Here is a 57,671-nt window from a genome sequence, read left to right as displayed (position 1 = left end):
TACCATCTTTATCAAAGAAATAATGTTTGCCGTCAGTATCGATCAGCCAGCCTGTGTAAGGAACACCGTCAACCATAAACATCCAGTTGCTGCCGCTTGAAGTCCAGACTCCAAGGCTTGCCTCCGGGGATGTCTCATCTTGTGATATGGATTCAGAAGGAGAGACAGAAGGCTCGACCGTAATGGTCGGTGTAGCAGAAATGCTGACGTTTGCCTTTGGTTTCTGGGTAAGAACAGGCGTTGGTGTGACCTTGGATTTTTTTATTACAGAGGAATGTCTGGCAGGAATTTTGTAATTCGGATCAAAAGAAGTTCGACGGAATAAAAATCCTGCAGACAGACACAATAAAATCGCAATCAGAAGCAGCAGGGGATTCAGGTGTCGTTTCTTATCAGACATAATTTCCCTCCTTTGTGTATCTGAAATGATAAAACAATAATTTTATCATACAATATGTGGTAAAAAAAAACAAGGTCTCGGTTGCGGACAAAAAGAAAAAACTATATAATAGAATAATGGACGAAAAAAGGATAACAACAGATCAGACTACAATAAGAATAAATAAATACCTGAGTGCGGCAGGAGTATGTTCAAGAAGAGAAGCAGACCAGCTGACAGATGCCGGACGGGTTACGGTTGCAGGAAAAGAAATCGGTACTGGAGAAAGGATTCCAGCAGATGCAGAGGTTTTTTTGGATGGCAGACCGGTGAAGGCAGAGACCAGGCAGGTACTTCTGCTTTTTTATAAGCCAAGGGGTATTGTGTGCAGTACAAAAAAGCAGCGACAGGAAACGACAGTAACAGAGTTCCTGGATTATCCGGTGAGAGTATATCCGGTAGGACGTCTGGACAAAGATTCAGAGGGACTGCTTTTACTGACGAATCAGGGTGACTTGGTTAATCGTATCATGCGTGCAGGTAACTACCATGAGAAAGAATATGAAGTAACCGTGGACAAAAAAATTACAGAAACTTTTATCAGAAAGATGAGCAGTGGTGTCCCGATTCTGGGGACTGTGACACGACCATGTACGGTATATAAGACCGGTGATAAAAGCTTTTCTATCATATTAACACAGGGATTGAATCGCCAGATCAGAAGAATGTGTGAATATCTGGGATATCATGTATGTACATTGAAACGTATCCGTATCATGAATCTTACACTGGACGGCCTGAAATGTGGAGAATATCGGGAAATATGTGGAGATGAATGGAAGAAACTGAATGAACTGATACGGGATTCTTCCAGTGAGACAGTAATCAGAACAGGAGGACAGCATGGAAACATCAGCGGCAGAACAAATAAAAGAACTGGTGCAGAAGCTGAACGAAGCGGCAAAGGCATACTATCAGGAAGACCGGGAGATCATGAGCAACAGAGAGTACGACGCACTGTACGATCAACTGGAAAAAATGGAAAAGGAAACAGGAATCGTTCTGGCAGACAGCCCAACTGTTAATGTGGGGTATGAGGCAGTCGATGTACTGCCAAAGGAAACGCATGAGTCTCCAATGCTTTCGTTGGATAAGACTAAGGACAGAGACGTTTTAAGAGCGTTTATCGGGACACATCCAACCTTGCTTTCCTGGAAGATGGATGGGCTTACGATCGTTCTCACATATGAAAATGGAGAATTGCTTAAAGCCGTTACCAGAGGAAATGGTACCGTGGGAGAGGTAATTACAAATAATGCAAAAGTATTTAAGAACATTCCGCTGAAAATTGCGTACCGGGGCAGACTGGTCCTGAGAGGGGAAGCCATCATTACTTATTCTGATTTTGAAAAGATTAATGATACGATCGAAGATGTAGATGCAAAGTACAAGAATCCTCGAAATCTCTGCAGTGGTTCGGTTCGACAGCTGAATAATCAGATCACGGCAGAAAGAAATGTACGCTTTTATGCATTTGCTCTGGTTTCTGCGCAGGATGTAGATATGCATAATTCCAGAAAATATCAGATGGAATGGCTTAGAAGACAGGGATTTGAAGTAGTAGAATATCGTATGGTCACAGGAGAGAATCTGGACGAAGCAATGGATTACTTTGCACATGCGATCGAGAAAAATGATTTTCCATCAGATGGGCTCGTTGCATTATATGATGATATTGCCTATGGAGAATCACTCGGAAGTACTGCGAAATTTCCCCGGAATGCGTTTGCTTTTAAATGGGCCGATGAAGTGAGGGAGACGACACTTCGTGAAATTGAATGGAGTCCTTCAAGGACAGGTCTCATTAATCCGGTTGCCGTATTTGATCCGGTCGAACTGGAGGGAACGACAGTCAGCCGTGCCAGCGTGCATAATGTGAGTATCGTGAAAGATCTGCAGCTGGGAATTGGGGATACGATCCAGGTATATAAAGCAAATATGATCATTCCACAGATTGCTGAGAATCTGACACGAAGTAGTAATCTGGAAATACCGGAAATCTGTCCGGCGTGCGGTCAGGAAGCCAGAGTGATCAGGGAAAATGATGTAGAGGCACTTTACTGTATGAATCCGGACTGTGCGGCAAAAAAGATCAAGGCATTTACTTTGTTTGTAAGCAGAGATGCCATGAATATTGACGGACTGTCAGAGGCAACGCTGGAAAAATTTATTGCAAAAGGTTTTATACACAACTTCGGAGATATCTTTGAGATAGAAAAGTTTCGTGATGAGATCGTAACGATGGAAGGCTTTGGAGAAAAGTCCTATGAAAACCTGATGAACAGCATTGAGAAGGCAGAAGAAACAACACTTGCAAAAGTAATCTACAGTCTTGGAATCGCAAATATCGGACTTTCCAATGCAAAAGTAATCTGTCGGCATTTTGATGATGATCTGGACAAGATCCGTTCAGCAGATGAAGAAGAAATCAGTGCGATCGATGGAATCGGACCGGTCATAGCAAAGAGTCTGACAAAGTATTTCAGTAATCCGGAGAATAATCAAAAAGTAGATCATCTGCTGAAATATCTTCATATTAATAAGGAAGAAATTTCCGGTGAGCAGATCTTTGCAGGAATGAACTTTGTCATTACCGGAAGTCTGGAACATTTCAGTAACAGAGGAGAAGCCAAAAATCTGATCGAATCACTGGGCGGCAAAGTAACCGGTTCGGTGACGGGTAAGACAAATTATCTGATCAATAATGATGTGACTTCGAATTCATCAAAAAATAAAAAAGCCCGGGAACTTGGAATTCCGATTCTGTCAGAGGAAGATTTCCTGAAACTGGCAGAAAGATAAAAGATTATATCAGATATGAGATGACTCCACCTCTGCAGGTGGTGAGCAACAAAATTATATCAGTGGCGGGATTCTTGAAAAATTTGTAATTGGACAAAAGGAGGAACAGAAAATGCCGATTAAGATACAGGGAGATTTACCGGTAAAAGAAATTCTTGAAAGAGAAAATATATTTGTCATGGATGAGGGAAGAGCGGTACACCAGGACATTCGCCCACTTCAGATTCTGATCCTGAATCTGATGCCTCTGAAAGAAGAAACAGAACTGCAGCTTCTGCGGTCTCTGTCAAACACACCATTACAGGTGGACGTGACTTTTATGGCAGTTGAGAGCCATCAGGCAAAAAATACGTCTGCCAATCATCTGAATAAATTTTATCAGACTTTTTCGGAACTCAAAGATATGAAGTTTGATGGAATGATCGTGACAGGAGCACCGGTAGAACAGATGGAGTTTGAAGAAGTGGATTACTGGAACGAGCTGACAGAGATCATGGACTGGACAGAAAGTCATGTGACATCTACGATTTTTCTGTGCTGGGCTGCACAGGCAAGTCTGTATCATTTTTACGGACTTCAGAAACGTCAGCTCGATCACAAAATGTTTGGTCTCTTCTGGCACAAAGTTCTGAATCGTAAGATCCCGCTGGTCAGAGGATTTGATGATGCTTTTCTTGCACCACATTCCAGACATACAGAGGTTCCAATCGAAGATATCCGTGCATGTAAAGATATCACGATTCTTGCAGAATCTGAGGAGGCGGGGCTTTTTCTTGCAATGGCGCAGGGGGGACGTAAGATTTTTGTCATGGGACATCCGGAATATGACCGTGTGACACTGGATGGAGAATATAAGAGAGATGTAGGAAAGGGACTTCAAATCGATCTTCCGAAGAATTATTACAAAGATAATGATCCGGAAAACAGACCGCTGCTTCTCTGGAGAGCTCATGCCAATAATATGTATACAAACTGGCTGAATTATTACGTATACCAGAGTACTCCGTTCGACCTGATGGGAACACCGGATTTTGACAGCATTTCGTTTGAGTAAAAAGGCCGAGTAATTTGATGGATTAAAGAATATTATAAAGAAAGTGCGAAACCTGGAGAATATTTCCACCGGACTTCGCACTTTTTTGGTGTACAGGACAAATATGGTAGTGTATAATAGATTTAAAGCATTGAAAATATAATATGTAGGGGGAAAATGAAATGGATGGTTCGATGTTTATCGGAACATGGTGGTCACTGGTACCGCCATTGCTGGCAATCGTGCTGGCATTAGTAACCAAGGAAGTGTACAGTTCGCTTTTTATCGGAGTGGCAGCAGGGGCACTGCTGTATACCGGCTTTCATCCGTGGAATGCATTTGTGGCATTCTTTGATATCATGAAGAACAGTATGAATCTGAATATTTTGATCTTTGATGTACTGCTTGGAATGATCATCGTCCTGATGTCAAAATCAGGCGGATCGGCAGCTTATGGCAAATGGGCGGGAAGTAAGATCAAGACTAAGAAAAGTGCAATGCTGGCAACGACAGGTCTTGGCATACTGATCTTTGTGGATGATTATTTTAACTGCCTGACAGTTGGTTCTGTTATGAGACCTGTCACAGACCGTTACAAGGTATCCAGGGCCAAACTGGCATATATTATTGATGCAACAGCTGCACCGGTATGTATTATCGCACCGATTTCCAGCTGGGCGGCAGCTGTCAATTCTTATGTGCCGGATGATGCTGGTATTACAGGATTTCAGCTGTTCCTGTCAACGATTCCGTATAATCTGTATGCGATTCTGACACTTGTGATGGTAGTTTTCATCATCATGACCGGACTGGATTTTGGTCTGATGAAGGTACATGAACGCAATGCGGCCAGAGGAGATCTTTTTACTTCAGGTGGAGAGGAATTTGATCAGGTTAAAGACGAAGAAATCTCAGCAAATGGAAAAGTCATCGATCTTGTGCTGCCGGTACTGGTACTTATCGTATCTGCAATCGGGGCAATGATCTATACAGGATTCCTTGGTGGAGCAACAGATATCGTGACTGCTTTTTCTGGTTGCGATGCAGAGACCAGCTTGATCTTTGCTACGATGATCACGGTATTTTTTATGCTGATTCTTTATCTTCCACGCAAAGTGGTTACCTTTAAGGGATTTATGGACAGCTTTGTAGAGGGATTCAAGATGATGATTCCTGCAATTGCAATTCTGATCTTTGCATGGTCACTGAAAGGCATGGGCGATGCACTGGAAATCAGTACTTTTGTCAAAAATATCGTTGGAAGTAATACATCTGCAAGTGTGATCCTTCCGGCAATCTTGTTTGTAGTTGCTGTGTTCCTTTCTTTTTCAACAGGAACAAGCTGGGGAACTTTTGCAATCCTGGTTCCGATCGCGATCGCAATGTTCCCGGGTTCTGAAAATCTTCAGATGATGATCATTTCTGTATCAGCAGTTCTGGCAGGAGCAGTCTGTGGTGACCATGTTTCTCCGATTTCTGATACTACAGTTATGTCTTCAGCAGGGGCACAGTCAAATCATATCAATCACGTAACTACGCAGATGCAGTATGCAGCAGTAGTTGCAGTGATCTCCTTTATCGGGTATATCATTGCCGGATTTGTACATATCTGGTGGGTGGTTCTTGGAATCAGCCTGATCCTGCTTCTGCTTACGCTTACAGTGATCAAAAAAATCACATTTTCCAAAGAAGAGGAGACAAAAGCAGGTGCGTAAGATTCAGGTACCATATATTGACCAGAGCATAAAATATCCAACCGGATGCGAGAGCGTTTCGGCAGTTATGTTATTGAAGTATCTTGGCTATGAGATTACGGTAGATGAGTTTATTCAGAACTGTCTTGAGTGCCGAGAGATGGAAATACGGGATGGTGTTCTGTACGGCCCGGATCCGAACAAATTTTTCTGTGGAAATCCTTATGATGAAGAATCTTATGGGATTTATGCGAGAGGACTTCAGAAAGCGCTTGCAAAAGCCGCAGGGGATCATTATGAATTTCCGGATGAGACGGGAACATCGACAGAGACACTTCTGAAAAAGTATATCGATCAGGATATGCCGGTGGTATTCTGGGCATGTATCAACATGCGTAAGGAAATTCCGGGACCGGAGTGGAAACTTCTGGATACAGGAGAACGATTTTGCTGGACCTCAAACGAACATTGTATGCTGCTGGTGGGATATGATGAAGAAAAGTATTATTTTAATGATCCGTATGATAACAATGGAGTAGTTGGATATCCAAGAACACTGGTTGAAAAAAGACATGCTGCGCAGCACAGTATGGCGCTTGGTGTCTTGAAAAGATGATTTTGTACCAAAAAGTGTCAGGATTTTATAAAAACTTTATTTGAATTAAAAAAGTAAATCTGCTATAGTAGATATGGTTACGGTAAACTGTTTTTTATTAGAGAAAGAAGTGTTTATTGTGCGTAAGAAATCACACATATTATTGGCAAGGTATCTGGCAGATCAGATGCCGGCTAATGAAAGTTTACAGTCACATAGAAAAGCATTTTGTCTTGGCAATATCCTGCCGGACATCCAGCCTTCATTTGTAACCAAGAGACATGAGTATTTCGGTACTTTTGATGAGGTTCAGGGTAAGATACGACGACTGGTTCAGTCAGGGGCCGGATATAATGACAGGGTATTCTGGCGGAGATCCGGAGAGGTCATGCATTATATAGCAGATTATTTTACTTTTCCACATAATAAGACGTTTGATGGTACACTTCATCAGCACAACACCTATGAAAAGCATCTGAAGAACGAGCTGAAAGCATTTGTTCTGGAAGGTAAGGCTGATGTGTATACGGAGAAGGAAATCCATTTTGAGACGCTGAATCAGCTTCTACAGTACATTAAGGAACATCATAGGAGATATCTGAACTGTAAGAGAAATATAGATGATGATATTCATTATATCCTCACTGTGTGCTATCAGGTATTTCAGGGACTGTTTCAGTTATGCCGGAAGAATGGCATAGCAGATTATGCTTATGCAGTTATGTAAATATGAAAAGAATGTGAATTTTATCCAGAAACCGTCGGGGAATTTATCCCGGCGGTTGATTTTTATGGGAATTTATGCTAAACTAACCACAGTTATTGTGTAAGTGAGTTAGCAGTGAGAAACATACCTTTATAAGGGGAATAAAGATATGTTCTTGACAGAAGGGAGCAATTTTACCAGAATGAAGAACAAATATCTGACCAGAAGTTTATGTGTAACAATTTTATCTGCAATGGTTTTATCAAGTCCGATGTCAGTCATGGCTGCGGATGAGCATATAGAAACTGCAAGCGATTTGGGCGATGGAAGTGGTGAGGTAATCTCTGATGGAAGTGATACACCGGACACACCGGCACCAGAACCGGACACACCGGCACCGGAGCCAGATACGCCGACGCCAGAACCGGATACACCAACACCGGAACCAGATACGCCGACACCGGAGCCGACTGTGACACCATCGGATCCAACTGCAACACCGGAGCCGACTGTGACGCCATCGGATCCAACTGCAACACCGGAGCCGACTGTGACACCATCGGATCCAACTGCAACACCGAGTCCGGCACCGACAAATGTAACAGAATCTGAAGCTGCAAAGAATCTGGTAGCAAAGATCAATGCACTTGCGAAGGAGACACTTACAGTAAATCATGCGGCAAGGGTAAAAGAACTCAGAGCAGAATATGACAGCCTGCCGGAAGACCAGAAGAAGTTTGTTACAAATTACGATCTTCTTGTTGGTTTTGAAAGCAAGATTGCAGAATTGCAGAAGAATCAGAAGGATGCGGGGAATGCAACAGATATTTCTGATGGAAGTGGAAATGTTACAGGCAAGACAGGAACACCGGTTTATTATGTGTCGAACCTTCATGCAGGCAAAGAATTTTATCTGGACAGTCTGAAAAATAATTATCAGCTTTCTTTTTCTGATGATTTTTCTTCTGTGATGGATGAAATTGAAAAAGAATATAAAGAAAAAAACAAACTGACAGACGCTAGCGACAGCAGGGCTGACGGCCTGACGACTTCAGCAGATTCTCTGCTCGTGCGTAACTGGCAGGATATCCTGGCAATCTATGTTTATGAGCAGAGCCAGGAAGGAAACACGGAGTTCACTCTTGATTCATCAGCGAAGGATGAACTGGCAAAGATCTTTGCTGAGATGAATCCGGTTGTCCGTGATAAAGAAAGCATTACACATGTTTCTTATGGAAACTATCACATTAACCATTATATTAAACAGAATAATATTTCACAGGAAAACAGGACAGTACTTAAGAAATATGTAGAAACAGATTGCAAGCTGCTCTGTGCGATCGTTACAGATGCGAAAGGATTTGTACGTCAGAGTGTCGGGGATGATGTTTCTGAAGAACGTGTAAATGTCATTACTGCAGCATATTCACTGGTAGGTGAAGTTGGATATTTCTGGGGCGGCAAATCAACGCAGATCGGTAAAGACTCCAGTTGGGGTTCTGCCGAAAAAGTATCTGCAGCAGGCAGTGCCAGCAGTGGAACTGTCCGTGCATATGGTCTTGATTGCAGTGGATTTGTTACATGGTCAGTGATCAATGGATATCTGAATCAGGGTATGCAGAGCAGTGTGGGAGACGGTACTTCTGAACAGTGGGAGAATGCCAATGTTGTCAGTGAACAGGATGCGCAGCCGGGTGACCTTGTATTCCAGAATGGACCGGAAGCAGGCAGTAATAACCATGTAGGTATTATCTGTGGCAAGACAGATGCAGGCGACTGGATCGCAGTACACTGTTCTTCTAGTAAGAATGGAGTAACAGTTGGAGAAGCTTATGGTGCAAGTTTCCGTTATATCCGTCAGCCTTCCTTCTATCCTACACAGACGGAAGTTGCAGAGATGGAAAACCAGGGTGCAAGTGCAGACAATGCAGAGACAGATCTGATAACGGATAATATAACAACGTCAGCAACACTTGTGGCAGAAACAACAAACTCTCTCAGTGATGGATTGAATGTGAAGGATACAGCAACACATGATACAGCGGAAACAATTACAGCACCTGCTGATGCGGCTGAGGATGTTGAGATAACATTTGAGGATATGAGTGATGAATCCGAAAATCAGACGACTTCCAATTATGCGACGGGTAGTGTGGAAGTGACAGATACGCTGGATGAAATCCTGAATCAGAATGTTTCGGTTTCCGGAAGTTCTGCGGAAATTCTTCCGCAAAAACCGGATAACAGTGATATTCAGGTTACTTTTGAAGATTGATGATAAACAAGGCCGGACGATTCGAAAGAGTCGTTCGGTTTTTTACAGCAAGCTCTTTTATTGATGGCAGAAGTCTGATAATATAAGACTGTACAGGAGATAAGGGAGTGACAGATGAAGAAAAAAAGAAGATTTGGACGCAGAGTTTTCTGCGTTTTGATTGTCCTGTTTATGGGTGTCATCTGGCAGAGTGATCTTCTTTCTCAGGAACCTGCTGAAGTCAGGTCATTAAGAAAACAGGAGATTCTGCAGACCGATGACAATTACAGGGAATATTATTTTGGATTGCTGACAGAAGATGAGAAGAAAATATATCGTGAAATGCTGAGTGGAATACAGGAGAGACAAGATGAGTTTTATCTGACATCTTCGAATGAACGGCTGATCAGCAAAGTTTACCATGCATTGCTGAAGGATCATCCGGAACTTTTCTGGGTGCACAATCGTGAGGAAGTATATACGACTGCGTATAAAGGAACTGATTATTGCAGATTTTCACCTGGATATACGTATACAGATCAGGAAATTCAGGAAATTATGGCATTCATGGAACATGCGCTGGAAGAAGTGAAAGAGCAGATTACACAGGATATGTCTGCTTATGATAAGGTCAAAACAGTTTATACGTATCTGATAGATTATGCAGAGTATGAAGCATCGGAGGATGACCAGAATATTGCAGGCATTTTCTGGAAAAAGAAAGCTGTGTGTGCCGGATATGCGAGGGCGGTACAGTATCTTTTGGAACAGCTTGGAGTTCCGTGTATTTATGTAGAGGGAAATGCGAGGAACGGTGATGAAGGACATGCCTGGAATATCGTAGAAATTAACGGTGAGCAATATTATGTAGATGCTACAAACGGGGATCAGCCGGCATTTCTGGAAGGCGGTGCGGTTTCTCTGGAAGAACATAAGACAACAATTTATGATTATCTGTGTCCTTTTCCACAGGAATATGAGCAATTATATACAGCATCCGATGAATTTCCGGTTCCGGAGTGTACTGCGACGGATCTTAATTTTTATGTGCTGAATCAGGCATGTTTTGATACATATGATGAACAGCAGATTTATGATTTCTGCTGTATGCGTCTTGAGAACGGAGCTGCGGTAGTACGTTTCAAATTTACTTCGCAGGAAGCTTTTGACGAAGCATGTCAGCAGTGGATACAGGAAGGATATGTTCAGAAAGTTGCTGAATATTATCTGAAAATGTATGGGCTCAGTACAGTAGAGTATCATTATGGTATTCTGGATAATCTGAAAACGATATATTTTATGTTTTAGAGGAGATATTTTTATGAATGATATTTTGCAGCAGATTATGAATATGATTGAGAATACGCGGACAGTACCGTCTATATCCAGTTTTTCGATGATCGGTTTTACAGTACTGCTGATTTTTGGAGTGATCAACTGTATTCTGGGATATCGGCTTCTGCGTTTCTGGATGATGCTCTGTGGTTTTGTCATTGGAGCTGGAATTGGATTTGGTGCAGCGTATACCGGTGGTGTGACAGAGAAATATATGTATGCGGTTTTTATGGTTGGAGCGGGTGTACTACTGGCCGTGATCGCATTTGTGAGCTATAAGATTGGAATTTTTATTCTGGGAGCAGGCATTGGAATTGGACTTGGTATTTATGTTTTTCATCCAACTACTTCGTTGGTATTCTTTTTCTGTCTCCTTCTGGGAGTGGGACTTGGTGTGTTGGCTATGAAGCAGGCGAGGGAAGTTCTGATCATTGGGACAAGCCTTCTGGGAGGTGCGATGGCAGGCTTTTCTGCTGCAAAATTAGGCGGACTGGCGGATATTCCGTATGGTCTGGGACTGAGTGCAGGATTTGCACTTCTTGGAATGCTGATTCAGTTTGCGACAAACAGGCGCAAAGATGATGACGAGGAAGAAGAGTACGAAGAGGATGCGTATAACGATGGACAGGACAGTTCTGATTATGTGGATTTCAGGGATTATATGCCACAGAAATCAGAAAGAAAGGCGCAGAAAGAAGTCAGAAGAACATCGGCACAGAGACAAAATGTGAAGCATACTCCGGGAAGAGCGCAGAACAGTTCTCATAAAGCATCTCGGAGTGCGCAGCAGGTAGATTTCAGACTTGAAAAAAATAAAGGAAGAAAACATAAAAAGGATGCGGTGGCACCTGAATCAGAAAAAACAATTCCGTACCGACCGAGAAAGAGCAGACAGAAAGAAATTGATCTTCCGCTGGGATCTTTTGATACAGAAGATTCCTATCATCCAATGAATGATGACTATGAAGAACCGGTTGTAATTGATGAGGATGAACTGGATGAGGAAGTGCTGAGAGAAATGATGGACGAAGACGACCGGGAGGGAGAAGAACTCTGGAAAAAGATATCCAGACGTGATGATACACATAAAAAAAGAAAGTAACAGTAAAGATGCCGGGTAGAAGGCAGGAAAGAAGGACAACATGGCAAAAGAAGCTAAGACAAATGCGATGAGAATGCTGGATCGTCAGAAAGTGAAATATGAAGCATTTCCATATGAATGTGATGAGTTTATTGATGGACTTCACAGTGCAGATCTGATTGGGGCACCATATGAACAGTCTTTTAAAACACTGGTTATGGAAGGGAAAAGCGGCGGATACTATGTATTTGTAGTACCGATCGAAAAAGAAGTGGATCGTAAGGCGGCTGCGAAAGCAGTTGGAGAGAAGGCTGTGGATATGATCCATGTTAAAGATATTCTGAAAATTACAGGCTATGTAAGAGGCGGCTGCAGTCCGCTTGGAATGAAAAAACCATATCCGGTCGTGTTTGATGCATCCGCGGGTGGGTTTGAAGAAATATATGTAAGTGGAGGCCGCGTCGGACTGACGCTGAAAGTTCCGCTTGTTGCACTTTTGAAAGTGACAAATGGAAAACTGGCGGATATCACAATGAAATAAAAAATACTGTAAACAGTAAGCTACAAAAGCTCCCGATCATTAAAAACGGGAGCTTTTGCCATGCAGTAAAACTGCAGTATGAAATTCTAGTTATCGGCAGCATCTTCTTCGTTAACCTGGAAGACGTGACGTTTCTTCGCCATTTCGTCGCTTGCCAGATATTCATCATAGGTGGTGATCTTGTCAATCAGCTTACCGTCAGGAAGGATTTCCATGATACGGTTGGCGGTTGTCTGCACGAACTGATGGTCATGGGAAGTAAAAAGGATAACTCCCGGGAATTTGATCAGTCCATTGTTCAATGCAGTAATAGATTCCATGTCCAGATGGTTGGTAGGTTCATCAAGAATCAGGATATTAGCACCGGAAATCATCATTTTGGACAACAGGCAACGGACTTTTTCACCACCGGAAAGAACACGTACTTTTTTTACGCCGTCTTCACCAGGAAAGAGCATTCTGCCAAGGAAACCGCGGACATAAGTAGCATCTTTGATTTCAGAATACTGTGTCAGCCAGTCTGTGATCGTGAGATCATTGTCAAATTCCTGTGTATTGTCTTTTGGAAAATATGCCTGAGAAGTGGTGACACCCCATTTGTAACTTCCTTCGTCTGGCTCCAGTTCACCGACAAGGATACGGAAAAAAGTAGTAATGGCCTGTTCATTGGCACCAACAAATGCAACTTTATCGTCATGACCGAGAGTAAAGCTGATATTGTCCAGAACTTTTACGCCATCAATAGTCTTGGAGAGGTTTTCGACCATAAGCACTTCATTGCCGATCTCGCGGTTTGGACGGAAGTCGATGTATGGATACTTGCGACTGGAAGGACGCATATCATCCAGCTGGATTTTTTCCAGTGCACGCTTACGGGAGGTTGCCTGTTTGGATTTGGAAGCGTTGGCACTGAATCGGGAAATAAATTCCTGCAGCTCTTTGATTTTTTCCTCTTTCTTTTTGTTGGCTTCTTTCATCTGTTTGATAAGAAGCTGGCTGGATTCAAACCAGAAATCATAGTTTCCGGCATACAGCTGGATCTTGCCATAGTCAATATCGGCAGTATGTGTGCAGACTTTATTAAGAAAATAACGGTCATGGGATACAACGATGACAGTATTGTCAAAGTTGATCAGAAATTCTTCGAGCCATTCGATTGCCGGAAGATCCAGATGGTTGGTAGGCTCGTCGAGAAGAAGAATGTCCGGATTGCCGAACAGAGCCTGCGCAAGAAGAACTTTGACTTTCTGGCTTCCGGTCAGGTCAGCCATCTGTGTATAGTGGAGCTCGGATTCGATGCCAAGTCCGTTCAGAAGAGTAGCAGCATCAGACTCTGCCTCCCATCCGTTCATCTCTGCGAATTCACCCTCAAGTTCGCTGGCACGGATACCGTCTTCATCTGTAAAATCTTCCTTTGCATAGATCGCCTCTTTTTCCTTCATGATTTCATAAAGTCTGGCATTTCCCATGATAACGGTATCCAGTACGTTGAAGGAATCATATTTGAAGTGGTCCTGCTGCAGGAAGGAGAGTCGCTGGCCAGGAGTGATCACAATATCTCCATTGGTCGGTTCGAGCTGCCCGGAAAGGATTTTAAGGAAAGTAGATTTACCGGCACCGTTTGCTCCGATCAGACCGTAGCAGTTGCCTTCGGTAAATTTGATGTTGACATCCTCAAAGAGGGCTTTTTTGCCAACACGTAAAGTGATATTATTTGCTGAAATCATAAGGTACCTCTTTTCTTCATTATGGTTTCGAATTAAGTTTTCGATCATTGAACAGTAACTGGCCTGTTTTTGGCCATTCACTCCCATTTTACAGTAAAGTGGAGAATTTGCAAGCCTTAAATCATAAAAACATTGAATTTACACAGAGGAATTGCTATAATTTAAGAAAGTTTGTTGGAGAGTTACGGGTAACGGAAAGAGGAAACAGAGTATGTTGATAACCAGAGAATGCGATTATGCTGTGCGGGTGCTCCGCGCAATGGCAGAGGAAAAGAGAGTCAGCGTAAATGAAATCTGTGAAAAAGAACTGATCACAGCACCTTTTGCATACAAAATACTGAAAAAACTGCAGAAATCAGGAATGGTCAGAGGGTATCGTGGTGTTCATGGGGGATATTCTCTGAACTGTGATCTTGATCAGATAACACTTTATGATGTTTATACAACGATCGATCCGGGAATGTTTATCATTGACTGCCTGGAACCTGGCTATGACTGTGCCAGGAACAGCGCAGACGGACAGAACTGTTCTGTTCACTGTGAACTCGCGGAAATTCAGGAAGAACTGTGCAGGATGCTGAAGCGAAAATCCCTGAAAAAACTTATAAATGGCTAACTTTTTTGTATGTAAATAGATACAGAAAATGCGTAATCCCGATTGGACAATCGCAATAGTGTATGATATAATAACCAATGGACTTTTAGACCGTTTCAGTGGTCTGAAATAAATAAAAATTTTCATCATACCTTTAAGGAGGAAAACAAACTATGGCAAGAAAGATGAAAACCATGGATGGTAACCATGCAGCCGCTCATGCTTCTTATGCATATTCAGATGTAGCTGCTATCTACCCGATCACTCCTTCATCTGTTATGGCGGAAGCAACAGATGAGTGGGCAACTCAGGGAAGAAAGAACATCTTTGGACAGGAAGTACAGGTTACAGAAATGCAGTCTGAGGCAGGTGCTGCAGGTGCAGTACACGGATCTCTGGCAGCAGGTGCCCTGACAACTACTTATACTGCATCCCAGGGTCTTCTTCTGATGATCCCGAACCTTTACAAAATCGCTGGTGAGCAGCTTCCGGGCGTTATCAATGTATCCGCTCGTGCACTTGCTTCTCATGCACTTTCCATTTTCGGAGATCATTCCGACGTTATGGCCTGTCGTCAGACCGGATGTGCAATGCTCTGCGAATCATCTGTACAGGAAGTTATGGACCTGACACCAGTTGCTCATCTGGCAGCAATCAAAGGTAAAGTTCCGTTCATCAACTTCTTCGATGGATTCCGTACATCTCACGAGATCCAGAAGATTGAAACATGGGATTATGAAGATCTGAAGGATATGGCAGATATGGATGCTATCCAGGCATTCCGTGACCATGCACTTAATCCGAATCATCCATGTCAGAGAGGTTCAGCTCAGAACCCTGATATCTTCTTCCAGGCAAGAGAAGCATGTAACCCGTTCTATGATGCTCTTCCGGCAGTAGTTCAGGAATACATGGACAAAGTTAATGAAAAGATCGGAACAGATTACAAACTGTTCAACTACTATGGAGCTGAGGATGCTGAACACATCATCATCGCTATGGGTTCCGTAAACGATACAATCGAAGAGACAATCGATTACCTTGCAGCAGCAGGCAAAAAAGTTGGTGTTGTTAAAGTTCGTCTTTACAGACCATTCTGCGCACAGGCACTGATCGATGCTATTCCGGATTCTGTAAAACAGATCAGCGTTCTTGACAGAACAAAAGAGCCAGGAGCACTTGGCGAGCCTCTGTACCTTGACGTTGTTGCTGCATTAAAAGACAGCAAGTTTAAAGATGTTAAGATCTTTACAGGACGTTACGGACTTGGTTCCAAAGATACTACACCGGCACAGATCGTTGCAGTATATGAGAACACAACAAAAGAAAAATTCACAATCGGTATCGTTGATGACGTTACAAACCTTTCTCTTGAAACAGGTGCTCCGATTGTTACAACACCAGAAGGAACTACAAACTGTAAGTTCTGGGGCCTTGGAGCTGATGGTACTGTAGGTGCTAACAAAAACTCCATCAAGATCATTGGTGACAATACAGATATGTACGCTCAGGCATATTTTGATTATGACTCCAAGAAGTCCGGCGGTGTTACAATGTCTCACCTTCGTTTCGGTAAGAAACCGATCAAATCCACATACCTGATCCACAAAGCAAACTTTGTTGCATGTCACAATCCGTCCTATGTAAACAAATATAACATGGTTCAGGAACTTGTTGATGGTGGTACATTCCTTCTTAACTGCGCATGGGATATGGAAGGACTTGAAAAACATCTCCCGGGACAGGTAAAAGCATTCATCGCTAACCATGATATCAAATTCTACACCATCGACGGTGTTAAGATCGGTATCGAAACTGGTATGGGACCAACACGTATCAACACAATCCTTCAGTCTGCATTCTTCAAACTTACAGGAATCATTCCGGAAGAGCAGGCAATCGAACTGATGAAAGCAGCTGCAAAAGCTACTTACGGACGTAAAGGTGATGACGTTGTTCAGAAAAACTGGGCAGCTATCGATGCCGGTGCAAAACAGGTTGTAGAAGTTAAAGTTCCGGAAAGCTGGAAAGATGCAGAAGATGAAGGTCTCTTCATGGCTCATGCAACTCACGGTGCTCAGGAAGCTCAGGACTTCGTAAACAACATCCAGTGCAAGATCAATGCTCAGGAAGGTAACACACTCCCTGTATCTGCATTTACAGAATATGTTGATGGTACTACACCATCCGGAACTGCTGCATACGAAAAACGTGGTATCGCAGTAAACGTACCGGTATGGCAGCCAGAAAACTGTATCCAGTGTAACCGTTGTGCATATGTCTGCCCGCACGCAGCAATCCGTCCGGTAGCACTGACAGAAGAAGAAGCAGCTAACGCTCCAGAAGGAATGGCTACTCTTCCGATGACTGGTATGAAAGATTATAAATTCACCATGACTGTATCAGCTTATGACTGTACAGGATGTGGTTCCTGTGCAAATGTCTGCCCAGGCAAGAAAGGTGCAAAAGCCCTTGCTATGGAAAACATGGAAGCAAACGCAGGACTTCAGAAATTCTTCGATTATGGAAGAGAACTTCCGATCAAAGAAGATGTTATCGCTAAATTCAAAGAAACAACTGTTAAGGGAAGCCAGTTCAAACAGCCTCTGCTTGAGTTCTCCGGAGCATGTGCAGGTTGTGGTGAAACACCTTACGCTAAACTGATCACACAGCTGTTTGGTGACAGAATGTACATTGCAAATGCTACAGGATGTTCCTCTATCTGGGGTAACTCTTCACCGTCTACACCATACACAACAAACGCTAAAGGACAGGGACCTGCATGGGCTAACTCACTGTTCGAAGATAACGCTGAGTTTGGTTATGGTATGCTTCTTGCACAGAGAGCTATCCGTGATGGCCTTAAAGCAAAAGTTGAAGCTGTTGTAGCAGATGGCAAAGACGAAGCAGTTAAAGAAGCTGGCCAGGAATGGCTGGATACATTCGCTGTTGGAGCAACCAACGGTGCAGCAACAGACAAACTGATCGCAGCTCTGGAAGCATGTGGATGCGACGCTGCTAAAGAGATCCTTGCTCAGAAAAACTATCTGTCCAAGAAATCCCAGTGGATCTTCGGTGGTGACGGATGGGCTTACGATATCGGCTTCGGTGGTGTTGACCATGTTCTTGCAAGTGGACGTGACATCAACGTAATGGTATTCGATACAGAAGTTTACTCCAACACAGGTGGACAGTCTTCTAAATCTACACCAACAGGTGCTATCGCACAGTTCGCAGCTGGTGGTAAAGAGACTAAGAAGAAAGATATGGCTTCCATCGCAATGAGCTATGGATATGTATACGTAGCACAGATCTCCATGGGTGCTGACTTCAACCAGACTGTTAAAGCAATTGCTGAAGCAGAAGCTTATCCGGGACCATCCCTGATCATTGCTTATGCTCCATGTATCAACCATGGTATCAAGAAAGGTATGGCAAAAGCTCAGACAGAAGAAGAACTGGCAGTTAAATGTGGATATTGGCACAACTTCCGCTTCAACCCGGCAGCAGACAAGAAATTTGCTCTGGATTCCAAGACACCGGATATGGAAAACTATATGGACTTCCTGAATGGTGAGGTTCGTTACAACTCCTTACAGCGTCAGAATCCTGAAAAAGCAGCTAGACTGTTTGCTAAGAACGAATCTGAAGCAAAAGCTAGATATGCATATCTGAATAAACTTGTAGCTATGTACGGCGAAGAAGAATAATTCAGAGCCATTGGCCGCGGTACTTTATGTACCGCGGCTTTTTTTTAGAAAAAAGGACAGGTACAGCATGAGTAAAAATAAAGAAAAATGCATCAAATGGAAAAACGCAGATTTTTATCTTTTTTATACACTTGCTTTTGCAGGAATTGCTCTTTTTTTGTATATGAGATTTTATCTGAATGGAAAATCTCTTGTATGGAGCCATGATGGAGTGCCACAGCACCTGAATTCACTTGCGTATTACGGAAGATATCTCAGAAAAATTTTGCACACCTTGTTTATAGAACATAAACTGTCAATTCCGATGTGGGATCTGAATATTGGATATGGATCTGATATTCTGACAACATTACATTATTATGTGATCGGTGATCCGCTGACATTGCTGTCGGTATTTTTCAAATCATCACAGACAGAATTTTTGTATGAATTTTTGATTTTTTTGAGAATCTATCTGGCAGGAATTGCCTTCAGCAGATATGCTTTTTATCATAAAAATTCAAAACAGGCTGTATTCATGGGATCTATGATTTATGTTTTTGCCGGATGGACGATTTATGCAGCCATGAAACATCCGTACTTTTCGAATCCGATGATCTATCTGCCATTTATACTGATGGGAATTGATAAAATATATAAAAAAGAAAAACCATATATTTTTATCTGGTCAGTCGCACTGGCAGGTCTGTCGAATTTTTACTTCTTTTACATGCTTGGAATCTTTATGGTGCTCTATGCAGCAGTTCGATATTTTGAACAGTTTGAGGATCGTTCCTTAAAAAATATAGGAAGATGGCTTGGGACTTTTTTTGTGTATTCGATAATCGCAGTCCTGATCGCAGCAGTGATCCTTCTTCCGGTAATTCTTCCGGTTCTTGGAACAGACCGGTTTAAAGCCCAAAACTATGTTCCGTTATTATATGATAAAGTTTATTATGAAAAATATCTTGGATGTCTGATTGGAGAAAACATGATCCAGTGGGGAGTTGCAGGATTTACTGCAGTTTCTATGACAGGTGTCTTTGTACTGTTTTCAAAGCGAAAAAAATATACAGCATTGAAAGTGGGATTTGTATTGCTGAATGCTTTTTTGCTTCTGCCTTATGCCGGACATGTGTTAAATGGATTTTCCTATGTCTCAAATCGATGGATCTGGGCGTATGGGATGCTGATTGCGTACATCTTTGTAAAAATATATCCGGAATTGTTTACACTGACTCTGAAGGAAAAAAGAAAGATATTTGTTATGCTTCTCATATACTGTGGAATTGCATTGCTTCCTGATGCGGCGCGCACACAGCGAAATATGATGGCGGTAATTTTTCTGGTAGCAGCAACGTTTACTGTATTGTCGTTTGGTTCTTTTTTTGTGAAAAAAAGAAATCTTACGATTATGGTGTCTGTTTTTCTGATCGCCGGAATTTTGTTTAATATTTATTATCAGTATTCTTATGAAAAAGATTATCTGTCAGAATTTACTGGGCAGGGAGAAGCATTGGATAAACTGGAGACAGGGACAGATCTTGCAGTCTTAGATACAGAAGATTCTTCGCTGTATCGTTATGATCAGATGGGGACGCATACTTATGAAAACTCGTCCATGCAGATGGGAACCAACAGTGCATCATATTATTTCAGCGTCGCAATCGGAAATATCAGTAATTTTTTTGATGAAATGTATCTGAATACGCCGAGAGAAGATAAGTACGATAATCTGGACAGTAGAACGATCCTGGATCGTCTGGCTGCTGTAAAATATTTTGTTGTCCGTGCGGGAGAAGAGGAATATCTGCCTTATGGATACAATAAAATGGCGGGCGAAGCAGAGAAAAAAGGGAAAACATATCGAGCATACGAATGTGACAATGCACTTCCATTTGGCTATACGTATGATTCTTATATTCCGAGAGAAAAATATGAAAAAATGTCTGTGATTGAGAAACAACAGGCACTGCTGCAGGGAGTTGTGCTGGATGAAAGTTCACTTCCGGAGACGGATCTGACCTTTAATGACAGTGAAGTCCCGTTTAAAATTACTACCGGGAAAGGCTGTCAGGAGAAAGACGGAAAACTGATCGTTACAAAAGAAAATGCGCAGGCAAGACTGGTGTTTGATGGTCTGGACGAAAGTGAAACTTACCTGATCACAGAAGGGGTAAACTATGAGGCACTTTCTCCGAGAGCAATGATCAGTGATAAAAAATGGGAAAATATGTCAATTTACGAACAGAATCAGGTGCTTCATGAGAACAGCAGTTGGCGTTACTGGAAGAAAAGTCAGAAAGCGTATATTGATGTGACCGGAAAGTTTTTAAACAAGACAATCAGAATTTACACAGATAAATATAATGCATATAGTGGAAAACATAATTTCCTCTGCAATGCAGGATACAGCCGGATGGGGAAAAATTCACTTACACTGACATTTCAGAATACAGGAGTGTATTCTTATGATGATCTGAAAGTGGTCTGCCAGCCTGTAACAAAAGTGGATGAACAGGTGAAGAAACTAGGAGAAGAATCTCTGCAGGATGTAAAAGTTGAGGATCATGAATTGACCGGAAAAATTTCTGTATCAAAACCGAAAGCACTTGTGATCGCACTTCCATACAGTACAGGCTTTACTGCCTATGTGGATGGAAAGAAAACAGATATTAAACAGGCAAATACCATGTATATGGCATTGAACCTTGCAGAAGGAGAACATGAGATCCGGCTTACCTATCATACACCGTATCTGTATACAGGGCTCTGCTTGACTTGTGCGGGACTGTTGTGCTACATTGGTGTGGTGTTGATTTACAAAAAGAAAAGAGGAAACAAAAAAGGATGAGTATATTATCAGTCGTACTTCCGGCTTATAATGAAGAACAGATGGTTGGCAAGACCTGCCGGGTGCTTCATGAAGTCCTGTCAGGCGCCGGAATTTCTTATGAACTGGTTCTTGTCAATGATGGATCAAAAGATAACACATGGAATGAAATATTAAAAGCAGGGGAAAAAGATCCCAATATCCTTGGAGTTCATTTTTCACGTAATTTTGGGAAAGAGGCAGCTGTTTTTGCAGGACTTGCGCAGGCATCCGGCGATGCGGTGGCAGTTATGGACTGTGACCTTCAGCATCCGGCAGAAACACTGATTGAAATGTACCAGAAATGGAAAGAAGGGTACGAGGTTATTGAAGGTGTAAAAAAGAGCCGAGGAGAAGAGAGTTTTCTTCATAAAGAAAGTGCCGGCTTCTTCTATGGAATCATGTCAAAAGCAACAAAAGTAGATATGCAGAATGCTTCTGATTTCAAGATGATGGACAGAAAAGTAGTGAACAGCATTCTGTCACTTACGGAGCGGAATATGTTTTTCAGAGCAACATCTTCATGGGTGGGATATAAGACAACCTATGTGGAATTTGAAGTGCATGAACGTGAAGCGGGAGAGTCCAAGTGGTCTACATGGTCGCTGATCAAATATGCTTTTACAAACATTGTTGCATTTACGACGGCTCCGCTTCAGTTTGTTACGGTTGGTGGAGGAATCTGTTTCGGGTGTTCTCTGATCATGATCATTTATTCACTGATCCAATATTTCAGAGGTCAGGCGATAGAAGGTTATACAACAACGATCTTGCTGCTGCTTCTGATCGGAAGTGCGATTATGCTGAGTCTTGGTGTGATTGGTTATTACCTTGCAAAGATCTATGAGGAAGTGAAACATCGTCCGCGATATATTGTGTCACAGATCGTGCGTGGAAACAAAGATGTAACGGGCAGTGTCAGACATGATGTGTAATATACAGGAGAAATAAAATGAAAAAGATCAAAGAACTGATTTCATTTTGCTACGGGAATGATGTGGTCAGATATGTGTTTTTTGGTGGATGTACCACACTGGTGAATCTGGTATGTTTTTATATATTGTGGAATCTCTGCCACTTAAATCTGAATATCGCAAATGTAATATCAATTATTGCGGCAATTATTTTTGCATACATAGTTAACTCAAAATATGTATTTCAGGATAAATGTGAGACATTGCGTGATCATATCCGGCCATTTTGCAAATTTATCAGTGCACGTCTTCTGACAATGGTAATTGAGGTTGGAGGTGTCTGGCTTCTTTGCGAAAAAATGGGAATGAATGGAATGGTTGGTAAATTCTGTACCCAGTTTATTGTACTTGCACTGAATTATGTATTCAGCAAATTTTTTGTATTTACTACAGGAAAAAAATAAAATACAGATAAGATCTGGAGGAAATAAAAATGACACTGGAAGAAACACTGGCTCAGATAAAGCCTTTGGACAAAAATGCAATGGATGTTGCCGCAAAACGCTGGGACAGTATTGCGAAACCCCTGCATTCTCTTGGAAAAATGGAAAAACTGGTGATTCAGATTGCGGGAATCACCGGCAATCCGGATATAAAAATTCAAAAACGTGCTCTGGTAGCAATGTGTGCAGATAATGGGGTGGTGGAAGAAGGTGTAACCCAGACCGGTCAGGAAGTGACTGCGATCGTTGCTGAAAATTTCCTTTCCGGAGATACGTCGGCATGTGTTATGAGCCGCCAGTGTGGAACGAAGGTTATTCCGGTGGATATCGGAATGGCTGTTGATACAAAAGTTTCAAAAGAGCTGAAAGTTGCTTATGGAACAGCCAATATGACAAAGGGACCTGCGATGACGAGAGCACAGGCGGTACAGGCATTGGAAGCAGGTATTGAGATGGTTCGTAGACTGAAAGAAGAAGGATACGGGCTTCTGGCAACCGGAGAAATGGGAATTGGAAATACGACTACAAGCAGTGCAGTAGCATCCGTGCTTCTGGATCGTTCTGTGGAAGAAATGACAGGGAGAGGGGCCGGTCTTTCCGGAGATGGACTGAATCGAAAAATCAATGCAATCAGAAAAGCAATTGAAGTGAATCAGCCTGATCCGAAAGATGCGATCGGTGTCCTTGCAAAAGTTGGTGGTTTTGATATTGCAGGTATGGCAGGGATGTTCCTTGGCGGAGCAGCACTTGGAGTGCCGGTGGTGATCGATGGATTTATTTCCTGTGTTGCAGCATTGATCGCACAGCGTATCTGCCCACTGGCGGACGAATATATGATCGCATCTCATGTTTCAAAGGAGCCGGCTGCATGTCTGATTTTGGAAGCTCTCGGAAAAGAAGCTGTTATTCATGGGGAAATGTGCCTCGGTGAGGGCAGCGGAGCGGTTGCACTTTTTCCGTTCCTGGATATGGGAATTGCTGTGTATGATTCCATGAGCACATTTGAAGATATTCATGTGGAACAGTATGAGGAGCTTGTGTAAATAAAAACGGATAAGTGTACTTGTATAAGAAGGAGCTTGTATAAAGATGATGATTCTTGTCACAGGAGGAAGCGGAAGTGGAAAGTCTGCTTTTGCGGAAGATTGTGTTGTTTCTTTTGGAAAAACAGACAGGATTTATATAGCAACCATGTATCCTTTTGATGAAGAAAGCAGGAAACGTGTGCAGCGCCATCGGAAGATGCGTCAGGGAAAAGGATTTGAAACAGTCGAATGTTATACAGGTCTTGATGAGATAAGGCTCCCGGAAAACTGTACAGTGCTTTTAGAATGTATGTCGAATCTTGTTGCAAATGAGATGTTTCAGGAAGAAGGAGCACATGAGAATACTGTTGAGGCGGTGTTAAAGGGTGTGCGGCATATCAGAGAACAGGCGGGAAATCTGGTGATCGTTACGAATGAGATATTTTCTGAGGCAGCAGATTATCAGGGAGAGACAGAACTTTATCAGGAATATCTCGGACAGATTAACCAGAAGATAGCTGAAATAGCAGATCAGGTGGTTGAAGTAGTTTATGGAATCCCTGTATATCATAAAAATAAACTCCTTTCTGGAGAGGGTTAAGGAAGTGTAAATGATGAAAAGTCTGTGGAACAGTTTTAAGATTGCCTTTGCGATGTTTTCAAAGATACCGATGCCCCAGGCAGACTGGTCGGAAGAAAATATGCGTTATATGCTCTGCTTTTTTCCGTTTGTCGGTGCAGCTGTCGGGGTGGTCATGCTTGGCATGGAATGGCTCTGCCGTTATTTTGGAATGAGTAATGGATTTATTGCAGTGGCACTGGTACTGGTACCGGTAATTGTAACAGGAGGAATTCATGTAGATGGCCTTCTGGACACATCTGATGCTCTGAGCTCCTGGAGAGACAGAGAAAAACGTCTGGAGATTCTGAAAGATTCTCATGCAGGTGCGTTTGCGGTCATTACAGCATGTGTATACTTTTTGACTATGTATGGCGGAATGAGTCAGATCGTGGAACAGGATAATCGTAAAATGTTATATATTCTGGCAACTGGTTATATGGTGTCCAGATGTCTGTCGGGAATTGGTGTTATTACTTTGCCGAAAGCAAATGCAAGCGGTACAGTGGCTGAATTTTCACGTAAGGCACAGGATACAAGAGTACGGAATATACTGATTATTTATCTTGTGCTGCTCACCGGATTTATGTTCTGGATCCAGCCGGTATGGGGAACAGCAGTAATTGTGACGGCCCTGCTTGTATTCTGGTTCTACCGGCACAAGGCTCTGAAATATTTTGGTGGGACGACAGGAGATCTTTCTGGATATTTCCTGTGTCTCTGTGAGGTATGGATTGTGCTTGTTCTGGCGATTATTACAGTAGTCTATAAAATTTGATGAGGAAAGAACATATGAAGATGATCATTGGCGGTGCTTTTCAGGGGAAGGCGGCTTTTGCAGAAAAAAAATATCCGGAGATTGAATGGGTGAATGGCGCTGATGCAGACTGGAATTCGATTCAGAATGCAAAGGGAGTTGTGAATTTCCATGAATTTATCCGTGCTGAAATGAAAAAAAATGAGGATGTCAGTGATCTGGCAGAGAAACTGATCCAGTGTAATCCGGGAGTACTCCTCGTATCGGACGAGGTGGGATATGGAGTTGTACCAATGGATGCATTTGACCGCGCCTACAGAGAGGCTGTTGGTAGAATCTGTACAAAACTTGCTGCGTACAGTGATGAAGTAACACGCGTTGTATGCGGAATCGGGACGGTGATCAAACATGATTAAGATCTGGCTGATACGTCATGGTATGACAGAAGGAAACCGTCATCAGAGATATATTGGAGTGACGGATGAACCGCTGTGTCCAGAGGGAATGGAATTATTAAAAACATTTACATATCCAAAGCCACAGACGATTTTTGTCAGTCCCCTGCGGCGCTGTCAGGAAACAGCAGAAATTCTTTTTCCGGGACAGAAAGTACGAATCATAGATCAGCTTGCGGAATGTGATTTTGGCGCTTTTGAGAATAAGAATTACAAAGAGTTAAGCGATGATCCCAGATACCAGGCATGGATCGACAGCAATGGAATCATGGCATTTCCGGGAGGCGAGAGTAAAGAAGAATGTGCGGCACGTAATCTGGAGGGATTTCAGAGGGCAGTGACGACCTGTATCAGGGAAAATATTTCTGAGGCAGCGCTTGTCGTTCATGGAGGTACGATCATGAATATCATGGAAGCATATGCTCTTCCGAAAAAAGAATTTTATGAGTGGCATGTCGGTAATGGCTGCGGCTATCTGGTGGAACTGGATTCATTTCTTTGGGGAAAAGACAGGAGAATTCTTCAGGTGATTGAAAAAAGGGATGGAGAAGAAATTCATTGATCGAAGGTACTTTTCGTACAGAATAATATATGTTATAATCAAAATGCGACGGAGCAGATTATCTGCTTCGTTTTTTTGTTTCAATATACAAAAACTTTTAGAAGACAAAAAAGAATTTTGTATATAGGTTGAAATGAAGAAGAAAATATGATACATTATATAGTATAAAACACCGAAAACTTATGGAAAATTTCACAAATAATTGGAAAAATTTCACAAGGCAGGGAGGAACGTTATGTTAGTTATTGGAAACGGAAGAATGATCACACGGGACGCATCCAGTGCCTTTTTTGAAAATGGTGCAGTAGCAATGGATGGTAACACCATAAAGATGGTGGGGGTAACTGATGAAGTAAAGAAGACTTATCCTGACGCTGAATTTGTGGATGCGCACGGCGGAATCATTATGCCCGCTTTTATTAACGCGCATGAACATATCTACAGTGCCTTTGCTAGAGGATTGAGTGTCAATGGATATGCTCCGAAGGGATTTCTGGATATCCTGGATGGAATGTGGTGGAATATTGACCGCCATCTGACTCTGGAGCAGACAAAGCTTTCTGCATATGCAACATACATTGATTCGATCAAGAACGGTGTGACAACGGTATTCGATCATCATGCCAGTTTTGGCCATATTACAGGATCTCTGAGTGCAATCGAAGAAGCGGCGAAAGACCTTGGAGTACGTACCTGTCTCTGTTATGAAATATCAGACAGAGATGGAATGGAAAAATCACGTGAATCAGTGATGGAGAATGTTAATTTTATCAGACATGTACAGAAAGAGGACAGTGATATGCTTGCAGCGATGATGGGAATGCATGCTTCATTTACAATCTCTGACGAGACAATGGAGCTGTGCAATGAACTGAAACCGGAAGGTGTAGGATATCATATCCATGTGGCTGAGGGAATTTACGATCTGCATCAGTGCCTGAAAGAACATGGCAAAAGAATTGTGGACCGTCTGTATGACTGGAATATCCTGGGACCAAAGACTCTGCTCGGTCACTGTATCTATATCAATGAACATGAAATGGAACTGATCAGAGAGACAGATACCATGGTCGTACACAATCCGGAATCCAATATGGGAAATGCCTGCGGATGTCCTCCGACGATGGAACTGGTACATAAAGGAATCCTGACAGGACTTGGAACAGACGGGTATACACATGATATGATGGAATCCTGGAAAGTTGCAAACATTCTGCATAAGCATCATCTGTGCGATCCGACTGCAGCATGGAGCGAAGTGCCGCAGATGCTGTTTGATGGAAATGCGAAGATCGCAAACCGTTATTTCAAAAAAACTCTGGGCATTTTAAAAGAAGGAGCTGCAGCAGATGTAATCGTAGTAGATTATGATCCGCTGACACCGATGGATGCTTCGAATTGTAACGGACATCTTCTGTTTGGGGTGAACGGAAGTATGGTGCAAACAACGGTATGTAATGGTAAGGTACTTATGAAAGATCGAGAAGTACTTGTATGTGATGAAAAGAAGGTCATGGCAGATTGTCGTCAGGCGGCAAAAGAACTTGCAGATGCCATCAATGGCTGATTTACTGTTGACAAATTTACAGGGAGGAAATGAAATATGAGTGATATAATGAAAAGTATTCCGTTTGGTCAGCTGATGGAGTGGGTACTGGAAGAACATAAAAAAACAGGACAGATATTTGGCATCCAGAAGGCATATGTTGCCGATCCGGCAAAAACAGTTGAAATATTTGGCAGAAAATTGGAGAATCCGGCAGGACCGGCAGCAGGTCCGCATACACAGCTTGCACAGAACCTTGTGGCAGCTTATTATGCAGGAGCAAGATTCTTTGAATTAAAGACCGTACAGAAAATGGATGGACCGGAACTTTCCGCATGTATTCCGAAACCATGCATCGTAGCAGAGGATGAGGCATATAACTGCGAATGGTCTACAGAGCTTTATGTTCCGCAGGCGATGGAAGAGTATATAAAAGGCTGGATGATCCTGCATGTGATCGCAAAGGAATTTGGACTTGGAAGTCCGGATGGATTCCAGTTTAATATGTCGTGCGGCTATAATCTGGAGGGAATTCAGGACAAAAAAATCGATGATTTTATCGAGGGAATGAAAGATGCCGGTGATACGGCGATATTTAAAGAATGCAGGGAGTGGCTTCTGAAACATGTGGATCTTTTTGAACATGTGACCAGAGAAGACATTGAGGCAATTCCGTCAGAAATCTGTAACTCTATTACGCTTTCCACCATGCATGGATGTCCTCCGCAGGAAATCGAAAACATTGTTACGTATCTTCTGAAAGAAAAACACATTCATACCTATGTAAAATGTAATCCAACACTTCTTGGATATGAATTTGTACGCAAAGCAATGGATGATCTGGGATATGACTATATGGCATTCACAGATTTCCATTTCAAAGATGACCTTCAGTATGAAGATGCAGTGCCAATGCTGAAACGTCTTATGGATGTAGCGGCGCAGGAAGGTCTTTCTTTTGGTGTGAAGCTGACGAATACCTTTCCGGTAGATATCAAGAGACAGGAACTTCCGGGAGAGGAAATGTACATGTCTGGTAAGGCTCTGTTTCCACTTTCTATTTCTGTAGCTGCGCGTCTGGCAGAATCCTTTGATGGAAAGCTTCCGATGTCTTTCTCAGGAGGTGTTGATCAGAAAAATATTGATCAGATCGTAGATTGTGGAATCTGGCCGGTCACAGTTGCAACGGTCCTTCTCAAACCAGGCGGATATAAATGGATGACACGCATTGCAGAAAAAACAGCTGCCTGTCAGATCGGTAAGAGCGGAGAGGTTCATGTAGAGCGAGTAACGAAACTGGCGGCAGATGCACTTGAAAATGCAAATTATCAGAAAAACAGTAAGAAAGCAGGAAAGAGAAAGGAAGAAAAATCCCCGCTGCTTGACTGTCTGAGAAAAGAAGATGTTTCGGAGAGGAAAGAGTTTACAGTACACAAACGTGTCTGTGGAAATTGTGCAGATGTATGTCCAAATCGTGCAAATGTACTGATCGAAGTACCGGAGATGGAATTACTGCAGATCATTCATGTGGATTATATGTGCAATGAATGTGGAAACTGTCGTTCGTTCTGTCAGTATGCAGGAGCTCCATATAAAGATAAGTTTACATTGTTTGCAAATGAAGAAGATATGAAAGACAGTATAAATAATGGATTTACAGTACTGGATGCAAAAAATAAAGAAATAAAAATACGCATTGGGGAAAAAGAAGAAGTTGTAAGAGCAGATCAGCCGTCAGGTATTTTGAATAAAGGCCTTTCGCAGCTTATCTGCACAGTGATTGATCAATATGCTTATTTGCTGATGTAAATGCAATCTGTAGCAGAACAGGAAAAGGAGTAGTCCACTATGGCAGCATTTAAAGTAAATGGAAAAAATGTTTGTTCGGAGAAAAATCAGAAACTTTTAAGATTTCTCCGTGATGAACTTCGGCTGACATCTGTAAAAGACGGATGCAGTGAGGGCGCATGTGGAGCCTGTACAGTGATCATTGATGGAAAGACATGTAAAGCATGTGTACCGGATACGGATTCTCTGAGCGGAAGAGAAATTATAACCGTAGAGGGGCTGACAGAATGGGAACGTCAGGTATATACTTATGCATATGGAAAGGCCGGAGCAGTACAGTGTGGATTCTGCATTCCTGGAATGGTAATGTGTACGAAAGCACTTCTTGATGAAAATATGGAACCTACGGATGATGAGATCCGTTATGCGTTGCGTAATAATTATTGTCGCTGCACGGGATACGTGAAGATCATGGATGCCGTCCGTCTTGCAGCAAAGATCCTGAAAAAAGGTGAGATACCAGATGACGGAGATCCAAACTGGACGATTGGAAATCGCGTAGCAAGAATTGATGTTGTAGAAAAAGTACTTGGAACGGGAAAATATCCGGATGATTTTTATCTCGATGGAATGCTGTACGGCTCTGCTCTTCGAAGCAGATATGCCCGTGCAAGAGTACTTTCTATTGATACATCCAAAGCAAAAGAACTTCCGGGAGTGGAGGCAGTTGTGACGGCTGCTGACATTCCTGGAGAAAACAAAATCGGACATTTAAAACATGATCAGTATACGCTGATACCGGTTGGTGGTCTGGTACATTATCTGGGAGATGCAGTTGCTCTGGTAGCGGCAAAGGACAGGGAAACAGTAGAAAAAGCAAAAAAACTGATCAAAGTAGACTATGAAGTACTGCCGCATGTACATACTATAGAAGAAGCTGCTGCTCTGGATGCACCGAAGGTGTTTGATGAAGAAGACAGTAATGTCTGTGCACATAAGCACATCAGCAGAGGTAATGCAGAAGAAGCAATCCGAAATTCAAAATATGTGATCTCACATCATTTTGAAACACCGTGGACAGAGCATGCGTTTCTTGAACCGGAATGTGCGGTTGCTTTTTATGATGAAGATGGGGATGTTTTTATTTATTCTGCAGACCAGTCAGCACATCAGACCAGACACGAATGTTCACTTCTTCTGGGAACAGATAAGGTGAAAGTACAGAATGCACTGGTTGGAGGTGGATTCGGTGGAAAAGAAGATATGACCGTACAGCATCTGGCTGCATTGCTGACCTATGTGACAAAGAAGCCGGTTAAAGTCAAACTTACCAGAGCAGAATCTCTTCTGATACATCCGAAACGACATCCGTTCTATATGGATATGACGATGGGATGCGATGAAGAAGGAAATATTATGGGAGTAAAAGCAATTGTGTCTTCAGATACGGGGGCTTTTGCATCACTTGGTGGTCCGGTACTGGAACGTGCCTGTACGCATGCGGCAGGACCATATCATTATGAAAATTTTGATATCGAAGGGACTGCATATTATACCAATAATCCACCGGCCGGAGCGTTCAGGGGATTTGGCGTTACACAGACCTGTTTTGCAACAGAGACGCTGCTGAATATGATGGCTGACAAGGTTGGAATCACACCGTGGGAGATCCGTTACCGTAATGCAATCCGTCCGGGAGAAGTGCTTCCGAACGGTCAGATCGTAGATGCATCGACCGGACTGGTAGAAACCCTGGAAGCAGTAAAAGAAGATTATGATGCAGCAATGACAGCGGGAAAACCGGTTGGAATCGGATGTGCGATGAAAAATGCCGGTGTAGGAGTTGGAATTCCGGATACCGGACGCGTTAAACTGATCGTAGAGGATGATGAAAAACTGCATATTTATTCAGGAGCATCGTGCATTGGACAGGGACTTGGAACAGTTCTGGTGCAGATGGTCGTTACAAATACAGATCTGAAACATGAGGATATTGTGTATGAAAGAAGTAATACATGGATCTCTCCTGATTCAGGAACAACATCGGGATCCAGGCAGACACTGGTCACCGGAGAAGCCTGCCGCAGAGCATGCGAAAAACTGATGGAAGACCGTACTGCCGGAAAACAGCTGAAAGATATGAAGGGGAAGGTATACTACGGAGAATATCTCGCAAAAACAGATCCGCTTGGCGCCAATGTACCAAATCCGGTATCACATGTGGCCTATGGATATGCAACACAGATCTGCGTTCTGGATAAGAAGAGCGGGAAGCTGGAAAGCATAGTTGCCGCTCACAATGTAGGAAAGGCAGTGAATCCGCTGTCCTGCGAGGGACAGATCGAGGGTGGTGTTGTCATGTCTATGGGATACGCGCTCAGAGAACAGTATCCGATTGATGAGAATTGTAAACCAATTCAGAAATATGGTTCACTGGGATTATTCCGTTCACATGAAGTTCCCAAAATAAAAGCAATCGTTGTAGATAAGCCAGGACTGAAGGTTGCATGCGGTGCCATCGGCATTGGGGAGATCACATCCATTCCTACTGCACCGGCAATTGCAGATGCATATTTCCGTTATGATGGAATTCGCAGATATAATCTGCCGCTTACAGATACACCATACGAAAGGAAGGGTTGATATGGCAGCAAAAAAAAGATTTCCATACAGATCCGCCCTTGTAGCATGTAATGGTGGATGCAGGGCGGTACAGGGAGAAGAAGGATGTACAGATGGTTGCATTGGCTGTGGAGCTTGCGTCAGCGTATGTAAATTTGGCGCAATTTCCCTGAATGAATATGGTGTGGCGGAAGTCGATGAAGATAAATGCCTTGCCTGTGGAAAATGTATGAAAGTCTGTCCGCAGGAAATTATCCATATCCATGAATGTGCCAATTATATTGTAGTCAAATGTTCTAACAAAAGCAAAGGAGCTGAGGCAAAAAAACAGTGTGAGGTAAGCTGTATTGGCTGTGGAATCTGTGAAAAGATCTGTACGGCAGGTGCTGTCCGGATCATGGACAATCATGCAGTGATCCGGGAAAATATGTGTTTAAGCTGTGGCATGTGTTCAGTGAAATGCCCGCGTCATGCAATTTATGATCTGCGTGGAATATTTACAAAGACAAAGTGACAGGATTCCAGTTGACAAAATTCTATAAAGAAGGTGAGATCATGATAGGAAAAAGCGTTCCGCGAGTTGATGCTTATGAAAAAGTGACCGGAAGAGCCAAATTCACAGATGATCTGGTACCGCCCAGATGTCTCGTGGCAAAAGTTCTTCATGCAACGATTGGAAATGGAATTGTGAAATCTATCGATACAAGTGAGGCAGAGGCACTGGAAGGGGTTGTAAAAGTAGTGACTTTTTATGATGTGCCAGACCACTGTTATCCGACACCAGGGCATCCGTGGTCTGTGGAACTGGCACATCAGGATGTGGCAGACCGTAATCTTCTGACTGGTCGTGTGCGGTATTATGGAGATGATATTGCGGCTGTTGTTGCAGAAGATGAGATCATTGCAGCCAGAGCACTGAAGCTGATCAAAGTAGAATATGAGGAATATCCGGTGGAAATCCATCCACGCAAATCTATGTATGGCAGTAATCCGCCGATTCATTTTGATAAAAAAGATAATGTCCTTGCCCGTTCTAATTATTTTATCGGAGATGTAGATAAGGGGATGGAGCAGGCTGAAACAATTGTAAAGGGCACATATAAAACACCAATCGTGCAGCACTGTCATATTGAAAATCCGATTTCTTATGCCTATATGGAAAAAGGCAGGATCGTAGTGGTGACATCGACACAGATTCCACACATCGTCCGTCGTGTCATTGGTCAGGCACTGGGAATTCCGTGGGGCAATGTACGGGTTATTAAACCATATATTGGAGGGGGATTCGGCAATAAACAGGATGTGCTTTATGAGCCATTGAATGCTTTTTTGACAACGCAGGTCGGAGGCAGACCGGTCAAACTGGATATCAGCAGGGAAGAGACATTCTGTAATACAAGAACCCGCCATTCTATTGAATTTGATCTGGCAGCCGGTGTAGACAAAGACGGCAAACTTCTGGCAAAAGATATGCATTCTTATTCAAATCAGGGTGCTTATGCCTCTCATGGTCATGCGATTGCGGCAAACGGACTGACTTCCTGGCGGCTGCAGTATGCCTGTCCGAATATCCGGGGAGAAGCTTATACAATCTATACTAATACGCCGGTTGGTGGAGCCATGCGAGGGTATGGAATCCCGCAGGTATGTTTTGCTATTGAAAGTTTTATGGATGATGTGGCAAATGAGATTCATATGGATCCGTTGGAATTTCGGCGCAAAAATCTGATTCAGGGATATTCTGAAGATGCTTATCTGAAACCAATCGCAGCTAATACAAACGGAATTTTTGAATGTCTGGAGAAGGGTGCAGAATATATTCATTGGGATGAAAAGCGAAAAGAATATGCAGAACAGACCGGAGATGTACGGAAAGGTGTTGGCATGGCGTTGTTTTCTTACAAGACAGGTGTATGGCCGATTTCTCTGGAGATTGCAGGAGCCAGACTTTCTTTGAACCAGGATGGAAGTGTTCAGCTCATGCTTGGGGCAACGGAAATCGGACAGGGAGCAGATACTGTATTTTCACAGATGGTTGCGGAGACACTTCACACAGATATGGAACATGTACATATTAAAACGGTGCAGGATACAGATGTGTCACCGTTTGATACGGGGGCGTATGCATCCAGACAGTCTTTTGTGACCGGAACAGCAGTGCGGCATTGTGCAGAGATTCTGAGAGATAAGATACTTGCCTATGCGAAGACGCTCCTTCCGGAAATCGACACCAGAGAACTGACACTTAAAGATAACTGGATCTGGGCAGGTGATGAGCAGGCAATCTCTCTTGCGGCTCTGGCAGAAGAGAGCTATTACAGCCTTACAAATTCATCCGTATTGACAGCAGAAGTTTCTGAACAGGTGAAAAAAAATACGATTGCAACAGGATGCTGTTTTGCAGAAGTTGAAGTGGATATAAAACTTGGTAAAATTAAGATTCTTCATATTATCAATGTACATGACAGTGGAAAGCTGCTGAATCCACAGCTTGCCGAGATGCAGGTCCATGGTGGTATGTCTATGGGAATGGGGTATGGAATCAGTGAACAGCTGATTCTGGACGAAAAGACCGGACGTCCGTTGAATGGCAATCTGCTGGATTATAAGCTGATGACGATGCTGGATACGCCGGATATCAAAGCGGATTTCGTGGAATTGTGTGATCCGATGGGACCATATGGAAACAAAGCATTAGGAGAACCGCCGGCAATTCCATGTGCACCGGCAATCCGAAATGCAGTACTTCATGCGACCGGGGTGGCATTTTATGAAAATCCGCTGACACCGCAGAGACTGATCGACGGATTCAAAAAAGCAGGATTGATCTGAGAGGGGGCGCAGAGAATGTATGATATAGAGAAATACTATAATGCAGGAACCGTTTCAGAGGCAGTGACACTTCTGAATGAACATCCGGACACCAGGATCATATCAGGAGGAAGTGATGTTCTGATCAAGATCCGTGAGGGCAGGATGGCAGGAACCTCACTGGTATCTATTCGGGATATTGAAGAACTGAAAGGAATTGAGCGAAAAGAAAACGGCGATATTTATATCGGTGCAGGAACGGTATTTTCACATATTACAGCAGATCCGATCATTCAGAAATATATTCCGGTTCTGGGAGAAGCTGTTGACCAGGTTGGCGGTCCACAGATCCGCAATATCGGAACGATTGGAGGAAATATCTGTAATGGAGCAGTCAGTGCTGACAGTGTCCCGACGGTCTTTTCCTATAACGCGCTGCTGCATATTGCAAATGCAGAAGGCGGAAGAAGTGTCCCTGTCAGAGAATTTTATCTTGGTCCTGGACGTGTAGCTCTCAAACAGGGGGAAGTACTTACACATGTGATTATTCCAAAGAATGAATATGAAGGATATCATGGACACTATATCAAATATTCCATGCGAAATGCCATGGATATTGCGACGCTGAGCTGCAGTGTGGTAAGTAAAGTTGATACTGCAGAAAATATTCTGGAGGATGTTCGTATTACATTTGGCGTAGCAGCACCAGTGCCATATCGCTGTACAGAGACAGAAGCTTTATTGAAAGGCAGAAAACTGGATGCGTCTCTTTATCAGAATCTTGAGGAGAGTGTCAGAAGCGAGATACATCCGCGAGATTCATGGAGAGCTTCCAGAGATTTTCGTCTGCAGATTGGTGGAGAAATTGCACGGAGAGCACTGAGCCGTACTGTGGAACTTGCAGAAAATGCAAAGCAGCAGGGAGGTGAAAACGCATGAAAAAAGAAAAAGTACTTGTTCAATGCGTGGTAAACGGAGAAGAGGTTGCAGAGTATGTAGATCCGAGAGAATCTCTGCTGGATATGCTCCGTAATCATCTCGGCCTTACTTCCGTCAAAAAAGGCTGTGAAGTAGGGGAATGTGGAGCCTGTACCGTGATCATTGACGGCGAAACGATTGATTCCTGTATTTATCTGGCTGTCTGGGCAGAAGGAAAAAATATCCGTACACTGGAAGGTCTTGAAAAAAACGGAGAACTGACAAGAATTCAGGAAGCCTTTATTGAAGAGGGTGCAATTCAGTGTGGATTCTGTACACCGGGTTTTGTTATGTCTGCGACAGTCCTTCTGGAACAGGGAAAAGAACTGACCAGAGAGGAAATTAAGAAAAAAATGTCTGGAAATCTCTGCCGTTGTACCGGATATCAGAATATTGTCAACGCGGTAGAAAAAGTTATGCATGAAAATGCAGAAAAAGTTGAAGAAAAATAAACAATTAATACAACATTGAAAATGACAGCAAGAGAGGAATACAGTTAAGATGGGACATAAAACAACATTGCTCGTTCGCGGTGGCGGAGACCTTGCAAGTGGAGTAATCCACAGGCTTTATAAATGTGGTTATCAGGTACTGGTACTGGAATGTCGGAAGCCAAGTGCAATCCGTCGAAAGGTTTCTTTCGGAGAAGCTGTTTTCGACGGAATTTCCAGTGTGGAAGGTGTGACGGGCCGATTGATCGAAGATGTCAGTGAATGTCAGAAGGTCTGGGAGGCAGGAGAGATTCCGATTCTTGTCGATGAGACCGGGAAAGTGATAAAAGAGCTTAGACCGGATGCACTGATCGATGCAATCCTTGCGAAGAGAAATCTTGGAACAACAAGAGAGATGGCTCCGCTGACCGTTGCGTTGGGGCCTGGATTTGAAGCAGGAAAAGATGTTGATTTTGTTATCGAAACACAGAGAGGACATAATCTCGGAAGAGTGATCGAGGAAGGAACTGCAACACCAAATACGGGTATTCCGGGAGTGATCGCAGGATATGGAAAAGAACGAGTAATTCATTCTCCGGCAGCAGGAATCATGCACAATCGTTCTAAGATTGGCGATATCGTAGAAAAAGACCAGATCATAGCGATGGTAGATGCGACACCGGTATATGCCTCACTGACGGGTGTTTTACGTGGCATTATCCGTGATGGATATGAAGTGCCGAAAGGCATGAAGATTGCAGATATCGACCCTCGTAAAGAGCAGAAGAAAAACTGTGATACGGTTTCAGATAAGGCTCGCTGTATAGCCGGAAGTGTGGTAGAAGTTCTGCTGGCAAATGGAGTGCTGCCGTGATGCAGGCGGATTCTCTGCTGGATGCGTTAAAGATAAATCCGGAAAAATACCGGGTAATCGCTGTAGTTGGAGGCGGAGGTAAGACCAGCCTGATTTTTCGACTGATGGAAGAATTGGTTTCTATTGGAAAAACAGTGATAGTGACAACGACCACGCACATGGCATATGAGCCGGAGCGTCCATTTGTGGAAAATGGAGATATTGACGGGGTTCGGAAGGACTTGCAGATATATCACTATACGGTAGCCGCCAGTCTTGACTGCAGCAAGGGAAAAATCGGATGCCTTTCGGAAGAAAAACTGGAGGAACTGAGAGGGCTGTCAGATGTTCTTCTGATCGAAGCAGATGGTGCGAAACGTCTGCCACTTAAGGTACCGGAAGAATGGGAACCGGTGATTCCGGAGTTGGTGGATCTGCTTATTGGAGTTGTGGGTATGGATGCCCTCGGAGAGCCGATTCAGAAGACCTGTCACAGAGTGGAGAAAGTTGCGAAGTTTCTTGGAAAAGGGATAGAAGAGACGGTTACTGAGGATGATATCGTGAAGATCGCTGTTTCGAGGGATGGTTTAAGAAAGTGCGTGGATGAACGGGAGTATCGTGTTTTGCTAAACAAAGCAGATATTCCGGGAAAAGCTGAAGCGGCAGAGAGGATTGCAGGGAAACTGGAGCAGCAGAGAGTTCATGTAGTGTGGGGAAGTTTACAGAAAGAGTATTATAACAGTTGCGATTTTGCCAGAGAAAAGATTACACTTGTTATGCTCGCAGCAGGAAACAGCCGTCGTTTCGGTTCCAACAAATTGCTGTATGAAATTGATGGAATGCCGATGTATCTGCGGACACTTGAGAAACTTCAAAAGGCAGCATCAGAACTTGGAGACTGTGAGATTATAGTCGTCACCCAGTATGAAGAAATAGCCGCCAAAGCAAATACACTGGGAGTGAAAGTACTGATCAATCCACAGCCAGAGCGTGGTATCTCATCTTCCATGCAGATTGGGCTTGCCACTGCAAAAGATTCGTCGGCATGCCTGTTTACGGTATCTGACCAGCCCTGGCTTACCGCAGAGACCATCATCAACCTGGTAGACAAGTTTCGGGATGAGCAGAAAGGAATGGCATGCACCATTTTTGGCACCAAAACCGGAAATCCATGTATCTTCTCACGGGAATATTATCAGGAACTGATGGAAATTACCGGCGATAAAGGCGGAAAACAGATCATAAACAGACATCCTGAAGATGTGACGTACTTTAAGATTGAAGATGCGAGGGAACTTCAGGATATAGACATTCCCCTGGGATAAAATAAAACCGATCATACAAGAAGCATATTTCCTGTATGGCCGGTTTTTATTTCGTGTAAATAAAGCCGTTTTTTTATTTTTTTGTAGTAGTTTTTTTCACCGGCTTCTTCAGAAAGCCGTGTTTTTCGGCATCTTCTTCTGCGAGACGTACCGTTTCTTCAGATGGATTGGAGATGACGGCAGCAAAAACAATCTCACATGGTGGATTTTCTTTGACTGCCTGTACAGCTGCAGCAACGGCAGATACATCACCGGTCATAAAAACAGTTTCGTGTCCGCCGCATTTTCCGTTCCAGGTCAGGAAAGAAACGTCAGCGGTCTTCAGCATCTGGTCGATTACGATAACAGCGTTACTGCTTCCGACCACTTCTACTAATCCAAATGCTCCATATCTCATTCTATAGTCCTCACTTTAATATGTATTCGTATTGCGGGTTATTTGTTTGCAGTCATATACATGGCCGGTTCTGTATCATGAGCCGGGGATGCGATCACTGTATGGGAAACAACTTTGGAAATAGGTTCTGCGACATGGATTGCTGCTTCCATTGCAGCGGTTACATCAGAAACAGAACCACGCATCTTTACACAGGCACCTGCACCAAGACGATTACGTTCAATGTTCTGAATCTTTACATTTGCTGCTTTAGAAGCAGCATCAAGAGCTACGAAGCAGGCAGCAAAACTGTCAAGTTCAAAAATCCCTACTGCCATACCATTATAATTTTCAGCCATAATACCTCCATCCATTCATATGGGAATATAATATTTCGATTAAAACTATTTTTATTATACTCTGTTTTAAGTCTAAAAACAAGAGATAATCATGTATTTTTGTGGCTTTTAAAGAGAAGAACATGTGGTTTCATGACGAAAAATAATGATAAAACTGTGAGATTGTGTTGTGTTAAGTTGAAAAAATAGAGAATAGAGGTAAAATCAGCTGGAATATCTGGAAGGAGAGAAACGGGGGTGCTATAATATACATAAGAAAAAAGCTATGGCGGACAGCGTTCGCAGTACTATAAAAGAAGGTGGAACCGGGAAATGAAAGTACATCAGACGGATTTTTCGAAGGGAAATGTATATCGGAATATTCTGGAGGTCTCGATTCCGATGACGTTGGCACAGCTTCTGAACCTGTTGTACAATGTTGTAGACCGTATGTATATTGGAAGGATTCCGGGAGCCGGGGCAACAGCACTGCAGGGGTTGGCATCTGCTTTCCGTTAATCACAATGATCACGGCATTTACATATTTGTTTGGAAACGGCGGAAGTCCTCTCTGTGCAATGGAGCTTGGAAGAGGAAATCATGAAGAGGCAGAGAAATTAATGGGAAATACATTTTCCATGCTTCTGATTTCAAGTATAATACTGATGGCAGTGAGCTATCTGTTCTATAAACCGATTCTGTATGCATTTGGAGCCAGCGATGTAACATTTCCGTATGCAGGAGATTACATCACAATTTATCTGATCGGAACACCATTTGTTATGATCTCACTGGGATTAAATCCATTTATTAACTGTCAGGGATTTGGAAACATGGGAATGCTGATGGTGCTGATTGGAGCAGTTTTAAATATTATTCTTGATCCGATTTTTATTTTTGGATTGCATATGGGAGTAAGAGGTGCTGCACTTGCAACGATTATTTCCCAGATCTGTTCCGGAATATGGGTGTTAAGATTTCTTACAGGAAAGAAAGTCACACTGCGTCTGAATCGCCTGGCAATGGTAATAGAATGGGCACGGGTAAAAGAGATTATGGCACTTGGAATTTCGGGTTTTATGATGCAGTTTACGAATGGGCTGGTACAGATATTCTGTAATTCCACATTGCATATGTATGGTGGTGACATATATGTTGGGGTTATGACAGTGTTGAATTCTGTGAGAGATATTGCAACAATGATGGTACATGGGCTTACAAATGGTGCGTCACCAGTTATGAGTTTTAATTATGGAGAAAAGGATTTTGGAAAAGTAAAACAGGCAATTAAATTTGTAACCGTTGTCTGTTTCAGTTATGCGTTGTTTGTATGGGGAATCATCAAAATTATGCCGGAATTTTTTATTAAATTATTTAATAACGATCCGACATTGTTGGAAAAGGGTGTTCCGGCGCTGCACATCTATTTCTTTGGTTTTTGCTTTATGGCATTGCAGTTTACCGGTCAGGCAGTATTTGTAGCACTTGGAAAAGCGAAGAGAGCAACATTCTTTTCTATTTTCCGTAAGGTAATCATTGTTGTACCATTGACGGTGCTCCTGCCGCGTGTTGGCGGTCTGGGTGTGGATGGAGTGTTCTGGGCAGAGCCAATTTCGAATCTGATCGGTGGATGTGTGTGTTTCTTTACGATGCTGGCAACGATCCTGCCGGAATTAAAAGAAAAGTAAGCAGCAGAAAAGGAGTACAATCTGGTTTTGAGGTAATCCCCCCGGACTTTCAGATTATACTCCTTTTTATATCATGGCATTGATATTTAAATATGGATTTTAGTCCCGGTCTTGCCTTGAATACCGTCTTTGGCTTTTTCGAGAAGCGTAATCATGGCTGAGCGTCCTTCTTTGGAAGAGGCAAAATCCATGGCCGCCTGTACTTTGGGAAGCATGGAACCTGGTGCAAACTGACCTTCGTCTACATATTTCTGGGCTTCTTCTACGGTCATTTCATCCAGCCACTTCTCATTTTCTTTACCGAAGTTTACAGCAACTTTTTCGACTGCTGTCAGAATGATCAGCATGTCGGCATCAAGTTCTTTAGCGAGTAAGCAACTTGCAAAATCTTTATCAATAACAGCTGATGCACCTTTCAGGTGGTCACCCTGTAATGTGACAGGAATTCCTCCACCTCCGCAGCAGATAACAATTTTGTTTGCATCTACAAGACTGTTGATCGCATCCTGTTCTACGATTTCAACTGGTTTCGGGGAAGCAACGACACGGCGGTATCCGCGACCGGCATCTTCTTTCATAACATAACCATATGCTTTTTCTGCATGTTCAGCCTGTTCTCTGGTCATGAAATGTCCAATTGGTTTGCTTGGATTCTGGAAGGCCGGATCATTTTCATCGACACGTACCTGTGTAACAACAGTTACGACCGGTGTGCGCATAAATCCGCGTTTGCGAAGCTCTTCACGAAGCGCATTCTGCAGGTCGTATCCGATGTATGCTTGGCTCATGGCAACACAGACGGAGAGAGGCGTGTTTGGCTGGTTTGCGTCTTCTCTGGAAAGAGCTGCCATGGCATTGTTGATCATACCTACCTGTGGGCCATTTCCATGAACAACAACAACCTGATGCCCTTCTTCGATCAGATCACACAGGGCTTTTGCTGTGGTTTTGACGGCCTGCATCTGTTCCGGGAGTGTATTGCCAAGGGCGTTTCCGCCCAGAGCAATCACAATTCTTTTTCTTTTATACATTGTAAAAACCTACCCGATAAAAAATTATTTCATGATTCTTGGTGCAGCTTTTACTTCCAGTTTCTTCAGGATATCCTGCGGATTTTCAAATTTGGAAAGCATGATCATAGCTGCAATGATATATGGTTTGAAGCTTGCTTCTTTATAAAGCGGGATTCTGTAACGGTCAAATACGGATGCATCGACTTCGCCTGTTTCGCAGCTTACACCTGTGATATCAGCTGGCAGACAGTGCAGATAGAGAGCTTTTCCGTCTTTTGTTGTTTTCATGAGTTCTTCTGTGCAAGCCCAGTCTTTGTGTTCGGCATTCTGAGCAAGAAGTTCTTTTTCCAGTTTGTCGATTCCTTCGAAATCGCCTTCTGCATAGAGATTGGTACGTTTTTCCATAGCAGCGAAAGGAGCCCAGCTCTTTGGATATACAATATCAGCATCTTTGAAGGCTTCTTCCATGCTGTTTGTTTTTGTGAAGGATCCGCCTGTTGCTTCTGCGTTCTTTCTAGCAATTTCTTCAACTTCCGGCATTACATCGTATCCTTCTGGATGAGCAAGAACAACGTCCATACCGAAACGTGTCATCAGACCGATAACACCCTGAGGAACAGAGAGCGGTTTGCCGTAAGATGGAGAGTAAGCCCATGACATAGCGATTTTTTTGCCTTTGAGGTTCTCTACACCACCAAATTCATGGATAATATGAAGCATATCAGCCATACACTGTGTTGGGTGGTCAACGTCGCACTGCAGGTTTACAAGAGTAGGTCTCTGTTCAAGGATACCATCTTTGTTTCCCTCAGTAACTGCATCCATGAATTCTTTCTGGTATGCATGTCCTTTGCCGATATACATATCATCACGGATACCGATTACGTCAGCCATGAAGGATACCATGTTTGCTGTTTCGCGAACAGTTTCACCATGCGCAATCTGCGATTTTTTCTCATCGAGATCCTGTACTTCCAGACCAAGAAGGTTGCAGGCAGAAGCGAAAGAGAAACGGGTACGTGTAGAGTTGTCACGGAAGATGGAGATTCCAAGACCACTTTCAAATACTTTTGTGGAAATGTTGTTTTCTCTCATGAAACGAAGTGCATCTGCTACGGTAAATACTGCTTCGAGTTCTTCGTCGGTTTTGTCCCATGTCCAGAAGAAATCGTTGTTATACATTTCTTTGAAGTTGAGTTTGTTGAGCTTATCGATGTAATCCTGTAAAGTTTTCATTCTTTTCTCCTTTTAGGTGGAAATGTTTGATCGAGATTATTCTTCACGTACGTGAGTTCAGATCAAATATTTCAACGGAGACGCGCTCGCGCTTACTTCGACTGGCAGCGGTACATAGGGGATTAAAAAACAATCCCCAAGTACCGGCCGCCTCAGATCATCTCCTTATGAAATATTTATCTGACTCACTGAACTGAGAAGAAAAAACACCTCGATCAGCCCATTTCATGAGTTATATTTTATATTTGTACATTCGTTCACCTGCGGCTATAACACTACAACGTAGCCCTTTCATACTTGAAGAACCAAGAGCTTATGGAGTGGTTTAGTCAATTCCCGTCCTGCTTGACAGTGTAGAACTACTGTGCTTTTAGCCCCAAGGGTGTGCAGAGGGAGCGGGGCTTCGCTCCCTTTGCAGGTTTATAAGGACTTCGCCCTTAATAAGTTCAAAGAACCTCGTTCTTTGCTGTTCTTTCTTACTTGCAGTAAGAAGCAGGCAGTGCTGCATAAACCGCTGCGCATCTTACGAGGTCGATCTTCCAGGTCTTTTCGTTTGGTGCATGTGCCTGTGCCTCTGCTCCAGGACCGAATCCGATGCAAGGGATTCCATTACGTCCCATAATGGATACGCCGTTTGTGGAGAATGTCCATTTATCTGTAAGTGGGCGTGCTTTTCGCATTTCTTCTGTTTCAGCATTTCCAAGACGGGTTTCACCGTACAGGTTTTTGTATGCGTCTTCAAGAGCTTTTGTTACTTTGTGATCTTTCGGAATAGCCCATGTTGGGAAGTAGCACTCGATTTCGTATTTGCAGCCTGTGTAGGAAGGACGATCATAGTTATACATGGATACAACAACGTCATCACCGTATTTCTGAACGCTTGGAAGTGCACGGATCTCATCCAGGCAGCTTTCCCATGTTTCTCCGAATGTCATACGACGGTCAAGAGATACCGCACAGGAGTCAGCTACTGCACAACGGCTAGGAGAGGTGTAGAAAATCTGAGATACAGTTACAGTACCGCGTCCAAGAAAACGAGCCTCTTCCCAGTCAGGGTTGAATTTTGGATTGAGCATTTTAACAAGACCTTTGATCTCTGTTTCGTCAGCGTCATCGTTTTCATTAAGGGAACGTACGTCCTGAAGGATATCAGCCATTTTGTAGATGGCGTTGTCACCACGTTCCGGAGCAGAACCATGGCAGGAAACACCCTTTACATCTACGCGGATTTCCATACGTCCACGCTGACCTCTGTAGATACCACCGTCAGTTGGCTCTGTGGAAACTACAAATTCCGGACGGATCTTGTCTTCGTTGATGATGTACTGCCAGCAGAGACCGTCACAGTCTTCTTCCTGAACCGTTCCGACTACCATGATCTTATATCCTTCCGGAATCAGATCCATGTCTTTCATGATTCTGGCACCGTATACAGCAGATACGAGACCACCGCACTGGTCAGAGACACCACGTCCACCGATTTCTTCTTCTGTTTCGTAACCTTCGTATGGATCGAAGTTCCAGTTTTCGATGTTACCGATACCAACCGTATCGATATGGGCATCAAAAGCGAGAATCTTATCACCGGATCCCATGTAACCGATGACGTTACCCTGTGGATCAATAGTTACTTCATCGAAGTTCAGCTTTTTCATTTCAGCTTCGATTGTTTCGATATGTTTTCTTTCATCGCAGCTTTCTCCAGGATTTTTAACGATTGCTCTTAAGAATTTGACCATATCTTCCTGATAATTCTGAGCAGCTTCTTTGATTTTGCCGTAATCCATTTTAAAGTTCCTCCCATGTATATGAAATAATTTTTGAGTTTTTGATTACTTGCTTAAAGATTCGTTTGTTCCGTACAGTCCATCCCATACGATCTCGCGGTAACGAATCGGATCGGTGTCACCTTCTGTGGAGATTACGAGAACGTTGGAGTTTTCATCCAGTTTCAGAGCTTCTTTGAGATCTTTTGCATCTTCATCGTGAAGGGCAGTGAAGCACAGACCAAGCGGAACAGAACCAGATTCGCCAGAAACGATATGCGGATCATTACCGAGCGGATTCGCATAGATTCGTGTTGCTTTGGCACTCATCCAGTCCGGGCAGGATGCAAATACAGAAACGTGATTCCTTAAGATATCCCATCCAATGGTGTTTGCTTCGCCGCATGCGAGACCGGCCATAATCGTCTGAAGGTCACCGCCTACGTTTACAAGATCACCGGATTCCTTCATAGCAGAACGGTACAGGCAATCAGCAGCACTTGCTTCGCAGACAACCATTACTGGTGGATTTTCTTTATATTTATGTGCAAAGTAACCAACGACAGCGCCTGCAAGAGAACCAACACCTGCCTGGACAAATACATGTGTCGGGCGGTCGATTCCGGCTTCCTTGAGCTGCTGGTCAGCTTCCATAACCATAGTTCCATATCCCTGCATGATCCATGACGGGATTTCTTCATATCCGTCCCAGGCAGTATCCTGAACGATGATGCCATGCTCTGTCTTGGCTGCTTCAGCTGCAGCCATTCTTACGCAGTCATCGTAATTAACTTCTTCGATGGTAACAGTTGCACCTTCTTTAGCAATGTTGTCAAAACGTGTTTTCGTTGTTCCTTTTGGCATACGGACAACTGCCTTCTGTCCGAGACGTTTGGCAGCCCATGCAACTCCGCGTCCGTGGTTTCCATCTGTTGCTGTGAAGAAGGTAGCCTGTCCGAATTCTTTTCTTAATTCTTCAGAAGAAAGAACTGCATATGGAAGTTCGCTGATATCTTTCCCGACTTCTTTTGCTATGTAACGTCCCATTGCGTAGGAACCACCAAGAACTTTGAAGGCGTTCAGTCCGAAACGATAGGATTCATCCTTGCAATGGATGCTCTTAACACCAAGATAGGATGCCAGTTCAGCAAGATCCTGAAGAGGAGTTACTGTATACTGAGGAAAACTTTTGTGAAATTCATTGGCTTTTTTTACGTTCTCTTCGGACATTAACTCGAGATGTTTGTCGTCAGATCTGGCAACGTGATTGACAGTCCATTTTAAACCTTCTGTCATTTGAAAACCCTCCTTAAAAAATTTATTTTAAACTCATAATTTTTCTTTTCTTTCTAAAACTATCATATCATAAATATGTAAATTTGCAAGAGAAAATACAAAAACTTTTAGGTTTTCACAAAAAAAGTTAGTACGCCAAAAAAAGTGTCATTTGTTGAAAATAGACAATTGCTATGATAAGATAAAACTATCTTTATACATAAGTGATGAGACAGAAAAGGAGACAATGAATATGGCTATTTTTCAGGCGTTTCGGGCATTGCGTCCTGTTTCGGAGAAGGCAGCAGATATGGCTGCACTTCCATATGATGTGGTAGATCGTGCAGAGGCGAAAGCGATTGGAGATAAAAATCCTGATTCTTTCCTGCATGTAGATCGTGCTGAGATGGATCTGCCGGATGATACAGATCTGTATGACTCGAAAGTATATGAACGCGCAAGACAGAATCTGTTGAATATGGAAAAAAATGGTGTGATGAAACAGGATGAAACACCGTGCTATTATATTTATGAACTTACCCGTAAGGGAAAGACACAGACAGGTCTGGTTGGATGCTGTTCAATCGATGATTATATGAAGGGCATCGTAAAAAAACATGAACTTACCAGAGAAGATAAGGAGCAGGACCGTATCCGTCATGTAGATGTGTGTGATGCGAATACCGGACCGATTTATCTTGCGTGCCGCTATCCACAGCAGTTGCTTGATTTGATGGAACAATGGAAAACATCTCACACAGCAGTATATGATTTTGTTGCAGATGATGAAATTGGGCATCGCGTGTGGGTGATCGACGGGAATGAGGAGATTGAGACGATACGTGAGCAGTTTGAAAATATCCCGTCTATATATATTGCGGATGGACATCACAGAGCAGCATCGGCAGTGAAAGTGGGACTTAAACGAAGAGAAGAGCATCCGGATTATGATGGAACAGAGGAATTTAATTATTTCCTTTCTGTAGTATTTCCATATGATCAGCTTAAGATCCTGGCATATAACAGAGTGGTGCATGATCTGAATGGAATGGATGAACATGCTTTTATTGCCAGTCTGAAATTTAATTTTGAACTTATGATCATGCCGGGATTTCCGTGTAAACCAGTAGAAAAACACTGCATGGGCATGTATGTGGGCGGAAACTGGTATCATTTAAAAGCATGGGAAGATGTTTATGAGAAGAAAGATGTAGTAGGTCAGCTGGATGTGTCTATCCTTCAGGAAAAAGTTCTTACACCGATTCTTGGCATTGGTGATCCGCGTACGGATCAGAGAATCCGCTTTGTAGGTGGCAGCCATAAGTTGAGTGAACTTGCCGAGATTGCAGATAAGACTGGTGGAGTTGCATTTGCCATGTTTCCGACGGCAATGGAAGATCTGATGCAGATTGCAGATGAAAATAAACTCATGCCGCCGAAATCTACCTGGTTTGAACCGAAACTTCGAAGCGGTCTGTTTATACATAAACTTTCATAATAATAAGCTCTGATACAGAGCAGTTCTCAGAAAAGGAGGAATTACGTATGGGATTGATCAAAGCAGCAGTTGGAGCAGCCGGCGGGGTACTGGCAGATCAGTGGAAAGAGTATTTTTACTGTGAGGCTATGCCAGCCGATGTGCTGGTTACAAAAGCACATAAAAAAGTTTCTGGGAGATCATCAAACAAACATGGATCAGAAAATATCATATCCAACGGATCTGTAATCGCAGTGAACGACGGACAGTGTATGCTGATCGTAGAACAGGGAAAAGTTGTAGATGTCTGTGCAGAACCGGGAGAGTATACCTATGATATGTCTACAGAACCATCTATTTTTTGTGGTGAGCTTGGAGAAGGAATAAAGAATGTATTCCAGCAGATTGGAAAAAGATTTACTTTTGGCGGAGAAGCACCAAAAGATCAGAGAGTATATTTTGTAAACACAAAAGAACTCGTGGGAAATAAATATGGAACACCGAATCCGGTTCCTTTCCGTGTAGTGGACAACAATATCGGACTGGATATTGATATTTCTATTAAATGTTTTGGGGAATACAGCTATCGAATTGCCAATCCGATTCTTTTTTATACAAATGTATGTGGTAATGTAGAACAGGATTATGAACGGGAAGAGATTGACGGTCAGTTGAAGAGTGAACTTATGACCGCATTGCAGCCGGCTTTTGCGAAAATTTCGGAACAGGGTATCCGTTACAGCGCACTTCCGGGACATACACAGGAACTTTCTGATGCACTGAATCAGGTACTTACTGAAAAATGGAATAACTTAAGAGGTATCTGCATTGTTTCACTTGGTGTGTCCAGTGTGAAAGCATCCGAAGAAGATGAAGCGATGATCAAAGAACTGCAGAGAAATGCTGCGTTCCGTAATCCGACAATGGCAGCAGCACATATGGTAGGAGCGCAGGCAAGTGCTATGCAGGCAGCTGCATCTAATCAGAATGCCGGTCCGGTAATGGCGTTTGCAGGTATGAATATGGCATCTAATGCCGGTGGAGTGAATGCACAGAATTTGTTTGCAATGGGGCAGCAGGCACAGCCGCAGATGCAGCCACAGTCTCAGCAGAGCAGTGGATGGACATGTGCATGCGGAGCTGTTAATACAGGTAAATTCTGCTCAGAGTGCGGACAGCCGCGTCCGGCAGGACCGTGGACCTGCAGCTGTGGAGCTGCTAATACGGGTAAATTCTGTTCGGAATGTGGACGACCAAGACCATAACCTGAGGAGGTGACCGGGTGGATACATTAAACTATAAATGTCCAAACTGTTCGGCTGGACTTACGTTTGACAGTAAAGAACAGAAGATGAAATGCGAATTTTGCGGAAGTACGTATTCGCTGGAAGAACTGGATAAACTGGCAGAACAGCAGGATACGGTAGAAGAAGATAAGACCGAAAAATGGAAAGGGTTTGAACCGGAACAGTGGCAGTCAGATGAGAAGTCAAATATGGTAGTGTGGAACTGTCCGTCTTGTGGAGCTGAAATATTGGCCGAAAAGACAACAGGATCAACGGTGTGTCCGTATTGTGACAATCCAATGATCATGCCGGAACAGTTTAAAGACAGTTATCGTCCGGATTACATCATTCCGTTTATGAAATCAAAAAAAGAAGCGAAACAGGCACTTAAGGCACATTACGAAGGAAAACCGCTTCTTCCGAAAGTATTTAAAGATGAAAATCATCTCGAAGAGATTAGGGCAGTTTATGTACCGTTCTGGTTGTTTGATCTGGATACTGCAGGAAGATTCAGCTATGAGGCGACAAAAACCAGAGTATGGGAAGACGATGACTATAACTATACAGCAACCAGGTTTTATCATGTTGCCCGTGCCGGAAAGATAAACTTCCGAAAAATACCAGTGGATGGTTCAAAGGCAATCGATGATACCATGATGGAGGCAATCGAACCATATGAATATCAGGATCTGACAGAATTTAATATGTCCTACCTGTCCGGATATATGGCAGATAAATATGATCAGGAACCGGATGAACTGACCGGACGTGTCTATGAACGTATGGAACAGAGCGTCAAAGACTGTTTTGAAGCGAGTGTAAAAGGATATGCAACTGTTACGCCGAAGCAGGAGAAGGTTACTGTAACGAATAAAGGCGAGGTAAAATATGGCCTTTTTCCGGTATGGTTTCTGAATACAAAATGGAATGGAAAAACATATTCGTTTGCCATGAACGGACAGACGGGACGTCTGATCGGTGACCTTCCGGTGGGAAAAGATCTGGCAGTAAAATACTGGTTCAAATGTCATATCCCGCTGACAATTGCTATGACAGCAATCGTTACAGCACTGCGATTTATGGGGGTGATCTGAATGAAGAAAATGAATCTTATCTTAAGCGGATCACTGCTTGTGATGAGCCTTGGTGTGCTTTCACCGGCTGTGGTGTATGCAGGTGCTGAGACAGAGACAGCACAGGAAGATGAAAATGGAGAAATGTCCTGGGTTTTTGATGATTGCGGGATTCTGAGTGATGATGAGATCACAGAGCTTAATGATGAACTTGCGACTATATATGATACATATGGATATGATGCCGTTCTCTGGATCTCACAGGATGTGGGAGAGGACGAAGATTATCGTCAGTATGCTGCGGAATTTATGCAGGCTAATGAAATTGGTTATGGAGATACTCATGAAGGTATGTGTATTTTCCATCAGCCGGGTGTCAGAAACATTACGATCGTATTCCGCGGAGACACGCAGAATGAGTTTTCTACGAGAATCCAGGATGAAATGCTGGATAAATGTAAGACATATCTTAAGGATGATGATCCATTCGGTGGATATCAGTCATTGATTCATGATCTGGAGGCGGGACTTGACCGCATTTCGGAAGGAGAGAATATCCGGTTGATGGATCTCAGTGATGAAGCAGTTGGCGGACGGTTCGTGAAAGATCTTCTCATGGCATTTGTGATCATGATCATTCCAACGGGAGTTCTCACCTGGTATCAGGTACGTAAGATGAAAACACGTGTGCAGCAGCCGGATGCCAGTGAATATACGACGGATAGTGGACTGGAATTGAGCGAAAAACATGATATTTTCCTGTATGAGACGGTAAGCCAGACTGCAAAAGTCAAAAACGATAATAATGATTCAGGAAGCTTTTCAAGTGGTGGAGAGAGTTTTTCGGGATCCAGCAGCGATTACTAAAATTAAGCCAGCGGGGAACTTGCCCGTTGGCTTAATTTATGAATAAAAATACAAAAAAACTTTGTTTTATACAAACAGTTAATTTGCATCAAAAATGCACAAATTGATATAGAAATACTTTACAGAAGTACAACAATGCACTAATAAAAATACAATATATAGGAAAAATGCACAAAAGGAACAGGAGAGATACAGGATTTATTGAACGAAAGTGCAATTGTAATTTGCAACAGGTATGTTATAATTTCCACTGATTGAAAACTAAACGTGGGGGTGACATCTTTGAAAAAAACAGTAACATTTTTTGGAATGCTTCTGTCCATGCTTCTGATGTGTCCGACAGGTGTCTGGGCAGCAGGAAGTGGAGAAACAACCACTCAGGTGCCGGTATGGCTGTGCATTCCTTTTGCGGGGCTGCTGCTCTGCATCGCCGTGATGCCGCTGATCAAAGCTGAATGGTGGGAAGCACATCAGCCACATGTGGTACTTATGTGGATTCTGCTGATGGTGATTCCGTTTGCAGTGGTTTATGGTACAGGCAAAGCAACAGAGACAGTTCTTGAATGTATTGTAAATGATTATCTTACTTTTATTGTTCTTCTTTTCGGACTTTTCTGTGTTTCGGGTAATATTACTATGGAAGGAGATTTTGCAGGATCTCCCCGAGTAAATGTATGTCTTCTTGCTTTTGGAACACTTCTGTCCAGCTGTATTGGAACGACAGGTGCAAGTATGCTGATGGTTCGTCCTGTGATCAAGATGAATTCGTGGAGAAAAAGAAAAAGTCATATTATGATATTCTTTATTTTTATGGTATCTAATATGGGTGGATGTCTGACACCGATCGGTGATCCGCCACTCCTTATGGGATTTATGAGAGGAGTACCGTTTTTCTGGAGTCTGCATCTGTTACCGGTTCTGCTCTTTAACATGGTGATCATGCTGTTTGTATTCTATCATGTGGATAAGCTGGCATATCGTAAAGACATTGCACAGGGACGTAAACCGGATATCAGTAAACCTGGTACAGAATTTCATATTGAAGGACTGCATAATATTATCTTCCTGGTGATGATCGTGGCAGCGGTTATCCTGAGCGGGGTACTTCCGGGACTTTCTGCGTTCCAGAATGCGGCAGGAGAAATTATGGGAATCCACATTTTCGGTGAAGTGACACTGACATTCCCGGCACTGATAGAGATTGTTATGATCCTTATGGCTGCATTTCTGTCATTTAAGACAACGGATAAGAGCATCCGTAGAAGAAACCATTTTACCTGGGGGGCTATCCAGGAGGTTGCGGTATTGTTTATCGGTATTTTTATTACCATGCAACCGGCCTTGATGCTTCTGAAAGCACTTGGACCTCATATCGGACTTTCCAGTCCGCGTGAAATGTTCTGGGCAACCGGTGCACTGTCCAGTTTCCTGGATAATACACCAACTTATCTGGTATTTCTTACCACGGCAGGAACCCTTGGTTTCCTGAATGGAGTTACAACAAGTCTTGGCACAGTTCCGGTCAAACTTTTGTCTGCGATTTCCTGTGGTGCGGTATTTATGGGAGCCAACACATATATCGGTAATGCTCCGAACTTTATGGTAAAATCTATTTCTGACGAGAACGGTGTCAATATGCCGTCCTTCTTCGGATACATAGGCTGGTCGCTAGTATTCCTTGTTCCGGTATTCATACTGGATATGCTTGTGTTCTTTATGTAAGGGAGGGAGAGTTATGTCAGAAAATATCAATCATGAAATATATACAGAACTTGCCAATCGTATTTATGATCTGGACGCAGAAGTATATCATGTTCTGGGATCTTCCCTTGGACGTACGTTTACCGGAAACCGTGATACGACGATCCGTACGTTGAGTATGCTGATGTATACAAAACCGGACGGACATCTGCTTCGAAGTGAACTTGCACTGATCAGTAATATGGCTCGTACGATCAAAGATCCGGCAGAAAAAAGCCGCCTGATGACGGAGTATGATGAGATCCTCAAAGCCATTGAGCAGCTTCCAAACATGTTTGGTTCTACGGATATTCTGGATGCAGAGAGAGTAGCACTGAATCTGGCAGCCAGAAGAGAAAAAATCTCAGAAAATGATCATTTAGTTATCTGTATCAGCCGTACACAGGGAAGTGCCGGAAATGATATTGGTTTTGAACTTGCTGATAAACTGCGAATTAACTATTATGATGTGGAAATCTTTAATCAGGTTATGAAACGACTGGAGGCAGAAAAAGATAATGTTCAGGATAAAGAGAATTTTACGGATTTCAATAAGTACGGAAAGAAAACGCATGAGAGCCTGAAGACGAAACTGAAAGAACTGAATCGTTATCATGGACTTTCCAAGCAGGATGCGGTATTCTTTAATATGAGCGATCTGATCTGCGAACTGGCAAGAACAGAGGACTGCCTGATCATGGGACGATGTGCAGATGCAATCCTTAAGAATAACCATATTCCACATATCAGTATCTTTATCAGCGCACCATTCCAGGTACGCACACAACATGTTATGGATGTTCGTAATATGGATATGAAGCAGGCTGTCCGTTTTCTGAAGAAGATGGATAAACAGCACAAAAAATATTACGAATTTTACACTGGAGAGAAATGGGGAAAACCGGAAAATTATGACCTTTGTATCAACAGTGCGAATTATGGCATCAAGGAGACCATTGATGTCATCAAACGATTGCTGAATCAGCAGACACAGTAGAAAATAAACAACGAAATAATCGATAAAAAATCCGCAGGATATCATCTGAAAGTGATATTCAGCGGATTTTTGTTCTTAAAGATTATTTGTTTACATCAATATAGCTGTACAGCGTGTACTTGGAAATGCCAAAATAATTAGCTACTTTATCACCGGATTTTGTAATCAGAAAAGCACCGGAATCATTCAGGAACTGGATTGCAGTCACCTTGTCTTCTTTGTTCATCAGAGCTACTGGTTTTCCGACCAGAGCTACGGATTCTTCAATCAGATGATCCAGCAGATCATTGACACTGTGGGTGATCTCTTTTGGCTTTTCTTCCTTATTAACGGGAGTGACCAGAGCGTGCAGTGCACTTTCGATCATGGTCAGCTTTGTAATATCATAGTTGATTCCAAATACATAATGCAAGGTGCCATCATCGTCGCGGATATAGGAAGTACTGCATTTTAGAATTTTACCGTCAGAGGTTTTCATCAGATATCCGGAATGATCCTGAATCTCGTCTGTTGAGTCGTTTCCTTTTTTGTTGTTATGCCTGATTACATCAAAAACTGCATTAGAAGGACCATCACCAATTCCTCTTCCGGTAACATGACCGTTTTCGATATAGACAATGGAATGTTCCGGATCGTTGGTTTTGAGATCGTGGATTACGATTTCACAATCAGGACCAAATTGAGAAGCAAGATCTCTTGCAATCTGTTTTAATACAGTCAGCCGTCCCATTATTATTCCTCCTCCATATTGTGGTTTGTATTGTTATTATTACTAATATAACATAAATTTTTTTTGAGATAAAGTTTTTTCAAAGAAAAATTAAGCATGCCTTAAAAAAATTGTTCGAAATATTTTTGGATGCATAGATAGTAGTTGATGCTCTGGCGGAAGAATGATATATTTAATATCATAAACAAGGATTTGTTTTTGGGGGTGAAAACTATGAAATATTTATTGAAAAACGGAACGGTTGTAACAGGCGAAAAATCAGAGCAGCTGGACATTCTGGTAGAAGGAGAAAAAATCGTACAGGTTGGGAAAAATCTTCCATCCGAGGAGGCACAGGAAATCGACGTCAGTGGGAAAATTCTTTTTCCGGGTTTCATAGATGGTCATACACATTTTGATCTGGAAGTAGCAGGCACAGTAACGGCGGATGATTTTGAGACTGGAACAAAAGCAGCGATTCTCGGGGGAACTACATTTGTCATTGATTATGCATCACAGGATAAGGGTGGACACACTCTGAAGGAAGGACTTGATAAATGGCATAAGAAGGCAGATGACAAATGTTCCTGTGATTATTCTTTCCATATGTCGATCGTGGAATGGAATGAAAATACAGAACAGGAAATACAGGACATGATCGATCATGGAATCACCAGTTTCAAACTGTATATGACATATCCGGCAATGATCGTAAATGACTGCGATATGTACAAAATTCTGAAAAAACTTGGAAAATGTGGCTGTTTTGCAGGCGTACACTGCGAGAATGCAGGAGTGATCGATGCGCTGATCGCAGAAGCAAAAAAAGAGGGAAGGCTTGGACCGGAAAATCATCCACTGGTGCGTCCGGACACGATGGAAGCGGAAGCAGTTCACCGTCTGCTCGTGATTGCCAGAGAGGCAGATGCACCGGTGATGGTAGTACACCTTACAAACAAAAAAGCATTTGAAGAAGTTATGCATGCAAGAGCGAACGGACAGAAGGTATATGCAGAAACATGTCCACAGTATCTGCTGCTTGATGACAGTGTGTATACGAAACCGGATTTTCAGGGAGCTGTTTATGTCTGTGCACCTCCGATTCGCAAAAAAGAAGATCAGGACTGTCTGTGGGAAGCGTTGTCACGAGAAGATATCCAGACAGTAGCTACGGATCAGTGCAGTTTTACACTTGCACAGAAGGCCCTGGGCAAAGATGATTTTACAAAGATACCGGGGGGACTTCCGGGAGTCCAGACACGCGGAACATTACTTTATACGTATGGGGTAAAGGAAGGCAGGATTACGCAGGAACAGATGTGTAAGCTTCTATCCGAAAATCCGGCGAAGCTGTATGGCGTTTATCCGCAAAAAGGTGTGCTTGCACCAGGAAGTGATGCAGACATTGTAGTACTGGATCCGGAAAAAGAAAGTGTGATATCTGCTGCCACACATGCTTATAATACTGATAATAATCCATTTGAAGGAATCAGACTGCGCTGCGGAATTGATAAAGTATTTTTAAGAGGCAGTCTGACGGTAGACGATGGCCGACTGGTAAAAGAAAAACTCGGAAAATATATTGCCAGAGGAAAAAAACAAATGTAAATATTTCTGCTGGAGAGAATACATGAAAAGATTAATTGATAAACTGCATCAGGAACAGATGCTGACTGCAGAAGAGTTTCACCGACTTTTGGCGAATCGTTCAGAAGAGACAGATCAGTATGCACGGGAGCTGGCAAATCAGGTCCGGCAGGAAGTGTACGGAAATAAGATTTATGTACGTGGTCTGATCGAATTTACCAATTACTGTAAAAATGACTGCTATTATTGTGGAATCCGTCGGAGCAATCAGAATGCACAGCGTTACAGACTGACGGAAGAAGATATTCTGGAATGCTGCAGGCAGGGATATGAGCTTGGTTTTCGTACCTTTGTTCTACAGGGCGGCGAGGACGGCTTTTTTACAGATGACAGGATCGTACAGATCGTACGAAAGATTAAAGAACAATATCCGGATTGCGCACTGACTCTTTCCATAGGAGAAAAATCAGAAGAAAGCTACCGTGCATACAGAGAGGCAGGGGCTGACAGGTATCTGTTACGACATGAAACGGCTGATCCACGTCATTATATGCGGCTTCATCCGCTGGAAATGTCCGGAGAAAACCGCAAAAGCTGTCTTCGGATACTTAAGAAACTGGGCTATCAGACGGGAGCAGGATTCATGGTGGGTTCACCGTTACAGACAGTGGATGACCTCGTGGAAGACTTTTTGTTTCTGAAGGAGCTTGATCCGGAAATGGTTGGAATCGGGCCGTTTATTGCACATCAGGATACCCCATTTTGCAATGAAAGAAGTGGAACGCTGGATGATACACTGTTTTATCTTGCATTGTTGCGTCTGATGCTCCCGAATGTGCTGCTTCCTGCAACGACTGCCCTTGGGACGATTCATCCAAGAGGAAGAGAAATGGGTGTTTTGTCAGGTGCCAATGTTGTGATGCCGAATCTTTCTCCTGTTTCAGTCAGAAAAAAATACATGTTGTATGATGGAAAAATATGCACAGGTGACGAAGCTGCGGAATGCAGAATGTGTCTCAGCAGACGGATGGAGCGGATTGGCTGTGAAGTCGTTACAGACAGAGGAGACTACAAAAAAAGACTTGCATAATATAGCGGAATTGGGGTATAGTGTTGATAGGCTTATGCGTTATAAAGGAGGAAATTATTTCTATGAAGAAATCCAGATTACTGATCGTGCTGGCCGGATTGGCTGTTGTGGCATCCGGATGTGGATATAGCACGGGAGGAGAAGACTCTACTGTGACTGTGATTGAAGCAACTCCGACACCAACCCCGGAACCTACACCAGAAGCAACCCCGACTCCGGAAGCAACACCAACTCCGGCGGTAGAAATGGCTCAGACAGCAAGTGGTGTGAATATCATAAAACAAAGCGGAACTTATTATGCTGTAGAGGGTGTAAACGTACGCTCTGACTGCAGTACAGATGCGGATATCATTACAGGAACACTTGTTGGACAGCAGCTGACCAGTACAGGTGTGAGCGAAGATGGACAATGGGTAGAGGTGAGCATCAATGACCAGACAGGTTATGTGAATGCCCAGTATGTATCTACAGAAGCTCCGGCAGGAGCTGCCACTGCAGATGCAGCAGCACAGACCACAGCCCAGTAGTAAGATATTTTACAAAAAAGGGGCTGTCGCTTTAACGATTAATAAATCGTGAAGCGGCAGCTTCATTTTTGTTG

At 43.0% G+C, this 57,671-nt stretch carries 46 protein-coding genes and 2 pseudogenes (1 of these 48 running past the window's edge); 39 read left to right on the top strand and 9 right to left on the bottom strand.

The genetic code is table 11. The features are described from left to right. Positions 1-400, bottom strand: the 5' portion of a protein-coding gene (locus LI112_RS09480; protein ID WP_117628508.1) for an N-acetylmuramoyl-L-alanine amidase family protein. It extends 134 nt beyond the left edge of the window; the window shows 400 of its 534 coding nt (coding positions 1-400); the start codon lies at positions 398-400; its stop codon lies beyond the left edge, outside the window. Positions 401-516: 116 nt separating this feature from the next. On the opposite strand from LI112_RS09480, the pseudogene LI112_RS09475 reads away from it, so the two are divergent. From LI112_RS09475 to ybaK, 10 genes and pseudogenes are all read left to right on the top strand, one after another. Further along, positions 517-1,191, top strand: a pseudogene (locus LI112_RS09475) (pseudouridine synthase); the annotation flags it as partial. Between the two features lie 91 nt (positions 1,192-1,282). Next, entirely contained in the window at positions 1,283-3,241 is a 1,959-nt protein-coding gene (gene ligA, locus LI112_RS09470) for an NAD-dependent DNA ligase LigA (protein WP_055056726.1), read from the top strand. Positions 3,242-3,353: 112 nt separating this feature from the next. Continuing rightward, on the top strand, positions 3,354-4,295 hold the full coding sequence (gene metA, locus LI112_RS09465) for a homoserine O-succinyltransferase (protein ID WP_227190621.1): 942 nt from the start codon (positions 3,354-3,356) through the stop codon (positions 4,293-4,295). A 161-nt stretch (positions 4,296-4,456) separates the two neighbouring features. Then, the gene (locus LI112_RS09460; protein WP_144369572.1) at positions 4,457-5,989 is read left to right on the top strand and encodes a Na+/H+ antiporter NhaC family protein; all 1,533 of its coding nucleotides are present in this window, start codon (positions 4,457-4,459) and stop codon (positions 5,987-5,989) included. After that, on the top strand, positions 5,982-6,584 hold the full coding sequence (locus LI112_RS09455; RefSeq protein ID WP_144369573.1) for a C39 family peptidase: 603 nt from the start codon (positions 5,982-5,984) through the stop codon (positions 6,582-6,584). The genes LI112_RS09460 and LI112_RS09455 overlap by 8 nt, the downstream gene beginning before the upstream one ends. Positions 6,585-6,702: 118 nt before the next feature. Then, positions 6,703-7,290, top strand: coding sequence for a zinc dependent phospholipase C family protein (locus LI112_RS09450; protein WP_227190620.1), 588 nt, complete (start codon positions 6,703-6,705; stop codon positions 7,288-7,290). A gap of 181 nt (positions 7,291-7,471) precedes the next feature. Then, positions 7,472-9,544 carry a C40 family peptidase gene (locus LI112_RS09445; protein WP_227190619.1) on the top strand — a complete coding sequence of 691 codons (2,073 nt, stop codon included), beginning with the start codon at positions 7,472-7,474 and terminating at the stop codon, positions 9,542-9,544. A gap of 114 nt (positions 9,545-9,658) precedes the next feature. After that, entirely contained in the window at positions 9,659-10,831 is a 1,173-nt protein-coding gene (locus LI112_RS09440; protein ID WP_227190618.1) for a transglutaminase domain-containing protein, read from the top strand. 13 nt (positions 10,832-10,844) lie between these two features. Beyond that, positions 10,845-11,960 (top strand): DUF4203 domain-containing protein, encoded by a 1,116-nt coding sequence (locus LI112_RS09435; RefSeq protein WP_005422375.1) that lies wholly within the window; start codon positions 10,845-10,847, stop codon positions 11,958-11,960. 40 nt (positions 11,961-12,000) lie between these two features. Continuing rightward, on the top strand, positions 12,001-12,480 hold the full coding sequence (gene ybaK, locus LI112_RS09430) for a Cys-tRNA(Pro) deacylase (RefSeq protein ID WP_227190617.1): 480 nt from the start codon (positions 12,001-12,003) through the stop codon (positions 12,478-12,480). Between the two features lie 86 nt (positions 12,481-12,566). On the opposite strand, the gene LI112_RS09425 is transcribed toward ybaK, so the two are convergent. Then, the gene (locus tag LI112_RS09425) at positions 12,567-14,207 is read right to left on the bottom strand and encodes an ABC-F family ATP-binding cassette domain-containing protein (protein WP_044924867.1); all 1,641 of its coding nucleotides are present in this window, start codon (positions 14,205-14,207) and stop codon (positions 12,567-12,569) included. Between the two features lie 211 nt (positions 14,208-14,418). Between LI112_RS09425 and LI112_RS09420 the strand changes: the two genes are divergently transcribed. The 19 genes from LI112_RS09420 (at position 14,419) to yqeC (ending at position 38,552) form a co-directional block, all read left to right on the top strand. Continuing rightward, positions 14,419-14,823 (top strand): Rrf2 family transcriptional regulator, encoded by a 405-nt coding sequence (locus LI112_RS09420; protein ID WP_005422380.1) that lies wholly within the window; start codon positions 14,419-14,421, stop codon positions 14,821-14,823. A gap of 152 nt (positions 14,824-14,975) precedes the next feature. Continuing rightward, complete coding sequence (gene nifJ / locus LI112_RS09415) at positions 14,976-18,512, top strand: pyruvate:ferredoxin (flavodoxin) oxidoreductase (protein WP_005422381.1); 3,537 nt, start codon at positions 14,976-14,978, stop codon at positions 18,510-18,512. 67 nt (positions 18,513-18,579) lie between these two features. Then, on the top strand, positions 18,580-21,345 hold the full coding sequence (locus LI112_RS09410; RefSeq protein WP_144369577.1) for a YfhO family protein: 2,766 nt from the start codon (positions 18,580-18,582) through the stop codon (positions 21,343-21,345). Then, on the top strand, positions 21,342-22,298 hold the full coding sequence (locus LI112_RS09405; RefSeq protein WP_144369578.1) for a glycosyltransferase family 2 protein: 957 nt from the start codon (positions 21,342-21,344) through the stop codon (positions 22,296-22,298). The genes LI112_RS09410 and LI112_RS09405 overlap by 4 nt, the downstream gene beginning before the upstream one ends. A gap of 17 nt (positions 22,299-22,315) precedes the next feature. Next, entirely contained in the window at positions 22,316-22,741 is a 426-nt protein-coding gene (locus tag LI112_RS09400; protein WP_055065568.1) for a GtrA family protein, read from the top strand. 29 nt (positions 22,742-22,770) lie between these two features. Then, the gene (cobT, locus tag LI112_RS09395; protein ID WP_144369579.1) at positions 22,771-23,823 is read left to right on the top strand and encodes a nicotinate-nucleotide--dimethylbenzimidazole phosphoribosyltransferase; all 1,053 of its coding nucleotides are present in this window, start codon (positions 22,771-22,773) and stop codon (positions 23,821-23,823) included. A gap of 46 nt (positions 23,824-23,869) precedes the next feature. Continuing rightward, a complete protein-coding gene (locus LI112_RS09390) occupies positions 23,870-24,406 on the top strand; it encodes a bifunctional adenosylcobinamide kinase/adenosylcobinamide-phosphate guanylyltransferase (RefSeq protein ID WP_055065570.1) in 537 nt (178 codons plus the stop codon). 10 nt (positions 24,407-24,416) lie between these two features. After that, a complete protein-coding gene (cobS, locus tag LI112_RS09385; RefSeq protein WP_081017190.1) occupies positions 24,417-25,202 on the top strand; it encodes an adenosylcobinamide-GDP ribazoletransferase in 786 nt (261 codons plus the stop codon). A 14-nt stretch (positions 25,203-25,216) separates the two neighbouring features. Beyond that, positions 25,217-25,597: a bifunctional adenosylcobinamide kinase/adenosylcobinamide-phosphate guanylyltransferase gene (locus LI112_RS09380; protein ID WP_022388897.1), complete on the top strand. Its 381-nt coding sequence runs from the start codon at positions 25,217-25,219 to the stop codon at positions 25,595-25,597. Continuing rightward, complete coding sequence (locus LI112_RS09375; RefSeq protein WP_055065572.1) at positions 25,590-26,198, top strand: histidine phosphatase family protein; 609 nt, start codon at positions 25,590-25,592, stop codon at positions 26,196-26,198. The genes LI112_RS09380 and LI112_RS09375 overlap by 8 nt, the downstream gene beginning before the upstream one ends. A 235-nt stretch (positions 26,199-26,433) precedes the next feature. Beyond that, a complete protein-coding gene (gene ssnA / locus LI112_RS09370; protein ID WP_055065573.1) occupies positions 26,434-27,765 on the top strand; it encodes a putative aminohydrolase SsnA in 1,332 nt (443 codons plus the stop codon). 36 nt (positions 27,766-27,801) lie between these two features. Continuing rightward, positions 27,802-29,553 (top strand): selenate reductase, encoded by a 1,752-nt coding sequence (locus LI112_RS09365; RefSeq protein ID WP_227190616.1) that lies wholly within the window; start codon positions 27,802-27,804, stop codon positions 29,551-29,553. A 39-nt stretch (positions 29,554-29,592) separates the two neighbouring features. After that, positions 29,593-32,175, top strand: a complete 2,583-nt coding sequence (xdh, locus tag LI112_RS09360; RefSeq protein WP_055065575.1) for a selenium-dependent xanthine dehydrogenase — start codon at positions 29,593-29,595, stop codon at positions 32,173-32,175. A gap of 1 nt (position 32,176) precedes the next feature. Then, positions 32,177-32,668: a 4Fe-4S binding protein gene (locus LI112_RS09355; RefSeq protein WP_055055646.1), complete on the top strand. Its 492-nt coding sequence runs from the start codon at positions 32,177-32,179 to the stop codon at positions 32,666-32,668. 41 nt (positions 32,669-32,709) lie between these two features. Then, positions 32,710-34,986, top strand: coding sequence for a xanthine dehydrogenase subunit XdhA (gene xdhA, locus LI112_RS09350; protein ID WP_227190615.1), 2,277 nt, complete (start codon positions 32,710-32,712; stop codon positions 34,984-34,986). A gap of 15 nt (positions 34,987-35,001) precedes the next feature. Further along, positions 35,002-35,904, top strand: coding sequence for a xanthine dehydrogenase subunit XdhB (xdhB, locus tag LI112_RS09345; RefSeq protein WP_055055644.1), 903 nt, complete (start codon positions 35,002-35,004; stop codon positions 35,902-35,904). Further along, positions 35,901-36,395, top strand: a complete 495-nt coding sequence (gene xdhC, locus LI112_RS09340; protein WP_173904174.1) for a xanthine dehydrogenase subunit XdhC — start codon at positions 35,901-35,903, stop codon at positions 36,393-36,395. Before xdhB ends, xdhC begins: the two co-directional genes overlap by 4 nt. Positions 36,396-36,444: 49 nt before the next feature. Then, the gene (gene yqeB, locus LI112_RS09335) at positions 36,445-37,248 is read left to right on the top strand and encodes a selenium-dependent molybdenum cofactor biosynthesis protein YqeB (protein ID WP_173904173.1); all 804 of its coding nucleotides are present in this window, start codon (positions 36,445-36,447) and stop codon (positions 37,246-37,248) included. Beyond that, a complete protein-coding gene (gene yqeC / locus LI112_RS09330; RefSeq protein ID WP_227190643.1) occupies positions 37,248-38,552 on the top strand; it encodes a selenium cofactor biosynthesis protein YqeC in 1,305 nt (434 codons plus the stop codon). The genes yqeB and yqeC overlap by 1 nt, the downstream gene beginning before the upstream one ends. Positions 38,553-38,625: 73 nt before the next feature. Here yqeC and LI112_RS09325 read toward each other — a convergent pair whose 3' ends face one another. Continuing rightward, complete coding sequence (locus LI112_RS09325; RefSeq protein WP_173904171.1) at positions 38,626-38,949, bottom strand: BMC domain-containing protein; 324 nt, start codon at positions 38,947-38,949, stop codon at positions 38,626-38,628. A gap of 38 nt (positions 38,950-38,987) precedes the next feature. After that, a complete protein-coding gene (locus tag LI112_RS09320; protein WP_055055641.1) occupies positions 38,988-39,287 on the bottom strand; it encodes a BMC domain-containing protein in 300 nt (99 codons plus the stop codon). Positions 39,288-39,599: 312 nt separating this feature from the next. On the opposite strand from LI112_RS09320, the pseudogene LI112_RS09315 reads away from it, so the two are divergent. Next, a pseudogene (locus tag LI112_RS09315) lies at positions 39,600-40,954 on the top strand (MATE family efflux transporter). Between the two features lie 86 nt (positions 40,955-41,040). Here LI112_RS09315 and arcC read toward each other — a convergent pair. The 4 genes from arcC to dpaL form a co-directional block, all read right to left on the bottom strand. Further along, positions 41,041-41,985: a carbamate kinase gene (gene arcC, locus LI112_RS09310; protein ID WP_005422432.1), complete on the bottom strand. Its 945-nt coding sequence runs from the start codon at positions 41,983-41,985 to the stop codon at positions 41,041-41,043. A gap of 24 nt (positions 41,986-42,009) precedes the next feature. Beyond that, positions 42,010-43,203 (bottom strand): knotted carbamoyltransferase YgeW, encoded by a 1,194-nt coding sequence (gene ygeW / locus LI112_RS09305; protein WP_005422433.1) that lies wholly within the window; start codon positions 43,201-43,203, stop codon positions 42,010-42,012. Positions 43,204-43,679: 476 nt separating this feature from the next. Next, a complete protein-coding gene (locus LI112_RS09300; RefSeq protein WP_005422434.1) occupies positions 43,680-44,990 on the bottom strand; it encodes a YgeY family selenium metabolism-linked hydrolase in 1,311 nt (436 codons plus the stop codon). 45 nt (positions 44,991-45,035) lie between these two features. Next, positions 45,036-46,265 carry a diaminopropionate ammonia-lyase gene (gene dpaL, locus LI112_RS09295; RefSeq protein WP_173897997.1) on the bottom strand — a complete coding sequence of 410 codons (1,230 nt, stop codon included), beginning with the start codon at positions 46,263-46,265 and terminating at the stop codon, positions 45,036-45,038. A 232-nt stretch (positions 46,266-46,497) separates the two neighbouring features. Between dpaL and LI112_RS09290 the strand changes: the two genes are divergently transcribed. From LI112_RS09290 to LI112_RS09265, 6 genes are all read left to right on the top strand, one after another. Beyond that, positions 46,498-47,742 carry a DUF1015 domain-containing protein gene (locus LI112_RS09290; protein WP_173897995.1) on the top strand — a complete coding sequence of 415 codons (1,245 nt, stop codon included), beginning with the start codon at positions 46,498-46,500 and terminating at the stop codon, positions 47,740-47,742. 47 nt (positions 47,743-47,789) lie between these two features. Then, a complete protein-coding gene (locus tag LI112_RS09285) occupies positions 47,790-48,986 on the top strand; it encodes an SPFH domain-containing protein (protein ID WP_227190614.1) in 1,197 nt (398 codons plus the stop codon). A gap of 17 nt (positions 48,987-49,003) precedes the next feature. Beyond that, on the top strand, positions 49,004-50,101 hold the full coding sequence (locus tag LI112_RS09280) for a hypothetical protein (protein WP_227190613.1): 1,098 nt from the start codon (positions 49,004-49,006) through the stop codon (positions 50,099-50,101). Next, a complete protein-coding gene (locus LI112_RS09275) occupies positions 50,102-50,947 on the top strand; it encodes a TPM domain-containing protein (RefSeq protein ID WP_005422445.1) in 846 nt (281 codons plus the stop codon). 282 nt (positions 50,948-51,229) lie between these two features. After that, complete coding sequence (locus LI112_RS09270; RefSeq protein WP_227190612.1) at positions 51,230-52,669, top strand: sodium:proton antiporter; 1,440 nt, start codon at positions 51,230-51,232, stop codon at positions 52,667-52,669. Between the two features lie 13 nt (positions 52,670-52,682). Next, positions 52,683-53,684: an AAA family ATPase gene (locus tag LI112_RS09265; RefSeq protein ID WP_227190611.1), complete on the top strand. Its 1,002-nt coding sequence runs from the start codon at positions 52,683-52,685 to the stop codon at positions 53,682-53,684. Between the two features lie 82 nt (positions 53,685-53,766). Here the strand turns inward: LI112_RS09265 and LI112_RS09260 are convergent, their stop codons facing one another. After that, positions 53,767-54,414 carry a transcriptional regulator gene (locus LI112_RS09260; RefSeq protein ID WP_055065597.1) on the bottom strand — a complete coding sequence of 216 codons (648 nt, stop codon included), beginning with the start codon at positions 54,412-54,414 and terminating at the stop codon, positions 53,767-53,769. Between the two features lie 213 nt (positions 54,415-54,627). On the opposite strand from LI112_RS09260, the gene hydA reads away from it, so the two are divergent. From hydA to LI112_RS18275, 3 genes are all read left to right on the top strand, one after another. Beyond that, on the top strand, positions 54,628-56,001 hold the full coding sequence (gene hydA, locus LI112_RS09255; protein WP_055065598.1) for a dihydropyrimidinase: 1,374 nt from the start codon (positions 54,628-54,630) through the stop codon (positions 55,999-56,001). A gap of 22 nt (positions 56,002-56,023) precedes the next feature. Continuing rightward, positions 56,024-57,070, top strand: coding sequence for a [FeFe] hydrogenase H-cluster radical SAM maturase HydE (gene hydE / locus LI112_RS09250; RefSeq protein ID WP_022388469.1), 1,047 nt, complete (start codon positions 56,024-56,026; stop codon positions 57,068-57,070). A gap of 62 nt (positions 57,071-57,132) precedes the next feature. Next, a complete protein-coding gene (locus LI112_RS18275) occupies positions 57,133-57,597 on the top strand; it encodes an SH3 domain-containing protein (RefSeq protein WP_022388468.1) in 465 nt (154 codons plus the stop codon). Positions 57,598-57,671 lie beyond the last annotated feature (74 nt).

The organism is Blautia sp. 210820-DFI.6.14 (genome assembly GCF_020558815.1).
GTDB lineage: Bacteria > Bacillota > Clostridia > Lachnospirales > Lachnospiraceae > Blautia_A > Blautia_A obeum.
The sequence above is the reverse complement of the archived record's forward strand: the minus strand, read 5'-3'. Positions and strand labels throughout refer to the sequence as shown.

What these genes read in the sequence shown, in the direction of transcription:
- ligA (WP_055056726.1), top strand. Translation starts at nt 1,283, where the DNA reads ATGGAAACATCAGCGGCAGAACAAATAAAAGAACTGGTGCAGAAGCTG.
- metA (WP_227190621.1), top strand. Translation starts at nt 3,354, where the DNA reads ATGCCGATTAAGATACAGGGAGATTTACCGGTAAAAGAAATTCTTGAA.
- LI112_RS09460 (WP_144369572.1), top strand. Translation starts at nt 4,457, where the DNA reads ATGGATGGTTCGATGTTTATCGGAACATGGTGGTCACTGGTACCGCCA.
- LI112_RS09445 (WP_227190619.1), top strand. Translation starts at nt 7,472, where the DNA reads ATGAAGAACAAATATCTGACCAGAAGTTTATGTGTAACAATTTTATCT.
- LI112_RS09440 (WP_227190618.1), top strand. Translation starts at nt 9,659, where the DNA reads ATGAAGAAAAAAAGAAGATTTGGACGCAGAGTTTTCTGCGTTTTGATT.
- LI112_RS09435 (WP_005422375.1), top strand. Translation starts at nt 10,845, where the DNA reads ATGAATGATATTTTGCAGCAGATTATGAATATGATTGAGAATACGCGG.
- ybaK (WP_227190617.1), top strand. Translation starts at nt 12,001, where the DNA reads ATGGCAAAAGAAGCTAAGACAAATGCGATGAGAATGCTGGATCGTCAG.
- LI112_RS09425 (WP_044924867.1), bottom strand. Translation starts at nt 14,207, where the DNA reads ATGATTTCAGCAAATAATATCACTTTACGTGTTGGCAAAAAAGCCCTC.
- LI112_RS09420 (WP_005422380.1), top strand. Translation starts at nt 14,419, where the DNA reads ATGTTGATAACCAGAGAATGCGATTATGCTGTGCGGGTGCTCCGCGCA.
- nifJ (WP_005422381.1), top strand. Translation starts at nt 14,976, where the DNA reads ATGGCAAGAAAGATGAAAACCATGGATGGTAACCATGCAGCCGCTCAT.
- LI112_RS09410 (WP_144369577.1), top strand. Translation starts at nt 18,580, where the DNA reads ATGAGTAAAAATAAAGAAAAATGCATCAAATGGAAAAACGCAGATTTT.
- LI112_RS09405 (WP_144369578.1), top strand. Translation starts at nt 21,342, where the DNA reads ATGAGTATATTATCAGTCGTACTTCCGGCTTATAATGAAGAACAGATG.
- LI112_RS09400 (WP_055065568.1), top strand. Translation starts at nt 22,316, where the DNA reads ATGAAAAAGATCAAAGAACTGATTTCATTTTGCTACGGGAATGATGTG.
- cobT (WP_144369579.1), top strand. Translation starts at nt 22,771, where the DNA reads ATGACACTGGAAGAAACACTGGCTCAGATAAAGCCTTTGGACAAAAAT.
- LI112_RS09390 (WP_055065570.1), top strand. Translation starts at nt 23,870, where the DNA reads ATGATGATTCTTGTCACAGGAGGAAGCGGAAGTGGAAAGTCTGCTTTT.
- cobS (WP_081017190.1), top strand. Translation starts at nt 24,417, where the DNA reads ATGATGAAAAGTCTGTGGAACAGTTTTAAGATTGCCTTTGCGATGTTT.
- LI112_RS09380 (WP_022388897.1), top strand. Translation starts at nt 25,217, where the DNA reads ATGAAGATGATCATTGGCGGTGCTTTTCAGGGGAAGGCGGCTTTTGCA.
- LI112_RS09375 (WP_055065572.1), top strand. Translation starts at nt 25,590, where the DNA reads ATGATTAAGATCTGGCTGATACGTCATGGTATGACAGAAGGAAACCGT.
- ssnA (WP_055065573.1), top strand. Translation starts at nt 26,434, where the DNA reads ATGTTAGTTATTGGAAACGGAAGAATGATCACACGGGACGCATCCAGT.
- LI112_RS09365 (WP_227190616.1), top strand. Translation starts at nt 27,802, where the DNA reads ATGAGTGATATAATGAAAAGTATTCCGTTTGGTCAGCTGATGGAGTGG.
- xdh (WP_055065575.1), top strand. Translation starts at nt 29,593, where the DNA reads ATGGCAGCATTTAAAGTAAATGGAAAAAATGTTTGTTCGGAGAAAAAT.
- LI112_RS09355 (WP_055055646.1), top strand. Translation starts at nt 32,177, where the DNA reads ATGGCAGCAAAAAAAAGATTTCCATACAGATCCGCCCTTGTAGCATGT.
- xdhA (WP_227190615.1), top strand. Translation starts at nt 32,710, where the DNA reads ATGATAGGAAAAAGCGTTCCGCGAGTTGATGCTTATGAAAAAGTGACC.
- xdhB (WP_055055644.1), top strand. Translation starts at nt 35,002, where the DNA reads ATGTATGATATAGAGAAATACTATAATGCAGGAACCGTTTCAGAGGCA.
- xdhC (WP_173904174.1), top strand. Translation starts at nt 35,901, where the DNA reads ATGAAAAAAGAAAAAGTACTTGTTCAATGCGTGGTAAACGGAGAAGAG.
- yqeB (WP_173904173.1), top strand. Translation starts at nt 36,445, where the DNA reads ATGGGACATAAAACAACATTGCTCGTTCGCGGTGGCGGAGACCTTGCA.
- yqeC (WP_227190643.1), top strand. Translation starts at nt 37,248, where the DNA reads ATGCAGGCGGATTCTCTGCTGGATGCGTTAAAGATAAATCCGGAAAAA.
- LI112_RS09325 (WP_173904171.1), bottom strand. Translation starts at nt 38,949, where the DNA reads ATGAGATATGGAGCATTTGGATTAGTAGAAGTGGTCGGAAGCAGTAAC.
- LI112_RS09320 (WP_055055641.1), bottom strand. Translation starts at nt 39,287, where the DNA reads ATGGCTGAAAATTATAATGGTATGGCAGTAGGGATTTTTGAACTTGAC.
- arcC (WP_005422432.1), bottom strand. Translation starts at nt 41,985, where the DNA reads ATGTATAAAAGAAAAAGAATTGTGATTGCTCTGGGCGGAAACGCCCTT.
- ygeW (WP_005422433.1), bottom strand. Translation starts at nt 43,203, where the DNA reads ATGAAAACTTTACAGGATTACATCGATAAGCTCAACAAACTCAACTTC.
- LI112_RS09300 (WP_005422434.1), bottom strand. Translation starts at nt 44,990, where the DNA reads ATGGATTACGGCAAAATCAAAGAAGCTGCTCAGAATTATCAGGAAGAT.
- dpaL (WP_173897997.1), bottom strand. Translation starts at nt 46,265, where the DNA reads ATGACAGAAGGTTTAAAATGGACTGTCAATCACGTTGCCAGATCTGAC.
- LI112_RS09290 (WP_173897995.1), top strand. Translation starts at nt 46,498, where the DNA reads ATGGCTATTTTTCAGGCGTTTCGGGCATTGCGTCCTGTTTCGGAGAAG.
- LI112_RS09285 (WP_227190614.1), top strand. Translation starts at nt 47,790, where the DNA reads ATGGGATTGATCAAAGCAGCAGTTGGAGCAGCCGGCGGGGTACTGGCA.
- LI112_RS09275 (WP_005422445.1), top strand. Translation starts at nt 50,102, where the DNA reads ATGAAGAAAATGAATCTTATCTTAAGCGGATCACTGCTTGTGATGAGC.
- LI112_RS09265 (WP_227190611.1), top strand. Translation starts at nt 52,683, where the DNA reads ATGTCAGAAAATATCAATCATGAAATATATACAGAACTTGCCAATCGT.
- LI112_RS09260 (WP_055065597.1), bottom strand. Translation starts at nt 54,414, where the DNA reads ATGGGACGGCTGACTGTATTAAAACAGATTGCAAGAGATCTTGCTTCT.
- hydA (WP_055065598.1), top strand. Translation starts at nt 54,628, where the DNA reads ATGAAATATTTATTGAAAAACGGAACGGTTGTAACAGGCGAAAAATCA.
- hydE (WP_022388469.1), top strand. Translation starts at nt 56,024, where the DNA reads ATGAAAAGATTAATTGATAAACTGCATCAGGAACAGATGCTGACTGCA.
- LI112_RS18275 (WP_022388468.1), top strand. Translation starts at nt 57,133, where the DNA reads ATGAAGAAATCCAGATTACTGATCGTGCTGGCCGGATTGGCTGTTGTG.